General features: G+C 48.7%; 49 protein-coding genes and 2 rRNA genes (1 of these 51 running past the window's edge). 29 read left to right on the top strand and 22 right to left on the bottom strand.

What is annotated here, in order from left to right:
* The 4 genes from JQX58_RS10055 to JQX58_RS10040 form a co-directional block, all read left to right on the top strand.
* Positions 1–961, top strand: partial view of a GNAT family N-acetyltransferase gene (locus JQX58_RS10055; protein ID WP_204146733.1) — the 3' end only. Its footprint begins 1,034 nt before the window's first position; only the last 961 of its 1,995 coding nucleotides appear in the window; its start codon lies off the left edge, out of view; the stop codon is at positions 959–961.
* Between the two features lie 242 nt (positions 962–1,203).
* The gene (locus tag JQX58_RS10050; RefSeq protein ID WP_204146732.1) at positions 1,204–2,196 is read left to right on the top strand and encodes a TRAP transporter substrate-binding protein; all 993 of its coding nucleotides are present in this window, start codon (positions 1,204–1,206) and stop codon (positions 2,194–2,196) included.
* Positions 2,197–2,338: 142 nt separating this feature from the next.
* Positions 2,339–3,016, top strand: coding sequence for a TRAP transporter small permease (locus JQX58_RS10045; protein WP_204146731.1), 678 nt, complete (start codon positions 2,339–2,341; stop codon positions 3,014–3,016).
* A 17-nt stretch (positions 3,017–3,033) separates the two neighbouring features.
* Positions 3,034–4,647 (top strand): TRAP transporter large permease subunit, encoded by a 1,614-nt coding sequence (locus JQX58_RS10040; RefSeq protein WP_204146730.1) that lies wholly within the window; start codon positions 3,034–3,036, stop codon positions 4,645–4,647.
* Between the two features lie 66 nt (positions 4,648–4,713).
* Here the strand turns inward: JQX58_RS10040 and JQX58_RS10035 are convergent, their stop codons facing one another.
* The 4 genes from JQX58_RS10035 to efp form a co-directional block, all read right to left on the bottom strand.
* The gene (locus tag JQX58_RS10035) at positions 4,714–6,072 is read right to left on the bottom strand and encodes a sigma-54-dependent transcriptional regulator (RefSeq protein ID WP_204146729.1); all 1,359 of its coding nucleotides are present in this window, start codon (positions 6,070–6,072) and stop codon (positions 4,714–4,716) included.
* A 12-nt stretch (positions 6,073–6,084) separates the two neighbouring features.
* Positions 6,085–8,355: an ATP-binding protein gene (locus JQX58_RS10030; RefSeq protein ID WP_204146728.1), complete on the bottom strand. Its 2,271-nt coding sequence runs from the start codon at positions 8,353–8,355 to the stop codon at positions 6,085–6,087.
* Positions 8,356–8,390: 35 nt separating this feature from the next.
* Positions 8,391–9,365 carry an EF-P lysine aminoacylase EpmA gene (gene epmA, locus JQX58_RS10025; RefSeq protein ID WP_204146727.1) on the bottom strand — a complete coding sequence of 325 codons (975 nt, stop codon included), beginning with the start codon at positions 9,363–9,365 and terminating at the stop codon, positions 8,391–8,393.
* Between the two features lie 68 nt (positions 9,366–9,433).
* Entirely contained in the window at positions 9,434–10,009 is a 576-nt protein-coding gene (gene efp / locus JQX58_RS10020; RefSeq protein ID WP_204146726.1) for an elongation factor P, read from the bottom strand.
* A gap of 167 nt (positions 10,010–10,176) precedes the next feature.
* Here efp and epmB point away from each other — a divergent pair, with 167 nt between their 5' ends.
* Entirely contained in the window at positions 10,177–11,187 is a 1,011-nt protein-coding gene (gene epmB, locus JQX58_RS10015; RefSeq protein WP_204146725.1) for an EF-P beta-lysylation protein EpmB, read from the top strand.
* A gap of 64 nt (positions 11,188–11,251) precedes the next feature.
* Here the strand turns inward: epmB and JQX58_RS10010 are convergent, their stop codons facing one another.
* Positions 11,252–11,449, bottom strand: coding sequence for a hypothetical protein (locus JQX58_RS10010; protein WP_204146724.1), 198 nt, complete (start codon positions 11,447–11,449; stop codon positions 11,252–11,254).
* Between the two features lie 293 nt (positions 11,450–11,742).
* Between JQX58_RS10010 and JQX58_RS10005 the strand changes: the two genes are divergently transcribed.
* The 4 genes from JQX58_RS10005 (at position 11,743) to JQX58_RS09990 (ending at position 15,657) form a co-directional block, all read left to right on the top strand.
* Positions 11,743–12,678 (top strand): ABC transporter substrate-binding protein, encoded by a 936-nt coding sequence (locus tag JQX58_RS10005; RefSeq protein WP_204146723.1) that lies wholly within the window; start codon positions 11,743–11,745, stop codon positions 12,676–12,678.
* 77 nt (positions 12,679–12,755) lie between these two features.
* Entirely contained in the window at positions 12,756–13,709 is a 954-nt protein-coding gene (locus JQX58_RS10000) for a FecCD family ABC transporter permease (RefSeq protein WP_338040730.1), read from the top strand.
* 8 nt (positions 13,710–13,717) lie between these two features.
* Positions 13,718–14,794, top strand: a complete 1,077-nt coding sequence (locus tag JQX58_RS09995) for a FecCD family ABC transporter permease (protein ID WP_204146721.1) — start codon at positions 13,718–13,720, stop codon at positions 14,792–14,794.
* Positions 14,791–15,657 carry an ABC transporter ATP-binding protein gene (locus tag JQX58_RS09990; RefSeq protein ID WP_204146720.1) on the top strand — a complete coding sequence of 289 codons (867 nt, stop codon included), beginning with the start codon at positions 14,791–14,793 and terminating at the stop codon, positions 15,655–15,657. The genes JQX58_RS09995 and JQX58_RS09990 overlap by 4 nt, the downstream gene beginning before the upstream one ends.
* Before the next feature lie 27 nt (positions 15,658–15,684).
* On the opposite strand, the gene JQX58_RS09985 is transcribed toward JQX58_RS09990, so the two are convergent.
* On the bottom strand, positions 15,685–16,578 hold the full coding sequence (locus tag JQX58_RS09985; RefSeq protein ID WP_204146719.1) for a LysR substrate-binding domain-containing protein: 894 nt from the start codon (positions 16,576–16,578) through the stop codon (positions 15,685–15,687).
* Positions 16,579–16,722: 144 nt separating this feature from the next.
* On the opposite strand from JQX58_RS09985, the gene JQX58_RS09980 reads away from it, so the two are divergent.
* Positions 16,723–18,672 (top strand): TonB-dependent receptor domain-containing protein, encoded by a 1,950-nt coding sequence (locus tag JQX58_RS09980; protein WP_204146718.1) that lies wholly within the window; start codon positions 16,723–16,725, stop codon positions 18,670–18,672.
* A gap of 86 nt (positions 18,673–18,758) precedes the next feature.
* On the opposite strand, the gene glnE is transcribed toward JQX58_RS09980, so the two are convergent.
* Both glnE and JQX58_RS09970 read right to left on the bottom strand, forming a co-directional pair.
* Positions 18,759–21,668 carry a bifunctional [glutamate--ammonia ligase]-adenylyl-L-tyrosine phosphorylase/[glutamate--ammonia-ligase] adenylyltransferase gene (glnE, locus tag JQX58_RS09975; protein WP_204146717.1) on the bottom strand — a complete coding sequence of 970 codons (2,910 nt, stop codon included), beginning with the start codon at positions 21,666–21,668 and terminating at the stop codon, positions 18,759–18,761.
* A 37-nt stretch (positions 21,669–21,705) separates the two neighbouring features.
* Positions 21,706–22,656 carry a CYTH domain-containing protein gene (locus tag JQX58_RS09970; protein WP_204146716.1) on the bottom strand — a complete coding sequence of 317 codons (951 nt, stop codon included), beginning with the start codon at positions 22,654–22,656 and terminating at the stop codon, positions 21,706–21,708.
* 115 nt (positions 22,657–22,771) lie between these two features.
* On the opposite strand from JQX58_RS09970, the gene argE reads away from it, so the two are divergent.
* Together argE and argA are read left to right on the top strand one after the other, a co-directional pair.
* The gene (gene argE, locus JQX58_RS09965; RefSeq protein WP_204146715.1) at positions 22,772–23,935 is read left to right on the top strand and encodes an acetylornithine deacetylase; all 1,164 of its coding nucleotides are present in this window, start codon (positions 22,772–22,774) and stop codon (positions 23,933–23,935) included.
* 8 nt (positions 23,936–23,943) lie between these two features.
* Entirely contained in the window at positions 23,944–25,254 is a 1,311-nt protein-coding gene (gene argA / locus JQX58_RS09960; RefSeq protein ID WP_420827041.1) for an amino-acid N-acetyltransferase, read from the top strand.
* A gap of 65 nt (positions 25,255–25,319) precedes the next feature.
* Here argA and JQX58_RS09955 read toward each other — a convergent pair whose 3' ends face one another.
* Genes JQX58_RS09955 through rpoE form a run of 5 tightly spaced genes read right to left on the bottom strand, consistent with a single transcriptional unit; the run spans position 25,320 to position 29,417 of the window.
* A complete protein-coding gene (locus JQX58_RS09955; RefSeq protein WP_204146713.1) occupies positions 25,320–26,708 on the bottom strand; it encodes a DegQ family serine endoprotease in 1,389 nt (462 codons plus the stop codon).
* A 60-nt stretch (positions 26,709–26,768) separates the two neighbouring features.
* Positions 26,769–27,236 (bottom strand): SoxR reducing system RseC family protein, encoded by a 468-nt coding sequence (locus tag JQX58_RS09950; protein WP_204146712.1) that lies wholly within the window; start codon positions 27,234–27,236, stop codon positions 26,769–26,771.
* Complete coding sequence (locus JQX58_RS09945; protein WP_204146711.1) at positions 27,229–28,176, bottom strand: MucB/RseB C-terminal domain-containing protein; 948 nt, start codon at positions 28,174–28,176, stop codon at positions 27,229–27,231. The genes JQX58_RS09950 and JQX58_RS09945 overlap by 8 nt, the downstream gene beginning before the upstream one ends.
* Positions 28,173–28,826: a hypothetical protein gene (locus tag JQX58_RS09940; protein WP_204146710.1), complete on the bottom strand. Its 654-nt coding sequence runs from the start codon at positions 28,824–28,826 to the stop codon at positions 28,173–28,175. Before JQX58_RS09940 ends, JQX58_RS09945 begins: the two co-directional genes overlap by 4 nt.
* A gap of 3 nt (positions 28,827–28,829) precedes the next feature.
* Positions 28,830–29,417, bottom strand: coding sequence for an RNA polymerase sigma factor RpoE (gene rpoE / locus JQX58_RS09935; RefSeq protein ID WP_239090293.1), 588 nt, complete (start codon positions 29,415–29,417; stop codon positions 28,830–28,832).
* A gap of 217 nt (positions 29,418–29,634) precedes the next feature.
* Here rpoE and nadB point away from each other — a divergent pair, with 217 nt between their 5' ends.
* Positions 29,635–31,248 carry an L-aspartate oxidase gene (nadB, locus tag JQX58_RS09930; RefSeq protein WP_204146708.1) on the top strand — a complete coding sequence of 538 codons (1,614 nt, stop codon included), beginning with the start codon at positions 29,635–29,637 and terminating at the stop codon, positions 31,246–31,248.
* Here nadB and JQX58_RS09925 read toward each other — a convergent pair.
* Positions 31,214–31,525, bottom strand: a complete 312-nt coding sequence (locus tag JQX58_RS09925) for a hypothetical protein (RefSeq protein ID WP_204146707.1) — start codon at positions 31,523–31,525, stop codon at positions 31,214–31,216. The genes nadB and JQX58_RS09925 overlap by 35 nt on opposite strands.
* A gap of 112 nt (positions 31,526–31,637) precedes the next feature.
* Entirely contained in the window at positions 31,638–31,913 is a 276-nt protein-coding gene (locus JQX58_RS09920) for an FAD assembly factor SdhE (RefSeq protein WP_204146979.1), read from the bottom strand.
* A gap of 331 nt (positions 31,914–32,244) precedes the next feature.
* On the opposite strand from JQX58_RS09920, the gene JQX58_RS09915 reads away from it, so the two are divergent.
* The 6 genes from JQX58_RS09915 to JQX58_RS09890 all read left to right on the top strand — a co-directional run bounded on the left by JQX58_RS09915 (position 32,245) and on the right by JQX58_RS09890 (position 38,901).
* On the top strand, positions 32,245–33,552 hold the full coding sequence (locus JQX58_RS09915) for an ABC transporter substrate-binding protein (RefSeq protein ID WP_204146706.1): 1,308 nt from the start codon (positions 32,245–32,247) through the stop codon (positions 33,550–33,552).
* A 91-nt stretch (positions 33,553–33,643) separates the two neighbouring features.
* Positions 33,644–34,504 carry a carbohydrate ABC transporter permease gene (locus tag JQX58_RS09910; RefSeq protein ID WP_204146705.1) on the top strand — a complete coding sequence of 287 codons (861 nt, stop codon included), beginning with the start codon at positions 33,644–33,646 and terminating at the stop codon, positions 34,502–34,504.
* A 10-nt stretch (positions 34,505–34,514) separates the two neighbouring features.
* A complete protein-coding gene (locus JQX58_RS09905; protein WP_204146704.1) occupies positions 34,515–35,345 on the top strand; it encodes a carbohydrate ABC transporter permease in 831 nt (276 codons plus the stop codon).
* Between the two features lie 18 nt (positions 35,346–35,363).
* Positions 35,364–36,467, top strand: a complete 1,104-nt coding sequence (locus JQX58_RS09900) for an ABC transporter ATP-binding protein (RefSeq protein WP_204146703.1) — start codon at positions 35,364–35,366, stop codon at positions 36,465–36,467.
* The gene (locus JQX58_RS09895) at positions 36,460–37,896 is read left to right on the top strand and encodes a mannitol dehydrogenase family protein (RefSeq protein ID WP_204146702.1); all 1,437 of its coding nucleotides are present in this window, start codon (positions 36,460–36,462) and stop codon (positions 37,894–37,896) included. Before JQX58_RS09900 ends, JQX58_RS09895 begins: the two co-directional genes overlap by 8 nt.
* A 114-nt stretch (positions 37,897–38,010) precedes the next feature.
* Positions 38,011–38,901, top strand: a complete 891-nt coding sequence (locus tag JQX58_RS09890) for a helix-turn-helix domain-containing protein (RefSeq protein WP_204146701.1) — start codon at positions 38,011–38,013, stop codon at positions 38,899–38,901.
* A 96-nt stretch (positions 38,902–38,997) separates the two neighbouring features.
* Here JQX58_RS09890 and xylB read toward each other — a convergent pair whose 3' ends face one another.
* Positions 38,998–40,494 carry a xylulokinase gene (gene xylB / locus JQX58_RS09885; RefSeq protein ID WP_204146700.1) on the bottom strand — a complete coding sequence of 499 codons (1,497 nt, stop codon included), beginning with the start codon at positions 40,492–40,494 and terminating at the stop codon, positions 38,998–39,000.
* A 231-nt stretch (positions 40,495–40,725) separates the two neighbouring features.
* On the opposite strand from xylB, the gene ygfZ reads away from it, so the two are divergent.
* On the top strand, positions 40,726–41,637 hold the full coding sequence (gene ygfZ, locus JQX58_RS09880) for a CAF17-like 4Fe-4S cluster assembly/insertion protein YgfZ (RefSeq protein WP_204146699.1): 912 nt from the start codon (positions 40,726–40,728) through the stop codon (positions 41,635–41,637).
* 30 nt (positions 41,638–41,667) lie between these two features.
* Here the strand turns inward: ygfZ and ung are convergent, their stop codons facing one another.
* A complete protein-coding gene (gene ung / locus JQX58_RS09875) occupies positions 41,668–42,351 on the bottom strand; it encodes a uracil-DNA glycosylase (protein WP_204146698.1) in 684 nt (227 codons plus the stop codon).
* A 2-nt stretch (positions 42,352–42,353) separates the two neighbouring features.
* The gene (locus tag JQX58_RS09870) at positions 42,354–43,241 is read right to left on the bottom strand and encodes a choline kinase family protein (protein ID WP_204146697.1); all 888 of its coding nucleotides are present in this window, start codon (positions 43,239–43,241) and stop codon (positions 42,354–42,356) included.
* Positions 43,242–43,330: 89 nt separating this feature from the next.
* Between JQX58_RS09870 and hexR the strand changes: the two genes are divergently transcribed.
* Positions 43,331–44,191, top strand: a complete 861-nt coding sequence (gene hexR, locus JQX58_RS09865; protein ID WP_204146696.1) for a transcriptional regulator HexR — start codon at positions 43,331–43,333, stop codon at positions 44,189–44,191.
* A gap of 330 nt (positions 44,192–44,521) precedes the next feature.
* Positions 44,522–46,018, top strand: a complete 1,497-nt coding sequence (gene putP, locus JQX58_RS09860) for a sodium/proline symporter PutP (protein ID WP_204146695.1) — start codon at positions 44,522–44,524, stop codon at positions 46,016–46,018.
* 151 nt (positions 46,019–46,169) lie between these two features.
* Here putP and edd read toward each other — a convergent pair whose 3' ends face one another.
* On the bottom strand, positions 46,170–47,984 hold the full coding sequence (gene edd, locus JQX58_RS09855) for a phosphogluconate dehydratase (RefSeq protein WP_204146694.1): 1,815 nt from the start codon (positions 47,982–47,984) through the stop codon (positions 46,170–46,172).
* A gap of 374 nt (positions 47,985–48,358) precedes the next feature.
* Here edd and gap point away from each other — a divergent pair, with 374 nt between their 5' ends.
* From gap to JQX58_RS09825, 6 genes are all read left to right on the top strand, one after another.
* Complete coding sequence (gap, locus tag JQX58_RS09850; protein ID WP_204146693.1) at positions 48,359–49,372, top strand: type I glyceraldehyde-3-phosphate dehydrogenase; 1,014 nt, start codon at positions 48,359–48,361, stop codon at positions 49,370–49,372.
* A gap of 82 nt (positions 49,373–49,454) precedes the next feature.
* Entirely contained in the window at positions 49,455–50,900 is a 1,446-nt protein-coding gene (gene pyk, locus JQX58_RS09845) for a pyruvate kinase (RefSeq protein ID WP_204146692.1), read from the top strand.
* Entirely contained in the window at positions 50,900–51,355 is a 456-nt protein-coding gene (locus JQX58_RS09840; RefSeq protein WP_204146691.1) for a methylglyoxal synthase, read from the top strand. The genes pyk and JQX58_RS09840 overlap by 1 nt, the downstream gene beginning before the upstream one ends.
* Before the next feature lie 200 nt (positions 51,356–51,555).
* Positions 51,556–52,047, top strand: a complete 492-nt coding sequence (purE, locus tag JQX58_RS09835) for a 5-(carboxyamino)imidazole ribonucleotide mutase (protein WP_204146690.1) — start codon at positions 51,556–51,558, stop codon at positions 52,045–52,047.
* A gap of 3 nt (positions 52,048–52,050) precedes the next feature.
* The gene (gene purK, locus JQX58_RS09830) at positions 52,051–53,121 is read left to right on the top strand and encodes a 5-(carboxyamino)imidazole ribonucleotide synthase (protein ID WP_204146689.1); all 1,071 of its coding nucleotides are present in this window, start codon (positions 52,051–52,053) and stop codon (positions 53,119–53,121) included.
* Positions 53,122–53,296: 175 nt separating this feature from the next.
* Positions 53,297–53,776 carry an Lrp/AsnC family transcriptional regulator gene (locus JQX58_RS09825; RefSeq protein ID WP_204146688.1) on the top strand — a complete coding sequence of 160 codons (480 nt, stop codon included), beginning with the start codon at positions 53,297–53,299 and terminating at the stop codon, positions 53,774–53,776.
* Here JQX58_RS09825 and JQX58_RS09820 read toward each other — a convergent pair.
* Positions 53,773–55,074, bottom strand: coding sequence for an MFS transporter (locus JQX58_RS09820; RefSeq protein WP_204146687.1), 1,302 nt, complete (start codon positions 55,072–55,074; stop codon positions 53,773–53,775). The two genes, JQX58_RS09825 and JQX58_RS09820, sit on opposite strands and share 4 nt — an antisense overlap.
* Positions 55,075–55,272: 198 nt before the next feature.
* Between JQX58_RS09820 and JQX58_RS09815 the strand changes: the two genes are divergently transcribed.
* Positions 55,273–56,973, top strand: coding sequence for a protein adenylyltransferase SelO (locus JQX58_RS09815; RefSeq protein WP_204146686.1), 1,701 nt, complete (start codon positions 55,273–55,275; stop codon positions 56,971–56,973).
* Positions 56,974–57,289: 316 nt separating this feature from the next.
* Here JQX58_RS09815 and rrf read toward each other — a convergent pair.
* Together rrf and JQX58_RS09805 are read right to left on the bottom strand one after the other, a co-directional pair.
* Positions 57,290–57,404: ribosomal RNA gene (gene rrf / locus JQX58_RS09810) — 5S ribosomal RNA — on the bottom strand.
* Positions 57,405–57,563: 159 nt separating this feature from the next.
* A 23S ribosomal RNA gene (locus JQX58_RS09805) occupies positions 57,564–57,671 on the bottom strand; the annotation flags it as partial.

The raw sequence follows: 57,671 nt of genomic DNA, 5'->3' as shown, positions 1-57,671 counted from the left end.
ACAATGGCTAGACTACCCTGAGCTTTTGGATCAGGCTTTTGCCTTATTAGTAAGTGCACACTACCAAACCAGCCCAGAAAATAAGAGATGGCTGGTAGACGACCCTAGCGTGACGTGCTTCTGTATTTATGACAACAAACAACTTATCGGCGTTGCGCTCGTTACCGAAGAAGGACCGCTGCCAGCAGAGTTGGCCCAACAAGTAATGCGTGGCGAACGCCGCCCTAGAGGCCATCTGCTCCCGCAGTCATTACTCGCTCACGCAGGTATTGCTGATGCTGCCGAGTATCGTTACTGGCGTATTAGCCGTATTGCTGTCGCGCCGCCTTACCAACAACAAGGGTTTGGCTCAGTACTACTTGATAAGATTATGCACAGCGCACAACAGCAGCAGATTGATGGCTTAGCCACTAGCTTTGCAGCTACCCCAGCAGTAATACAATTTTGGCGCAAAAATGCCTTTCAAGCAGTGCGCTTAGGCAGCGCTAAAGATCAAGCTAGTGGTGCCTACTCACTGATGATGCTAAAGCCTTTGAGCAACGCCCTAGTGAGCCATGCGCCACAATGGTGTCAGCGTTTTGCGAGCCAGTGGCTGCAAAGCCTAGCGCTTCATTTACAAGCACTTAATTTGCCACTTATTCTAGCGATCAACCAAGCCTGCGCCATGGGCGAAAATCCACACATCGCTAAACTCACTCCATGTGATGTGTCAGATTTGACCTATTTTAGCCAGCACCACCGTCCCTATTCTTCTATTCGCCCAGCTCTACTGAACTTGGTATTACACCTATTACAGCAGCAAAGACTACATGCTGATTACCCAGAAGACCTGCTATTACTGGGCTGCGGCCTTAACCTTATCACCGAAAAGCAGGCTCATGAGCTTGGCTACCCAGGCAAAAAAGCGTTTTATCAAGCGCTTAAAGCCAGTGTTAAGAAGCATTTACTCGCCCCTGCATAATGGGTGGTTTTCCACCCATATAAATAACCTAGTGTGTGTATTCTGACTCATTAATTTCAAATCTAATATTAGTTACAAAACCTTCTAAATAAATTTTATCTTTATATTTCAGTAAGTTAACAAAAACTTAAATAATTGGCACAGATTGTGTAATAAGTACGACTAGCAACAACCAAATTGCGTTGCTTGTTTGGCTACGCCCAAGCTAACAATAATAAATACTCAAATTTGGAGTCATACAAATGAAAAAACTTAGCCTTGCATTAACCACAGCGGCCCTTGCATTCACTGCGACCACTGCGTCAGCAAACTGTGATTCAGGTGAGCGTGTTGTTAAGTTCAGTCACGTAACTGGTGGTACTACTCACCCTAAAGTTGTCGCAGCTAACAACTTCGCTGAGCGAGTTAACGAGGAAATGAACGGCAAACTATGTGTCGAGGTCTTCCCGAACTCAACATTGTTTGGTGATTCCAAGGAGCTTGAAGCGCTTCTTCTAGGTGATGTGCAACTACTCGCACCATCACTGTCTAAATTCGGTTCTTACACTGCCAAATACGGTGTCTTTGACCTTCCTTTCATCTTCAAAGACATGGATCACGCGATCCGCTTTACCAACACTGAAGAAGGTAAAGAACTACTAACAGAGATGGACGACTACGCTGGTTTCGTCGGTCTAGGTTACTGGATGTCAGGCATGAAATACTTCTCAGCGAACAAACCACTTATGGTGCCTAGCGATGCTGAAGGTCTAAAATTCCGCGTACAAACGTCTGACGTAGCGAAACAAATGATCGCAGCGATGGATGCTTCTCCACAAGCGATGGCGTTTTCTGAAGTATACGGCGCACTGCAAACAGGCGTAGTTGACGGTCAGGAAAACACTTGGTCAAACATCTACACTAAGAAATTCTACGAAGTACAAGACAGCATCACCGAAACCAACCACCAGTTGTTGGCTTACTTGTTCATGACGTCTTCTGAATTCCTAGCAAGCCTAAGCGACGAAGATCGTGAGCAGTTCATGCGTATTGCTGATGAAGTAACGCAAGAAGCTAACCAATCTGTTAAAGCCAAAGAAGCAGACAACCGTCAAAACATTCTAGATGCTGGCGGCACTATCAACACTCTATCACCTGAACAGCGTGCGGAGTGGGTAGAGACAATGAAGCCTGTTTGGAAACAGTTTGAAAGCGACATCGGCAAAGATCTAATCGACGCCGCAGCTGGCGCATAAGCAACGCTTTATCGAGCAGCAATGCTGGCTTCCGACCGGAAGCCAGCCTTTTCAGCCTTTCACATATTTGAACGCCACACCTTGGCTCTCTAGGGTGTGAAAGGCTCTTTTACGCTGCCTTCCGACGTTCAGGAGTAACCCCATGGCATACTGGCCTCATTTATACTTACTTATTTTTATTCTAGCCCTTTGGGTGCTGGAAAAACGTTTTCCTACCTTCATGGAACGACTAGAAGAGAACCTGCTGGTTCTGGTTATTACTTCGATCATGGTGGTGTCATTTGGCCAAGTTATTGCCCGTTACGCCTTCAACACGGGTTGGGTCGCGGCACTTGAGTTCAACACCGTAATGTTCTCATGGTTAATTTTGCTGGGCATGAGTTACGGCATCAAAACCGGTATTCATTTGGGCGTGGATATTCTGCTCAACGCTGTGCCGAAGCGTGTCACCAAAGCCTTGTCATTGTTTGGTGCTGCGGCAGCCATGCTCTACGGCTTGATCCTACTCGACTCGACATGGCTTGCTATGCTGGGTGTCGATGTACGCGGTGGTGCCATGGAGTACTGGTACAAAATGTGGCGCATTGGCCTTGGCCAAGAAGAGCTACGTTACCCTGCGTTTATGGTTGAAATGTTCGACCTGCAACCACGTGTTCACCGTTGGTTAGTCCTGGTGATTCTGCCAATCAGTTTGGCGTTATTAGCGTTCCGTTCTATTCAAGCCTTTTGGGCGATCGCGACTGATAAGCGCGAAATGCTCATCAGTGGCCATGAGGCTCAAGACCTCGTTGAAGAGAACAAAGGCGCACTGAAAGACTAATTGGTTAGGAGAGTATCGTGGAAGCTTTAATCTTATTTGGTATGGTACTGACTCTGCTCTTTATCGGGCTACCAGTTGGTATTTCATTGGGCTTATCGTCCATCTTATTTATTACGTTCTTTTCGCATGACTCCTTGTCATCGGTAGCGATTTCACTGTTTGGCGCAGGTCAACATTACACGCTACTGGCGATCCCATTCTTCATCTTGGCGTCGTCATTTATGTCGACCGGTGGTGTGGCGAAGCGCTTGATTAACTTTGCTATCGCCTCTGTTGGTCACTTCCGTGGTGGTCTAGCGATGGCATCGGTATTGGCCTGTATGATGTTCGCGGCTTTATCTGGTTCATCACCAGCAACAGTGGTTGCGATCGGTACGATTGCCATCGCTGGTATGCGCCAAGTGGGTTACTCAAAAGAGTTCGCCTCAGGCATCATCGCCAACGCGGGTACATTGGGTATCTTGATTCCACCATCGATCGTAATGGTCGTGTACGCCGCAGCCACTGACGTGTCTGTTGGTCGTATGTTCCTTGCCGGTGTGATCCCAGGTTTGATGGCCGGTGGTATGTTGATGTTGGCGATCTATGTGGTTGCGCGCATCAAGAATCTACCAGCAGAAGAGTGGAAAGGTTTTGGCAATCTAGTACGTGGTGGTAAAGACGCAGGTTGGGGCTTGTTCCTAATCGTCATCATCATGGGCGGTATCTACGGTGGTGTGTTTACACCAACAGAAGCTGCCGTCGTGGCAGCGGTCTACTCGATCTTCATTGCGCTGTTTGTCTACCGTGATATGGGCCCACTAAAAGGCCAAACTTGGACCAACGACAGTGATGCGCCAGCAGCACGTGTTGGTTTTAATGGTACGGTTTACGGTGTGTCATTCTTCCTTGTATGGGAAATCATGTCGTTCTTCGCGCTTTCAGGCAGCGAAACTATGACCGCTGGCACACGTGCCCTAATCGGCTTGGTATTGGCTGTGGTGATTGCGCTGTTCTACGTATCTAAACGCGGTGCGCACTTAGAAACCGGCCTAATGGGTTGTATCGCACAAGGTATGCCGATTTGGGGTCGTAACCTATCTTTGATGGCGCGTGGTTTCTTCCCTGCATTGTTTGGCGATGAAACGCGTAAAACCATGCTGGAAGGTACTAAGACGACCATCATGCTGATGTTCATCATCGCTAACGCCTTGCTGTTTGCACACACCTTATCAGCAGAGCGTATCCCTCAAGCGATCACTGAATGGATGCTGGGTGTTGGTTTCAACTGGTTCACCTTCTTGATCGCGGTAAACATCCTACTGTTGATCGGTGGTCAGTTTATGGAGCCATCTGGTTTGCTAGTCATCGTTGCACCAGTGGTCTTCCCAATCGCAATGGAACTAGGCGTAGATCCAATTCACCTAGGTATCATCATGGTGGTGAACATGGAAATCGGCATGATTACTCCGCCGATCGGTCTAAACCTCTTTGTGACCTCGGGAATCACCGGTATGAGCTTGGCACGTGTGGTGAAAGCAGCGATGCCATTCGTAGCGGTACTGTTCGTGTTCTTGATCCTAGTGACTTACATCCCTGCTCTATCGACTGCGCTACCATACGCAATCATGGGACCAGAGATCGTGCAATAACGAGTTTTATGACACTAGCTGTTGTCATGTTAGGCGCTCTTCGAAGCGCCTTTTTTATGCCTAGAATTAGCTTTTGTAGAGGTCTTTATCGAGACCGTATTTACGCATCTTGTCGTACAAGGTTTTGCGCGGCAAACCTAACGCGTCCATGGTGTCTTTAATAGAACCTTTTTGGCGCATCAGCTCTTGCTCTAGGAGTGTTTTTTCAAAGCGCTCAAGCTGCTCGGGCAAAGTCATAAAACCTGGATTGGTTTCATTGGTAATGATTTGGTCGAACTCAAATGAGCCCGCTTCGCCCATCAGCACATAGCGCTCGGCAAGATTTCGCAGCTCGCGTACATTACCCGGCCAATCATAGCTCAATAGGCTGTGCATACGCTCTGCTGACAGAGGCTCTGACTCGCGCTTGTATTGCGCCGTGGCAACGAGGCAAAAGTGCTGCCATAACAAAGGGATGTCGTCTTTACGCTCTCGCAGTGGCGGGATATCAACGCGCACCACATTAAGTCGATAGTACAAGTCTTCGCGGAAGGTGCCGGTTTCGCTCAATGTTTTTAGATCGACTTTGGTCGCCGCTAAAATACGTAAATCCAGATCCACGCCTTTATTAGAACCTAAGCGCTCCACGCGGCGTTCTTCTAACACCCGCAGTAGTCGAATCTGCATCGACATGGGCATGCTTTCGATTTCATCAAGAAATAAGGTGCCGCCATTAGCGTGTTCGATTTTACCAATACGCTGGGTTTTCGCATCGGTAAACGCGCCTTTCTCATGGCCAAACAACTCTGATTCCATAATCGAATCTGGCACCGCACCACAGTTGATTGCCACAAATGGCTTACCGCGGCGCGAACCATGCTCGTGAATGAAGCGCGCCACCATTTCTTTACCCGTGCCAGTTTCTCCTTGGATCAAGATATCGGCTGCGGTATCTGCCACATGCAGCAGTGCTTGGCGTAGGCGATGAATACCTGGAGTATTGCCAATGATACGAGGCCCTGGGGCATTGTGGGCGGCAAGCTCGAGGCGTAAGTTGCGGTTTTCCAGCGTCAAACGACGCTTTTCACAAGCACGGCGCACCACTTCGATAAAGTCATCGTTAGAAAAGGGTTTCTCGATGAAATCATAGGCCCCTTCACGGATGGCATTGACCGCCATGCTGATGTCACCATGGCCCGTGATCAAAATGACCGGAATTTCGATATCGATCTTTTTAATTTGCTCAAACAGAGCCAATCCGCTCATGCCTGGTAGATTGATATCGCTCACGATCACTCCAGGCCAATCAATCCCGACTTGCTCGGCGACCCCTTGGGCGCTCGAGAATTCGGTGACATCAAAGTCTTCTAGTTGCAACGTTTGCGAGATCGCCATACGCACCGATTGTTCATCATCGACGACTATGACGCGATCCAATTCAGACATGGGCCGAGATCCTTATTCTTGTTCGGGCTCAAAAGCGTTCAGGGTAACACAAAACTCTGCGCCCCCTTCAGGGCGGTTTTTGGCATGAATACTACCATTCATGGACTCCATTATACGCTGACTGATGGACAAACCTAAGCCTAAGCCGACGCCACTGGATTTGGAGGTATAAAACGGCTCGAATAAATGCGCAATCGCCTCATCGGATAGGCCCGCTCCACTGTCACGTACATAAATCTGCACGTCTTGCGCTTGAGCTTGCACGTCTACTTCAATGACTCGCGTGCTGTCTTGGCGTTCAATAATGGCATCTACGGCATTGGCCAGTAAATTCACCAATACTTGCTCTAAAAACACCATATCGGCGAGCACCGCCAGCTGTATGTTCTCTGGCGCTTGCACCGTTATATCGGCTTCTTTTAAGCGCGGCGTCATGATGCGCAAGGCACCGTTTAATGCGGATTGCACATCAATTGGAGTATGCGCGACCGCCCCTTTACGGGCGAACACTTTAAAGCGTGCAATGATGTCTCCCATATGATGACCGAGCTGACTGATCTGCTGCAGATTCCCCTTGGCTTGATCGTATTTTTCACGCTCTAAGAACTTAAGACCATTCTCAGCAAACGCACGAATCGCGGTCAGCGGTTGATTAAGTTCATGATTAAGACCTGCACTTAACTGACCCAGCACGGCCAACTTAGCGGTCTGAATCAGCTCTTGCTGGGTGGCTTTATGCTCTTCGATCTCATGGCGCAAGCGCTGATTGGCTTGCTCAAATTCTTGAGTACGCTCTTTGACACGCAGCTCTAACGCATTACGTGCATCGGTAAGCTCTTGCTCGTACTGTTTGCGCTCGCTCATATCATGGAAGGTAACGAGATGGCTGCGTCGATTCGGTAGACGCAATTCACAAATGGTGGCCTCCACCGGTACTGTTTTCGTTTGCCCGATCACATGCAGCTCACCTTCGACGGTGGTAAGGCGTGTATCGGCAAAATCAACACTGGTATCAAGCGCCTCGTACCAGCGAGTTTGATCTTTTTCAGCCACCTCAAATAAATCCGATAAAGGATGGCCTATCAATTCGGATAAAGAGCTCTCCATGAGTTTTTCTACGGCAGGGTTTAATGCCTCAATACGGTAGTAGCCATCAAGAGTCACCAAGCCCGCTTGGGTGTGCTGGATCACTTCGCGGATGTAAGCTTGGTTATGACGCGCCATTTCAATGGCGTCAGAACGTTCTTTGAGCATGCGCGAGCGCAGCTGCGCCAAGCCAAGCACCAAGATGCTAATAGTAATGCCGCCGGCGAATATCGCGCGCCACAAAGCAATTTGCTCTTCGATCGGCGTCAGAGGCACAAGCACGGCGACTTGAAAATCCAGCAATTGAATCGGGCGACTCATGCTTAAGTAGCGGCGACGCTCAACGATTTCCTGCTGCTCACGCGTCACGTCTTCCAGCATCTCGACGATGTCCGCATCCTCGTCAAAGGCACGTTTTGACACAATCGGTAGCGTCTCAATCGATTGATCAAAATAGCGCTGAGAATCGGCGATGCGGGCCAGTTGCTCATGGGACAACTCACCCATAACACGATATAGCCACTCTGGGCGTGAAGAGCTGAACACGACTCCGTCTGGGTCGAGCATCAAAAACTCATAGGCTTGGTTACTGAAGCGCTGTTCAAACTGGGTAAGGTCGACTTTAACCACCGCTACGCCAATCACTTCGTCTGCTTCATACACAGGGTAAGAGAAGTAATAGCCACGGCGATTTGAGGTGGTGCCCAGAGCGTAATAGCGCCCAGCGTTGCCTTGTATCGCATCTTGAAAGTATGGACGAAAGGCAAAATTACCGCCGACAAATGAGGTGTCTAAGCGGTAATTGGAGGCTGCAATGGTGTCGCCATTTAAGTCGATAATGTAGCTGTCAGACGCCTCGGTAATACGGTTGATCTGCTCCAATTCGCGATTGAGCTGGGCGATATCGGCAGGCCGTCCTTCACGCAAAGCTTGGCGTACGCGATCATTGGATGCCAACAAGGTGGGCATATGCTGGTATTTGGCGATGGCGCTTTCGACGACACTGGCAAGCTGCTCTAGCTGCTCTCGGGTATCCAGCTCCAACTCTTGGATTTGCTGCTCTTTTAACGCGTCACCGCCGCGCCATAAGGTCAACAAGCAAATCACAAACACGGCGCCGTAGAGCCAAGTAATTCTACGCCCAGACGTCGCTGGACGCCCTCTTTGAAACTTTGCATTACGTGCTGCGCTCGCCATCAAAAATCCTCTTTTCTAAACAGCTTAGGTCGCCATTAAACATTTGCCCCAGCAAACGGCATGACATGATTAATATGTTCCTGATCCAGCAATAACATTAGCAGACGATCGACACCTAAGGCGACGCCTGCACACTCAGGTAAGCCTTTTTCTAATGCTTTAATCAAACGTTCATCGGCTTGACGCCATACTTGCTTATGCTGGGCGCGCTCTGCCATCTCTTGTTGCATACGCTGCTGTTGTTCACAGGCGTCGGTTAACTCGTGATAACCATTGGCCAATTCCATGCCGCGCCAATACCATTCAAAGCGCGCCGCTACGGCTTGCCCGTGCTCATCGATCTGTTGTTTGGCCAATGCCGCCTGTGAAGCAGGATAAGAATGAATAAAGCACGGCACTTGCTGACCAATGTTGGGCTCCACTACCGTCGCAAACAACAACTCTAATAAGGTATCTCGGTCGTTTTCTTCTAGCCCAAATTCGGTATGTTGATGGCAGGCTTGCTGCAGTGCTTCAAGGGAAGCCTGAAATGGATTTAAGCCCAAGTGACGCTCAAAGGCTTGGGCATAACTGAGGCGTTCGGAGCAGATCGCTTGCCCCATTAAGCACGACAACAAATCATCCATCTCGCTCATCAATTGCCAATGGTCAAAATCTAAGCGATACCATTCCAACATAGTGAATTCGATGCCATGGCGACGACCGATTTCTTCGGCACGAAAGACTTTACCAAGCTGATAAATGCTTGGCGCCCCTGCAGCCAATAAACGCTTCATGGCATATTCAGGTGAGGTCTGAAGATAATAAGTAACTTCTTGCCCTAGCGTGCGGGTTTGACTGGTCAGCACTTCAATATGCGGGTCGCTGATACTGGCAAGAGACAAACAGGGGGTGTCGACTTCTAGAACGTCACGTGCGTAGAAAAACTCGCGGATCTGACGCAGCAACTGAGCGCGTGCTTTCAGCATTGTTATAGTAGCCGTCGGCTGCCAAGCGTTGGATTGATACATACATTCTCACCGTTTAGACACAAAAAAGCCCCCATACCTCACGGCTGGGGGCTCTTTAATAAAGATAATTACTTACCTGTTGCGCGCGATACGTATTCGCCAGTACGCGTGTCGACACGTAGCACTTCACCAATGTTGATGAACAGTGGTACACGGATCACAGCACCTGTTGAAAGCGTCGCTGGCTTAGAACCGCCGTTGGCTGTATCGCCTTTAAGACCTGGATCGGTTTCAGTGACTTCAAGCTCGATGAAATTAGGTGGCTGAACAGCAAACGGCGCACCGTTGTATAGTGTCACCACGTAAGTTTCTTGCTCTTTAAGCCATTTTGCCGCGTCGCCTACCGCATTGGTATCAGCACCGTGCTGCTCAAATGAGCCATCCGTTGCCATAAAGTGGTAGAATTCGCCGTCAGTGTATAGATACTCCATATCGGTATCCATTACGTCTGCTGTTTCTAGCGAATCACCAGATTTGAAAGTACGCTCCCAAACACGACCTGATTTTAGGTTACGTAGTTTGATGCGGTTGAACGCTTGGCCTTTACCAGGTTTCACGTGTTCGTTGTCTAGTACAGCACAAGGGTCGCCATCGACCATTACTTTGTTACCGCTGCGCAATTCGCTGGTAGAATAACTCGCCATAAATCCTCACAATGTCATGATTTAGATACAAGGCTCTGGTCGAACACCGCGATGTTCTGGGAGTCGATCGCTTGTGAATGTTGCGAGACTCATCAGAGCCGTTGGCCAATCGGCCAATGATGGCCGACATCATAACCCAATTTAACTAGATTTTGCAGATATTTGACGTGATCCCTATTCAAAATGCCATTGAGACCCATTGGTCTACTGAGCTGGCGCAAGCGCTAAAAACGCCCGCAGAACTTTTACCGCTACTCGGCCTTGATGCGCAAGACCTACCCAAAGCCGCCCAAGCCATGGACTCATTTCGCATGCTGGTGCCCAAACCTTTTGTCGAGCGCATGGGTTATGGCGATCCGCAGGATCCATTATTAAAACAAGTGCTGGCCGATGACATCGAAATGCAGCCCGTATCAGGCTACGTTAAAGATCCATTAGACGAAGGCAATCACAACCCACAAAAGGCCATCGTGCACAAATACGAGCGCCGCGTTTTAATTATCACCACAGGCATCTGCGCGGTGAATTGTCGTTACTGTTTTAGACGCCACTTTCCTTATGGCGATAACCAGCTGGCGCAAAAAGAATGGGACAGTGTGATTAGCTACTTAGAACAGCACCCAGAAGTCAACGAAGTCATTTTAAGTGGCGGCGACCCCTTGATGCTTAAAGACAGCCAGCTGGCCAAACAAGTGGCTCGTCTAGAGGCGTTACCTCAGTTAAAGCGCTTACGTATCCACTCACGCTTACCCATCGTTATTCCGAGTCGCATTAATGACGAATTCATCAGTTGGATCCAGCAAACACGCCTAGATGTGATTTTGGTGCTGCACAGTAATCACGCCAATGAAATTGATCAGACTATTGCCCACAAAGTCGCTCTGCTTAAACAGGCTGGCGTCACGGTGCTTAATCAAGGGGTAATTCTAAAAGGCGTGAACGACTCCGTCAGTGCACAGGTGGATTTAAGTGAAGCCCTGTTTGCCGCAGGCATTTTGCCTTACTACATGTTTACTCTGGACCCGATCGAAGGCGGTGCGCATTTTGATGTCAGTCTGACCGAGGCACAGCAACTGATGGGGCAAGTCGCGCATAAATTACCAGGCTATTTAATGCCTAAGCTTGCTAAAGAAATACCAGGGCAACCAGCCAAAACCGTGTTAGCCCCGCAACTATAGAGTGACGCATTCAGCAGACACAAAAAAGCCGCACTGGATGCGGCTTTTTAACATCAAACTCAAATTAGACTTTGATATTGATGTTTTGACCTACATTGCCCACAGGAGCGGCACTGCTGGTCTGGATCTGTTGCGACGACGAGGCGGCACTCTCAAGCAATTGCAAAGACTGACGCCCTTGCTCTTCTTGCTGAGTTTTGGCCATCGCGACGCCCATCATTTCCATGGCGTAAGACGTACTTACATTGGCTACACTACTCATAGATAACCCTCTTTGTTGGTATCCCTACCATAGAACATTGACTCAGAAAGCAACAGCGTTCTGAACAGTCCCTTACAATTCTGTCTCGGCGGCGTTACTGAAACCTTTAATAAGATTACAAAACGCAACCGCCGAAAAAGTTGATATTCTCAACTTTCAACAAAAGTTCGTTTCATTTTGCGCAACACTCTATTCACAAAAACACTGCGCAAATTGTGTGCATCAGGATATGAAAGACAAATAAGAAACATTATCATTATTTTGTAAGCTCAAATTCAACTTAAGGAGATCCCATGTCATTCACTCGCCGCCTTATGCTTTTTACAGCGACCTCGGCCATGGCTTTGACCACCAACCTAGCGTTGGCAGATGTGACTGTCGACACAAAATACGGTGATGTTACGGTTAAAGACGATGTGGAGCGCATTGTTACCCTTCATGAAGGCGCACTGGATGTAATGTCTGCGATTGACGTAAAAGTAGCAGGCTCTGTGGCAACTCGCGGTAGCGAAACCGTATCGGATTACCTAGCCGATAAACAAGAAGGCATCCGCATCGTTGGCTCAGCACGAGAAACCAACCTTGAGGCGGTTATCAAGGAGCGCCCTGATGTAATTTTAGCCGGTTACGCCCTATCAGAAGAGCAATACAAAGTACTGTCAAAAATCGCTCCTACCGTGGTGTCTAAATGGAACTTTGACGAGCCTAATGCATGGCGCAAAGAAGCCCGCCTATACGGTGAAGCTATTGGCGAAAGTGAAGCGGTCGACGCTGCATTAAGTGCCGTTGATGAGCGTGCTGCTGAAATTAAAACGAATCTTGTCAGCAAGCTACCAAGCGACCAACGCAATGCCTTCATTGCTCGCTGGATGCCACAAGGTCCAATGATCATGGCCAAAGATCTTTTTGCTGGTAGCGTCGTGGCCCAAGCAGGATTTGATACCCAAGACGGTGATTTGATTCAGGAAGGCCGCCCACACTCAAGCACTCTAAGTCTTGAGAACATTGGTGTTATTGATGAAGACTGGCTGTTCCTAGCTACACTAAATGCTGACGGTGAAGAAGCACTAAACAGTGCTAAGCAATCCGATGCATTTGCGCGCTTGAATGTAGTACAACAAAACCATGTCGCAACCGTAGATGGTCAAGTCTGGAGCAGTACTTCAGGCCCATTGGCCGCGCAGGTTATTTTGGATGATATTGAAAGGTTAGTGGAAGCTAATAACTAATGTTCAATCCGGTTCAGTTTTGGCAAAGGGCGCCCTCGCAGCGCCCTTTAGTCGTTTGTTTTGGGCTGCTTTTCATTGTGTTAAGCGGCGTTTTTGTTTTATCGCTACTGTACGGTGCTGGAAGCGTCACCCCCTCTCAAGCATGGCAAGTATTGCTTGGCCATGGGACAGATAATGCCTACTTTGTGGTGGCCGAATTACGCTTTCCCCGCACACTGGTAGGACTCACCGTCGGCATCGCATTAGGTCTTGCAGGGGCTTTAATGCAAGCAATGGCACGCAACCCTTTAGCCGAGCCTGGCCTTTTGGGCGTCAGTGCTGGCTCTTCGTTTGCTGTAGCGGTCGCTTTGTTGCTTGGTGCTAGTGCGGCCACATTGGCCATGGGCGTAGCGCAAATCGGCGCATTAATGGGTTGTGTATTTGTGATGGCGGCAGCGCGCCTTCAGGGACAGTTTAAAGACCCAGTCCGCTTAGTGCTGGCAGGTGCCGCCTTAACCTCTTTATTGACAGCCCTGACCTCTATTTTATTAATGTACGATCAACGTGCCGCCGATGAAATTCGTTTTTGGGTGACAGGTAGTGTGGCTGGACGCTCACTCGACAATCTGCTGTCCGTCACTCCCTTCTTCCTATTAGCTGGCGCCCTAACCCTTTACATCGCTAAACCTTTGGCGTCGATGGCATTAGGGGAAAAAGTCGCTCTAGGCTTAGGCCATAACCCGAAAACGGTACGCTACATCGTGATGCTGATCGTGGCGTTATTAGCAGGTTCTGCCACGGCGATCGCAGGCCCCATCATGTTTGTTGGCTTAGTGGTGCCATTTGCCGCCCGCGCCATTGTCGGCCCTGACATTCGCCGCACTTTATGGATGTGTTTACCTATTGGCCCCTTGATGATTATCAGTGCGGATATTCTGACTCGACTTATAGCTCAGCCAGCTGAAATGCCATTAGGGGTACTGACAGCGATTGTCGGCGCACCTGTACTCATGATGATTGTGCGCGCTAAGCGCTTACCTACTTTGTCTTAGGATACGTAATGTCTGTTTCAACCTCTTCTGTTACGCCAGGTTCGTCTGCTGCCCCGAGTGGGCAATGGCTCTTGGCATGGGGAGACAAAACCCTATTACTCGATCAAGCTGCGTGTAAGCGCAATCTGCTGTTAGTCCTTGCATTGGTGCTTATCAGCATTGTCTGCTTGGGTATTGGCACACTACCTGTCGCGCCAACTGATGTCATATTAGCGCTGGCGGGACAAGGCGACACCATGACGCAATTTGTGGTCAATGATTTACGCCTTAATCGTTTGCTAGCCGGCATTTACACGGGCGCAGCCTTTAGTATCGCCGGTTGTTTAATGCAAACCGTCGCTCGCAACCGCTTAGCAACGCCTGGGATTATTGGTATTGATAATGCTGCCATGGCGTTTGCCGTCGCCTCAGTCGTCGGCGTAGGCATTAGTTTTGCGCCCTCTGCGATGGCATTGACTGGCGCCGCGACGGCTACCGCATTGGCGTTTATCATCGGTGGTGGCAGTGGTACACGTGGCTATCGCTTCATTGTCGCAGGCTTGGCGATTGGTTCGGTATCGGCCGCTATCTCACAACTGCTGCTAGCCCAAGTACACATTGATACGGCTAATGAGGCCTATCCTTGGACCGTCGGTAGTTTATCTGGTCGCCCCGAAGAGCAAATCCCAGTGATGGGCTGGATTACCTTGGTCGGTATCATCATTAGCGTGATTCTTTGTCGCCGCTTTCAACTGATGGCATTTTCGGATTCTGTGATTACCGCCCTAGGTCGAACACCTAACCGCCTGCGCTTTACTGCAGTCATTGTAGCGGTCATTCTCACCGGTTTTGCGGTTGCCCTTGCAGGCCCAGTAGGTCTGGTCGCTTTGGTCGGCCCAGAAATGGCTCGCACCTTTGCTCGCCATCGTGGTTTACCTCTGTTATCAAGCGCCCTATGCGGCGCCATTGTGATGATCTTGGCGGACTTAGTTGGCCGCACTTTATTAAGCCCTATCGAGCTCCCCGTGGGCGTTGTCACGGCGGTCGTTGGCGGCCCTTACCTTCTTTGGATTTTGATTCGCAAACCTAAGCGGAGCACATTATGAGCCAAACTACTCAAGCGCCTCTTGGCACAGACATGCTGACGCTCAAGCATGCTGAACACACTATTATTGAAGATCTCTCTGTGTCTTTCCCAGCGGGCAAAGTCACCGCCATCGTTGGTCCAAATGGCTGTGGTAAGTCAACTTTACTCAATGGCTTGTCACGCGTGCATTTGCCAAGTACTGGCCGTATCGTGTTAGACGGGCAAGATATTCATCGCCTGCCGTCGCGAGAAGTCGCAAAAAAGCTAGCCCTGTTGCCGCAAGAAACCTCGGCACCAGATGGCATTACGGTTAAAGAATTGATTCGCTTTGGCCGCCACCCACATCAAAGCTTTTTGAAGCAATGGGGTATGGACGATCGCACCGCGATTCAATACGCCTTACAGGCGGCAAATTTAGAAGACTTGGGTGAGCGCCTATTGGATACGCTCTCAGGCGGACAACGACAGCGCGCTTGGATTGCCATGTCGATCGCACAAGAAACGCCGCTATTGCTACTAGACGAACCAACCTCAGCGCTGGATTTGGGCCATCAGATTGAAGTATTTGATTTAATTCGTGAGCTGGCTGCTCAGGGGAAAACCATTGTTATGGTGGTACACGATTTGGCCATGGCGGCACGCTATTCGGATCATCTAATCGCCATGAAATCAGGCAAAATTGTCGCCCAAGGTTCACCTAAAGAAGTCATTCAACCGAGTATCCTTGATAGCCTTTATGGCGTGCAATGTGATCTGATGGAAGACCCCTCAACGGGCGCGCCAATCCTACTCAATGTCCGCCGTAGCCGCCCTGAGCCAAGTGAGACTCAAGCCACCACGGCACCCAAACGCCAGGCTCAACGGGATGCTGTAAGCGCCTAATAGCAGCCTACAATCAAGCGTATTTAGTTAGCCTAAATACGCTTTTTTTAGCTGTTGCAACAACACCTGGCAACGTCTAGGCAAGTGTCCGTAAGAGTACAAAAGATACAGGGGAATGCTTGGCGCTTGCCATTGAGGTAACACTTTCACCAGATCACCTGGGTGATGCTTATCACGGGCGCTAACCATTTCATCAGGGATCACACCGATGCCACGGCCATTGACCACACCATCAATCTGAAAACTTAACAAATCGGTGGTCAAGCGTGAGCGCGGCATGGCCACTTCGCGATAGCCGCTTTCTTCATTGTAAAGCGACAGAGTCGGATCGTTGGAGTAAAAATTATGTAGATTGACACAGTCATGCTGTTCTAACTCTTCGATGCTCTGAGGGGCGCCAAAACGCTCAATATAATGCTTACTGGCGTATAGGCTACAACTCATGTTGCCTATCAGCTCAGACTTAAACGTCGTATCCTGTAACGGCCCCATCCAGATAGCTACATCGGTGGTATCTTTAAGTTCTTCAACTTTGGAAATCGTGTACACATCGACATTGATGTCTGGATACTGCTCTAAGTAACGAAATAACTCGCGATTAACCCAAGAGCGACTTAATCCTGAAAAAATAGCAAACGATAACTTACCCGATACGGTTTCCTTTAGCTCATCCACCGTTCGATGGGCACGGTTTACCGTTTCAAGAATACTTTGTGCAAACGGTAAAAACGCTCGACCTGCATCATTAGCAAACATACGATTCGCCTGACGGCGCATCAAAGGCTGTCGCATCACACTCTCAAGATGCGATACACGGCGACTCAGTGTCGACTTGGACACCCCTAACTCCTTGGCACTGGCGCTTAAATTGCCAGTTTCCACCACAGACACAAAACTCTTTAAATCATTTAAATCGTACACGAACACACTCTCCTAACGGCCCACCGTTGTAATATACGCAACACGCCATCGCGAGACAATCTTACAAAATTCATACAGAATACAAATGATAAATATTACCATTTCATTTTACGTTTTTTGTACATATTTGAAGGATTAAGCTCTATGCGTAAGTTCTCTTTTTCTGTGGTGGCTGCCAGCATCGCCCTCGCTCACACCGCTCATGCCGATACAGTCAATCTTGACGAGCTTGTCGTCAGTGCCTCGGGTTACGAACAAAGTACTCAAGATGCCGCAGCATCTATTACCGTGCTGCAAGCAGATGAGATCCAGAAAAAGAACTACCGTGATGTGACGGATGCACTTTCATCTGTACCGGGTGTATTTGTCTCTGGTGGTGGCTCTTCTTCTGATATCACCATGCGTGGTTTGGGTGGCTCTTACACATTAATTTTGGTCGATGGCAAGCGCCAAGGCAGCCGTGAATCACGCCCTAACTCTGATGGTCCTGGTATTGAGCAGGGCTGGTTACCACCAATTACCGCCATTGAGCGCATCGAAGTGATCCGTGGCCCGATGTCTTCTTTGTACGGCTCAGATGCCATGGGCGGCGTGATCAATGTCATCACCAAAAAAGTACAAGATGAGTGGCATGGTGAAGTGGGCATGGGCACTGTTATCCAAGAAGACAATGACTCTGGCAACAGCATCCAAACTGATTTTTACGCGGCAGGCCCATTGGTACAAGATAAGCTAGGCTTAGAGGTCTTTGGTCAAATCTCAGAGCGAGATGAAGATAGAATCGTTGGCGGTTACAACGAGCAATCTATGCAAAACCTAACAGGTAAGTTGACTTGGCAACTGAATGAAGACCAAACGCTAAAATTTGAAGCGGGTACCGAAACACAAGAACGCACCAGCTCACCGGGCTTCACGCAAGAATTACTTGATAGTGACGACAACCCAAATACCGTCAGCGACAATGATTATACCCGCGAGCACTTCTCTATTACCCACGAGCTTGATACCGCTAACGCACAGCATGAAACCTACGTAACCTACGAAGATAACGAGAATAAATCTCGCGAAATGGTCTACGAATCAACTGTCTTAAATCATCAAAGCCACCTATTCTTTGATCGTCATACACTAACGGTGGGCGGTCAGTTTGAACAACAAGAGCTTAACGATGATAGCTCAAATGATGCTCCTAATGGCGTTACCAATATCGATCGTTGGCAAGGTGCATTATTCGCTGAGGACGAATTCTATCTAACCGATAGCTTCACTTTGACTGGTGGCCTACGCTACAACGAAGATGAAAACTATGGTAGCGAATTCACTCCGAGAATCTACGGTGTTTGGCAGACGACTGATAACCTTACAGTAAAAGGTGGCGTCAGCGCTGGTTATAAAACACCGACTCTACGCCAGTCAAATGACAACTGGGTACAGGTCTCACGTGGCGGCTCCATTGTCGGCAACTCAAATCTTGAAGCAGAAAAAAGTACTTCAACCGAGATTGGTGTGGCTTGGAACAACTATCAAGGTACAAAAGCTGAGTTAACCGCGTTCTACACTGAATTCGAAGACAAAATCACAACTCAAGATCTATGTGATTCAACCTGTGTTTACAACGGCTATCAAAATGACAATGCGAACGGTCTTCGCCTACGCGTCAATGTGGACGAAGTGGTGACCAAGGGGGTTGAGGCTACTGTGAGCCACGAATTAACACCAGCTCTAACATGGGATATGGGGTACACCTTTACTGATTCAGAGCAGAAATCTGGTCAATACAAAGGTGAACCGTTAAACCGTATTCCTAAGCACCGTATCCATACCAACTTATCTTGGGATGCTACTGATAAGCTAAACCTTTGGGGTGAGGCAAACTACATCGGTACATCGACTACTGGCACAGGCAATCGTGGCCAAATGGATAAGATCCCAAATTACACGTTAGTCGACACAGGACTAAGCTACCAAGCAAGTGAAAATGTCACTCTATATGCAGGGATCTACAACCTATTTGATGACACAGTTGATCAAGATACCTACGACAAGGTACTTGATGGTCGTCATTACCAAGCGAAAGTCAACGTCTCTTTCTAAACCACTTAAATGGCTTGCTTATTCGCGTTCGCAAGCCTCATTGGTTTGTCCATATCCCACCTAGCCTTGGCTAGGTGGGATTTTTTTTAGCAAGGTTTGGCGACAAAAGCGTCCCAATACTGCGCAATCAGAGCTTGGTTCGCTTCAAGCGTTTCTACGGGCACCACACGCCCTTGCTTTTGTAAGGTCTGACGATGAGCGGTGGCGCGATAGAAGGTGTACGCTTCTTTCATTTGCAACATTTGCCCAGACTCGATCAATCCACTGTCACTCGCCGCCTCAAGTTGGCGAATATTGTCTGAATAAGTCATCAACGCTGGATACTGACAGGACCACGCCAATACTAAGTATTGCACCATAAACTCGATATCAATGATCCCGCCAGCGCCCTGCTTTAGGTCGAAGCCTTTGCCCTCACCACCAGTGTCCAAGTGAGCACGCATTTTTTCGCGCATCTTAATCACGTCTTGTTTTAACGCTTGGCAGTCGCGCTCACGGCTTAATATCTTGGCACGAATGCGCTCAAACTCTGACACGACGGCTGGATCGCCCGCCAACGCCCGCGCACGGCATAGGGCCTGATGCTCCCACACCCACGCTTCTTTTTCTTGATACTCTTGAAACGCCTCAAGACTCGCGACCAAAAGCCCAGAGTTCCCCGAAGGACGTAACCGCATGTCGACTTCGTACAGACGTCCAGCCGAAGTAAAACTGGTCAGCATATGAATGATGCGCTGCCCCAAGCGTGTATAAAACACCAAGTTATCAACACTGCGCTCACCATTGGTGTAGCCTTTGCCTTCGGCATTATGGATAAACACCAAATCCAAATCTGAGTCGTAGCCCAGCTCGATACCGCCGGATTTACCATAGCCGACAATAGCCATTTCGGGGGCCATCACAGGCTCACCTGCCCGGGTCGGATAACCATGACGCTGGCTCAGGTAATGCCATGACTGCAGCAACACCTTTTCTAGCAGCACTTCTGCAAGCCAAGTTAAGTGATCACTTACTTTCATCAGCGGCAAGACACCTGTGATATCACAAGCAGCGATACGCAAAATAATCGAACGACGGAAGCGGCGCATGGCGTCCATATGGGCTTCTTCGTCTTCTTCTGGCAAGCGCAATAAAATCTGCTCAAGCTCTTGGCCCATTTGTGCCTTGGAAGGAGGCGAAAACAGTGTATTAGCGTCTAACAGCTCATCGAGCAATGCAGGTGAGTTAGAGATGGCTTCAGAGAACCAAACACTCTCACGACATAGGCGAATCAAGTGACCTATGGCGCTTTGGTTTTCTGACAGCAACACTAGGTAAGCCGTACGTCGCGTGACGGCTTCCATGATGGGGATGATGCGCTCTAACACGCGATCAGGTTGCTCTTCTTCCTCTAAGCAATAAATCAGAGCGGCTAAGAAAACTGCCAATCGTTCTTGCCCAATGGGCTGCATAAAGGCGACGGAACGCGAAGTTAAAAACTGCTGTAGACGTTTGGCGATCGCATCCGCCTCCTGCCAAGCCACTTTTTGCAGCGCTTCTTGGATCGAATCAAGATCGTCTGGCTGTTTCAAAATAACCCGCCAAACCTCTTCTTGTTCAGCATCTGTGGCGCTGTCTTCGCCATCATCAATCAAGGCTTTAAAATACTCATGCACCTTATGACGGTGCTGCCAAAGACGCGTATCCAATGCCTGCCAATCTGACTCACCCACTTGATAAGCAAGACGCGTTTGCGCCAACGCGTCATCGGGCAATAGCTGGGTTTGTTCATCGGCATATCCTTGTAGCGCATGCTCCACTCGTCTTAAATAACGGTAAGCGTCAAGTAAGTCCTGTACTTCTTCATCGGGCAAATAACCATCTTGGCCAAGCACTGGCAATACTTTAAACAAAGCCGGGGTTTGCAAGCCTTGATCTCGACCACCATGTAAGATTTGCAGGGCCTGAACAATAAACTCAACTTCACGAATGCCGCCTTCGCCCAGCTTAATATTGTGTTCAATGCCCTTGCGGCGCACTTCTTTAGCAATCATGGCTTTAAGGTCACGTAATGCGCCAATGGCACCAAAATCGAGATATTTACGATATACAAACGGGCGTCTTAAGGCCTCAAACTCTTTGATATCAAGCGCATCACCGGCCATGACGCGCGCTTTGATCATGGCATAGCGTTCCCAATCACGACCTTGGTCTTGGTAGTAGTTTTCCAGTGAGTCCATGTTCATGACCAAAGCACCGGATTGGCCAAATGGACGTAGACGCATGTCGACACGAAACACAAAGCCTTCCGCGTTGACTTGATCTAAATGCTGAATCAGTTTTTGACCAATTTTGGTGAAGTACTCTTGATGAGACAGGGACTTTTTGCCGCCTTGGGTCTCGCCGTGCTCGCGAAAAGCAAACACTAAATCAATGTCCGAGGATAGGTTCAGCTCAAAACCGCCGAGTTTGCCCATGCCGATCACTATCAACTTTTGTGCCTGCCCTGCTCGATCCAGTGGTAGGCCATATAACGCTTGATAGTGACGCATGCTCCATTGCTGACTGGCATTAACTGCGACATCGGCAAGCTTACTCAAATGCGCTGTGAGCGTTTCCAGACTCACGCTTTGTTCAAGATCACTACAGATCAAGCGCACCATCCACCAATGTCGATAGCGCCGTAGCTGGCGCATCAATGTGGGCTCGTCCCAGTCCGGTAAATCGACTGCGGTTGCGGGTCTGCCCCAGGCGTCTTCGCCGGCATAAAGCTGCGCTAAACTGGGTGCCTCAAGCGACTCAGCCGAAACCTGTAGCTCATTGATCCAGTTAGGAAAACGGCACAGCTGTTTGTGTACATATTCACTCAATAACCACATGCGCTCGGCGCTTAATAGGGTCTCTTGAGTGACTTCTAGATTGGCTTGGCGCTCAATAGCATCGAAAATGTGTTGGCGTTTAATTTCAAGCTGCTCATCAGTGTACAGCGCTTGCACTGACGCGAGTGGGGTCGACATCTAAACTATATCCTTATTCATCACCGCGAGACGCGAGTTAATTAAGCTGCTGATTTAACCACTCACCGACGGCTAACATAGCCAAACCGGTTTGTGGTGAACTGGCCAATCGCGCCAGCAGGTCATCGTCACTGTCTTGGTGTAATTGCTCATCATAAAACTGCTCAAGACTCTGAAGCTCAGACGCAAGCTCGGCTGCCACACATTGGCGCAGCTGTTTAACCGCGCTGCGAACCGGTTGCAGCAAAGCTTCATCATGCAAATAAAACATCGCTTCCCAGTACACCAACCAGGTTTCATACCAGTATTCGGCAAAACGCGTCAGCTCTGCATGAGCCTTAGGTTTGTCAGGGAATTCAATTTTACGGTGCTGTAAGCGCGAGCCTTTTTGCGCCTTAGACACGGTGCTCACTTGCATCGGCACCTGTTCAGCCATCAGTGTGGCAAATGCGTACAATGCGCCCTCAGGGCCTTGTTTAAGCTCAAGCTCCACCTCACAGATCCCATCACGACCATATTGCGAGGACACTTCTCCTTGATCGGCCACCACTTCGATACAAGCCCCCTGATAATGAATCAGCCAGACGTCGCGTTTAAAATCGGTGCGAAAGACTTCAATAAGGTCGCGCGACCACGCCATATCCACTAATAACTCGGGTAACGGTACCTCTTTGAGCAAGCTCAGATCGAGCGCATCGGAGGGCAACGACCACTCCCACTCATCGCGAGCGTGCATACCAACACGACTGCTACCACGGGTTTTCACCGTTTGGATATACTCTCGATTTACCGCACGAATACGCAATGCGATACCATTGCGCATCAGCTTGGCCTCAGCGGTATCGTAGTAACCATTCATTAAATCCAGTGTGGCTTGGTGGGCATCTTTTGGCTCTGCGCTGGCGGCACAATAGTCATTAAGATAGCGGCCAACAGATGCTAGATGCTCAGGTTGAACCATTAATTTTAGTTCAAGCTCGGTTGCCATATTTTAAAACCTCTATACTTCCGGTATAACCGAAGACAACTACTATAAAGTCACAAGTCTACCAGAAGCGCTTTTATATCCTAAAACATTCACGCACCCGCTATAGGAGTGTTCCATGTCCTCACTTCCCTCGCTGATCAGCATGATGACCCAATTGATCGCCACACCTTCTATCAGTTGTAGCCAAGCCAGTTGGGATCAGTCAAATAAAGGTGTCATTTTGTTGCTGCAAGATTGGCTGACAAGCTTAGGCTTCGCCTGCGAAATGATGCCAATCGCTGGCCACCAAGAAAAATACAACCTCATCGCTACCATAGGTCAAGGTGCAGGTGGGCTGGTTTTGTCGGGGCATACCGACACCGTGCCTTATGACCAAGATCGCTGGCACAGTGACCCTTTTAAACTCAATGAGCGTGACAACAAGCTGTACGGTCTAGGCACCTGTGATATGAAAGGCTTCTTCGCTATCGTCATAGATACCCTAAAAGACATGAACCTTAACAAGCTGCAGCAGCCGCTGATTATCTTAGCCACCGCCGATGAAGAAAGCTCAATGAATGGTGCTCGCGCGTTGGTCGAAAGCGGCCGCCCTAAAGCGCGCTATGCCTTAATCGGAGAGCCTACCTCCTTGACGCCAATCCATGCGCATAAAGGCATCATGATGGAAAAGATTCGCGTCACTGGCCAAGCAGGTCATTCATCCAATCCAAATCTTGGTAACAATGCTTTGGACGCTATGCACAGCGTTATGTCTGAGTTGATGCGCTACCGCCAAGGTTTAAAAGATCGCTATCGTGATAGCCACTTTGTGATTGATTACCCCACCATGAACTTTGGCTGCATCCATGGCGGTGATAACCCCAACCGCATTTGTGGCCGCTGTGAGCTGGAGTTTGATTTGCGTGCGCTACCTGGGATGGACAACCAAACCCTCTATCACGAGATTGCGGCTATTTTGCCGGAGATAGAGCGCGCTACCGACACTCAAATTCAACTTGAGCACTTATTTCCTGATGTACCATCGTTCTCAACCGAAAAAGAGTCCGATATCATTAAGGCTTGTGAGCGCTTGACAAAAAAAGCGGCCACTACGGTTGCCTTTGCCACCGAAGGCCCATTTTTAAACCAACTTGGCATGGAAACCTTGGTCCTAGGTCCCGGCTCCATTGATCAAGCCCACCAACCCAATGAGTACATGGCACTGGATCAAATTAAGCCGATGCAGACCGTCATTCAAGGGCTGGTAGAACGCTATTGTTTAACCCACGACAACCCATGAGGCATCGCGTGTCTGACGAACTCAATTACGTAGACTGGTTTCGCCACTCTTCTCCTTATATCAATGCCCATCGTGGTAAAACGCTGGTGATTTTGATCCCTGGGGAAGCATTTGAAAGTGCCAATTTTTCTAACATCATTCACGACCTTGCCCTGCTCGATTCACTGGGCATTCGTTTAGTATTGGTGCAAGGTGCGCGCCCGCAAATTGATCGAGTGCTACAAGAACGACAATTGCTATCGCGTATCGAAGATGGCTTTCGCGTCACCCCTTATGACCAGCTCAACGATATTATCCAAGCCTCAGCCGCGGTGCGAGTACAGCTAGAAGCACAATTATCTATGGGGCTTTCTAACACACCGATGGCCAATGCTGGGCTGCGTGTCTGTAGCGGAAATTATGTGGTAGCACGGCCACTCGGGGTCGTCGATGGCATCGATTATGGCCATACAGGCGAAGTGCGCCGCATTGATCGTGACGCTATTTTTCGCTTGCTGGAAGACGACAACATGGTGTTGTTGCCGCACCTTGGTTTTTCACCTACTGGCGAGGTATTCAACCTTAAAGCGGAGGATGTCGCCACCCAAGCGGCGATTCAGCTGAAAGCCGATAAATTGATCATTTTGACCGAAGATGAAGGCATTTTTGATCACAATGATCAGCTGTTCTCAGAGTTACTAGCCCATCAGGCGGATACGATTTTGGCGCAAAACGGCCTAACACCGATTACCCGTGATGCACTAGAAGCTTGCCTAATGGCGGTGCGAGCAGAAGTCCCACGCGCTCACATTATCTCCTTCAATGAAAATGGCGGCCTTTTAAGTGAGCTGTTTACTCGCGATGGCTCAGGCACCATGATCGATGAAGACAGCTATGAGCGCTTACGCTTAGCCACCATCGAAGATGTCGGCGGTATGATGCAATTACTAGCACCACTAGAAGAGAAAGGCATTTTGGTGCGTCGTTCTCGTGAGCTTTTAGAAAACGAAATCGAGCAGTTCATTGTCATTGAGCGTGATGGCGCCATTGTGGCTTGTGCGGCACTGTATCCATTTGAACAAGAGCGCGCTGGCGAGCTGGCTTGTGTCGCAGTATCACCTGAATACCGTGGCTCTAACCGGGGCGAGCGTCTACTGAAAGGCATCGAAGCTGAAGCCCGTCAAAAAGGCTTAGAGAGTCTATTTCTGCTGACCACACGCACCGCTCACTGGTTTATCGAGCGCGGCTTTAAAGAAACCACTCTGGCCTCGTTACCTGCTAAAAAACAAGCGCTGTATAACTACCAACGCAACTCAAAAATCTTCTTAAAACAACTCTAAAAAAAGGCCTGTGTACGCAAGTACACAGGCCTTTTTATATGTTTCTAGTGCTCTGAAATAGCCGTTTATTCTACTACTTTGAACGGAATAAACATCGGGTAGCCCTCGCGCACCACACGCATTGGCACTGAGCGATTACTCGGCAGATCTTTTGTCAGACGCGCGAAGTCTTCTACACCTGTGATCGTCTGGCCATTGAGCATAGTAATCACATCACCCTGCTGTAGGCCGTTACGCGCCGCCGCACCACCTATAACTTGATCGACCATAACGCCGCCTTCAATATCCAAACGCTGCGCCACGCTTTCTGGTACCGACACAACTGACATGCCTAAGCGGTTTTGATTCATTTGTTGCTGCGCGACTTGAGAATCGTCCGGACGCTTAGCCAGCTCGATGGTCACTTCTCGCTCTTCGCCATTGCGGAAAATCGTCGCTTTGGCTTTACTGCCAACGCTTAGATTACCCACCAAATACGGTAACTCAGAAGAATGCTCAATCACTTTGCCATTTAGCTGCATGATAATATCACCCGCTTCTAGTCCTGCAGCTTGCGCTGGAGAATCCGGCATAACACGGCTGACCAATGCACCGTGAGGACGATCCAAATCAAATGACTCAGCCAGATCGTTGTTCACATCTTGAATCAATACCCCCAGCCAAGCGCGGGACACAGTACCGTCTGCTTTTAGCTGCTCCACTACGGACATAGCCACATTCGATGGGATCGCAAAGGACACGCCCATAAAGCCACCAGAGCGCGTGTAAATCTGCGAGTTAATACCTACGACTTCGCCATCAAGATTAAAGAGCGGACCACCTGAGTTACCTGGGTTAATCGCAACATCTGACTGAATAAATGGCACATAGCCATCGCTTGGCAAGTTACGCCCTACCGCGCTGACAATGCCTGCAGTAACGGTGTAGTCAAAACCAAATGGCGAGCCGATGGCCAATACCCACTGCCCCGCTTTCAAATCATCCGAGTCACCCATATCGACAATCGGTAGATCATCCGCTTCAATTTTAAGCAAGGCTAGATCGGTACGCGAGTCAGTGCCCACCAACTCGGCTTCGTATTCACGTCGGTCATTGAGACGCACATGGATCACATCGGCGCCATCAATGACATGATTATTGGTCAGCACATAACCATCGTGGGAAATGATAAAACCAGAGCCTAGCGAGCTGCGCTGACGCTGGCGAGGTTGCTGCTGGTTAAATGGCTGTTGGCCAAAAAAATGACGGAAAAACTCATTCAGTTCGCGGGCATCTGGGCTCAACTGCTGACCATTAGACGACGCGCTTTGCTCAGTACTAATGTTGACGACAGCCGGCGAGGCCTCTTCTACTAAGTCGGTAAAATCCGGTAAGTTAGCGGCACTTACCAAGGTCGAAAACAGCGCTAAGAAGCTAAGACTGATCCAGCGCACACGTTGTCGCAATACGTTCATTTGTTGGTCTCCTCAGACGTCCAAAGTTATAACTTGCTCGTGTTGTATCAAAGGAAAGAGTTAGGGTTGTTGCACCACTGGGATCGTTTGAACCGCATCGTTCAAGACCTTGATCACCCGTGGATGAAAGTCAGGATTGTTTGCCTCTAAAGACGATTTACGTTTGGCTGCCCAAAGTCCTGCGGCAAAGCCGCCAATCGCTCCGACGACCGAGACAATCGTCTGCTCGGTCACCAAAGACGGTAACGCGGCACCAGCAACTAGGCCTAAAAGTGGCACTGCGTACATCCACATAGAAGCTTGCAATAGAGTGTCTTCTGGAATGCCAATCACCACACTTTGACCCACTTTAAGTGATTCAGGGGCGATGACTTGCATCAGCATACGGTTGCTGTTGGACACTTTGGCAATCGCTCTATGGCCACACGCGTGGCGCGCTCGGCAGCTATTGCAGCTGCTGGTGCGAATTGTTTCGACGTCGGCGATGCCATCATTAATCGCCAATACGGTACCATTTTCTTCAATCATCGTTCTGTTTCGGCATTATGACCGCCATTAAGCGCTGAATAGTGATCGCAGGAACTTCACCCACCATGGTCAGCAGATAGGTTTTGTCATCGACATTGATACTCTGCTCGCCAGCCACGGTGGCTCCCATGTTCATAAAGGTTTGTGGGCGCTTCTGCTGGGTTTGCTCAACAAATACAGACACCGTACTCATGCCATCAGACAAAAGCATCATATTGGTTTGTGGGTTCATTTGGCGCGCTTCTTGCCACACCAAATCAAACCCCGTGGGTAACCAATCAAATTGCCAATTACGTTTTACCGTTTGCGGCTCAACCTCAACAAAGCGCTGTATATAGGCCTCTTTACTGGGGGTGAAGTCATCTTCTTTCAAGTCTGGCGCAAAAGTGACCGAGGTGAACTGGATGCGCTCCAATAACTGATTGTCGTGGTCGAGCACATCATGCTTGAGTAAAAAGCCATTGTCTTTGTCGATCCAAAACACATGCCCATGACGAAACTCATCCTTCGGCACCAGTTTTATTTTCACCGCTTGGCGTGAGGCGATACGCTGGCTGTGATCGGTAATACGAATATCATAGGCACGCTGTAAGCGTTCTTTATCAAGCTTCGCAAAACGCTTAAACGGCTCCCCCGGCACATAGCCGTTGGCGTAATCTTCTTTATCGGGAAACACACAAATAATGCTATCGTCAGCCCGAATCACAGCAATACGCTGTCCGTCTAAATCTTCTAAGCTTTCGTAGTCAACGCCTCCAATCAGACCATGACGGATGCGCATGCTGTTCATCATGCCCGCTTCTTGATGCACAAATACACCATCATAAGATAACTCTTCAAACGACTCGGTCATGCGCGACAGCCAGTCCAGCCCGCTGGGCGTTGCCCAAGCGCTGATACTGAGCAACGTCATCAGTGCACAGATAAGCACCTTCCTCATTGCGCATTACCTTGCGGGTAACCCACGACTTTGGCCATCGGGATCATGCCTTGTCCAACGGTCATTGAAGCTTGCTGGGCGTGTTGGCGTAAATAGTTTTGTAGACGCTCGTTGTCTTCCAAGCGAATCGTATCGGCACTGGAAGCCGTTGCCAAAGGCTCTGCTTGCGCATTTGAATTAGCAACGAAGTTCGGTGTCGCGACGCCGTCGTTACTGTCTAACAACACATTACCACCTAACACCACGGCAAAGGCAACGCTCGCCGCAACCGCTAAACCTGACCAGTAATGTTTACGCACAGGCTTAACCTGTGGCTCAGATGAGGCAGTCTGCTCTGCCATCACAGGCTCGGGTGATACCGAGTTTAGCATCGCATTACGCTTGGGAAAGGCCAGTACATTACTGTCTTCTATGCCCGCATCCAGTTTGTCATGTAAACCATTCAAGAAAGCACCGGAATCAAAAATCCATTGCTCGCTATCTGGCTGCACCGATTGGTGAATTTGGTGATAACTGTCCACCTTTTGCGCCAGCTTTTGCATATCACTGGCCAATAATGCTTCGATGTCTGCTGGTGTGGCTTCATTGTCTAAGAAAGCCGACAAGCTGTCTTGAGCACCTGAATTGTAAGGGTCGCTATATTTTGACATCGACTACTCTCCTCCCCCAAAAATGGGGCGAATACGTTTTTCCACGGCTTCACGGGCGCGGAAAATACGCGATCTTACTGTCCCCACAGGGCAATCCATGACCTGGGCAATATCTTCATAACTTAAGCCGTCAAACTCACGCAGCGTTAGTGCGCCACGCAACTCTTCGGGCAAATCTTTGATCGCTGCTTGGATTTCTGTCTCTAAGCGGTCGCGGTTGAGATTGGCATCTGGGCTGCCACCATCGGCCAGTTCGTTATAAGAAGCATGGACCTCTTCGTTATCCAGCTCGACATCACTGGCAGGCGGCCTTCTTGAACGACTGACTAAATAGTTTTTGGCGGTATTGACGGCAATCCGGTAAAGCCACGTATAAAACGCGCTTTCGCCACGGAAGCTATCAATGGCCCGATAGGCTTTAATAAAACTGTCTTGCGCCACATCCAGCACTTCTTGCTTGTCCTGAATGTAACGAGAAACCAACGCGGCCACTTTGTGCTGGTATTTCAACACCAAAAGATCGAAGGCACGCTTGTCACCCGTTTGGACTCGCTTAACCAACGCCTCATCACTGGACGTTTCGTGCTGCATAGGCACCTCATAATTCGCAAACATATATGTGCCCACCTAATTGTTGATTATATGGACAACGCAGACTAAGGGGAGTTCCGCGTAAATTCATTGGATAGATTGCCACGGTCTGCACCGTTATGGAAATGGTATCGCACTAGGATGTCGCAGTAAGGTATTCATCGCTTTGTCAAACCCGTGTAGTATTAGCGCATTTAACATAAGCTAGATCAACGAAATGAGCCAACATCTACATCACGACATTGTCATCATCGGCGCCGGTGCGGCGGGCTTAACCCTAGCACTGGAACTGGCGAACACACATAAGGTTGCCGTTCTAACTAAAGGCGAAATCTCCGAAGGCTCGACTTTGTATGCGCAAGGTGGTGTAGCGGCTGTTTTGGCGGAAACCGACACCGTCGATTCACACGTCCAAGATACAATCATTGCTGGCGCTGAGCTCGGCGATGAAGAAGCCATTCGCTTCACCATCGAACACTCTAAAGAAAGTATCGACTGGCTGATTGATCAAGGGGTGCCCTTTACCCGTTATGGTGATGATCAAGATTATCACCTAACCAAAGAAGGCGGGCACAGTCATCGCCGAATCATACACGCGGCAGACGCCACGGGACTGGCGATCTCTAAAACATTGGTTAAAAACGCCAAAGCGCATCCCAATATCCAGTTTTACCCAGACCATATTGCCGTCGACTTAGTCACGACACAGAAGCTGGGACTCAACTGCCCTAATCGCGTCATTGGCTTATACGCCCTGAACCAAGATAAAGACGAAGTCGAGGTGTTTCACGCACATCGGGTCGCGCTGGCCTGTGGTGGCAGCAGCAAGGTGTACTTGTACACCAGCAACCCAGATACGGCATCGGGGGATGGCATTGCCATGGCTTGGCGTGCCGGCTGTCGCGTCGGCAATATGGAATTCAATCAATTCCACCCAACCTGTTTGTACGATGCCAAAGCTAAAACCTTCCTGATCTCTGAAGCTGTACGCGGTGAAGGTGGTCGTCTACTGCTACCGGATGGTAGCCGCTTCATGTTTAATTTTGATGAGCGTGGCGAGCTGGCACCGCGTGACATCGTGGCCCGCGCGATTGACCATGAAATGAAGCGCTTAGGGGTCAAACATGTGTTATTGGATATTTCGCACAAAGATCCAGAATTCATCAAAGAGCACTTTCCGACGATCTATAAGCGTTGCCTAAGCTACGGTCATGACATGACCAAAGGACCGATTCCTGTCGTACCTGCGGCGCATTACACCTGTGGTGGCGTGGTCGTCAATCAACATGGCGAAACCGATGTCGCCGATTTATACGCCATAGGGGAAACCTCCTACACTGGCCTTCATGGTGCCAACCGTTTGGCCAGCAACTCGCTTCTAGAGTGCATTGTTTACGCGCGTTCTGCGGCACAAAATATCTTAGCGGACTCGACGCCACGGGAAGATTTCACTATCCCTGATTGGGATGCTTCTAAAGTGACTGACTCGGACGAAGACGTGGTAATTACCCATAATTGGCATGAGCTGCGTCGTTTTATGTGGGACTACGTTGGTATTGTGCGTACGGACAAACGCTTGCTTCGCGCCAAGCACCGAGTGGACTTGCTGCTTTCAGAAATTGAAGAGTTTTACTCTAACTACCGAGTCTCGGCTGACTTATTAGAGTTGCGTAACTTAGCCGTAGTCGCGGATTTGATCATCCAATCGGCGATGTCTCGCAAAGAAAGCCGAGGCCTGCATTTCACGCTGGATTACCCCGAAAAGCTTGAACACAGTGACGCGACGATTCTAAAGCCTAGAATTCGTTCTTCGGAGCTGGCCCGTTCATAAACTTAGCCGCGCTCAAACGCGAGCGCGCTTCACGATAGTCGCCTTTGCTAAACTGATCACGAAATACTAAATGATGACGGCGCACCACACTCCACATCAACCGCTTGAGTAGGTTTGGCTCAAGTGGATTGCTCAGCTTTAACACTAGCCAATAGTCATTGCGATACACCAGCTGGGCAAACTGTGTCAGCTCACCTTGGACGCACCAAGCGCCGACTTCATCAAATTGTAACTGGATTGCAGGCCGTCGTTGGCGCCACACTAGCAGAGCGAGCATGAAGAGCCATACAAGAGGCGTAAATAAGGTAGGCAGCTGTAATAGCACCACCAGCGTTGTCGTGGCGATAAACCAAAGCAACAACGCCAGCGTTGATAATGTCGAATGGCGCCTAAGCGCGATAGTTTTCTGGCTGTACACGGGTAACGATGATGTCCACAATGCGCGCCAAATCAGGGTCTTCTGGCACTTCCTTTTGCATAAACCATGGGAAGATCTCCTGATCTTCACACTCAATCAGCTTATAAAACCGCTGCTTATCCGCCTCATCAAGGGATAAGAACACATCGTCTAAGAAGGGTTCGAAAAGCACGTCTAACTCTAGCATACCGCGTCGACACTGCCACTTAAGACGCTTAAAGCCCATCGACTCTTTATCAGTAATCATGTCTGTCATGAGAAATCTCCCAATTAAAGTGGCGCCATTATAGCCCTTAGCCTGCCACTGGAAAACTGATCAAATCAGCAAAGTAATACCTAGTTGATCCTGTTCTTTAGAATTCTCTGATAAAACGTGCAAATGAAGATCAGTCAAAAGAGTATTATTTTGACTGCTTTTTTAATCAACTATTCACAATAGACTCAAAAAAGTACCACTATCCGCATTTTCTGTACTAGTTAGTCAATTGCAACTTGCACTATTCTAACATCACTTGATTAACAAATGATCAAGCTCTAGGTGAGACAATAAAAACAAGTTAACCCAGATGGGAGAACCTATGACTACTCTTCGCAAAACGGCGCTAACCTGTGCCGTATCTTTAGCGGCCGTTAATACGTTAGCCGATACTCAGATTACGATCGCCACCGTCAACAACGGCCATATGATCGAAATGCAAAAACTCACGCCGGAATTTGAAAAACTCTATCCTGATATTGACGTTAAATGGGTAACTCTAGAAGAAAACGTGTTACGCCAAAACGTGACCCAAGACATTGCCAACGGTAGCGGTTTGTACGATGTCATGACCATTGGTATGTACGAAGCGCCCATCTGGGGCGAGCGCGGCTGGCTTGAGCCGGTAGATACCAGCGGTGACTATGATGTCGAGGATTTGCTGCCCTCGATTCGTGATGGTCTGTCTTGGGATGGCACCCTATACGCTTCACCATTTTATGGCGAAAGCTCAATGGTGATGTACCGCAAAGATCTTGCTAACAAAGCTGGCATCAGCATCAATGATCGCGATAGCTGGGAACATATCCGTGACGCGGCGGCGGCTATGCACGATCCAGATAATGGCGTCTATGGTATTTGTCTACGTGGTAAAGCAGGCTGGGGCGACAATATGGCACTGGTCAGCACCATCGCCAACTCGTTTGGGGCACGCTGGTTTGATATGGACTGGCAACCACAACTGACCTCTGATGAATGGCAGCAAGCGGTAACCTTCTACGTCGATTTACTCGATCGCTATGGCCCACCAGGTGCCAGCGGTAACAGCTTCAATGAAAACTTAGCGCTGTTTAATGAGGGCAAATGCGGCATGTGGATTGACGCTACTATCGCAGCTTCGTTCGTAACAGATCCTAAGCAATCAAAAGTAGCGGACCAAGTTGGCTTCGCCCAATCGCCTTATGCGGTAACAGAAAAGGGAGCCAACTGGCTTTGGTCGTGGGCGTTAGGCATCCCAGCAGGCACTCAGAACGCCGAAGCGGCACAGAAATTTGTCCGTTGGGCCACTTCCAAAGACTATATCAAGCTAGTCGGCGAAACCAATGGTTGGGGCGCGGTTCCAACCGGCACTCGTCAATCTACCTACGACAATCCTAAATTCCTCGATGCGGCGGTTTTTGCCGAAGCCGAATTAAAAGCACTTAATTCAGCCGACGCCACCGATAGCACGCTTGAGCCAGTGCCCTACGTGGGCGTTCAGTTTGCTGCTATTCCTGAGTTCCAAGCGATTGGAACTACCACTGGGCAAATGATTTCTGGTGCTGTCTCCGGCAGCTTATCCGTCGAAAAAGCTCTGCAATCCGCGAACCGATCAGCGGATCGTCAAATGCGTCAGGCTGGCTATTACTAGTTCGCCCTGACTCCGGCCCACACTCAGCATGCTGAAGTGTGGGCACTTCGTCGCGAGACGCCCTATTAGCATAATAACGAGAGATACTCCTATGAAGCGCTCCATTACTCGCTTATTGATGGCGCCCTCCGTGCTGCTCCTTTTGGTGTGGATGGTGGTGCCACTGTCGATGACCATCTATTTTTCCACCATTAATTACAACCTGCTGTATCCAGGTCGTAATAACTTTGTGGGGTGGATGAACTTTGAATTCTTCGTAACCGATCCAGGTTTTTGGATTGCCATTTCCAACACTCTTATTCTACTGCTATCGGTATTAGTGATTACGGTGGTGCTTGGGGTCGCTCTTGCCGCCTTGATTGATCAACCCTTCTGGGGACGCAACGTAGTGCGGGTACTACTGATTTCACCATTTTTCATCATGCCAACGGTCAACGCCTTGATCTGGAAAAACATGATGATGAATCCGGTGTACGGCATCTTTGCTTGGTTGTCGCAAAGTTTCGGCTTAGAACCCATTGATTGGCTTTCCGATTATCCATTGATGTCCGTCATCATTATGGTCAGCTGGCAGTGGCTCCCCTTTGCCATCCTTGTCTTTGTGACTGCCTTACAATCTCAAGATACCGAGCAAAAAGAAGCCGCACAAATGGACGGCGCCACCAGCTGGCACATCTTCCGCTATCTCACCATTCCACATTTGGCTCGCCCAATCGCCGTCGTGGTGATGATCGAAACTATTTTCTTATTGGCCGTGTTTGCAGAAATCTATGTGTCCACCGGTGGTGGCCCAGGTTATGACAGTACCAACTTAGCGTACTTGATCTACAACCAAGCATTACTGCAATACGACGTCGGTGTGGCTTCTGCCGGCGGTTTATTCGCCGTGCTATTAGCCAATATCGTTGCCTTCTTCTTAATCCGCGCTGTCGGCAAAAACCTAACAGTGTAAGGAGACGACCATGACTTTAACGCAACAACGCAAACTCAAAACGATCTTGGTCGGCTTGGCTGCTTGGACCGTGGCATTGCTACTGTTCTTCCCGATCTTTTGGATGTTTATCACCTCCTTTAAAACGGAACTGCAGGCGATCTCAGTACCACCGCAGCTGTTCTTTGAACCGACACTCGAGAACTTCTCCATCGTGCAAGAACGCAGTGACTATTTAAAACACGCGTGGAACTCTGTGGTGACGTCTTTTGGCGCAACGATTCTAGCACTGGTTATCGCCATCCCAGCGGCCTACTCCATGGCTTTCTTCCCAGGCAAACGCACCAAAGACATTCTACTGTGGATGTTGTCCACAAAAATGCTGCCAGCGGTCGGTGTATTAGTACCTATTTACATCTTGTCACGCGACTACGGTTTGCTGGACTCAAAATTAGGCTTGGTGATCATTTTCACACTGATGAACCTGCCGATCATCGTTTGGATGTTGTTCTCTTACTTCAAAGATCTGCCAAAAGAAATCCTTGAAGCTGCACGTATGGACGGTGCGACACCATGGGATGAAATGGTCAAAGTGGTACTACCGCTTTCGGTAGGTGGTATCGCGTCAACGGGTCTTCTATCCATCGTGCTGTGTTGGAACGAAGCCTTCTGGTCATTGAACTTGACCGCTTCGGAAGCCGCGCCACTGACTGCGATGATTGCTTCTTACTCAAGCCCTGAAGGTTTGTTCTGGGCCAAGTTATCCGCCGCTTCAACACTTGCCTGTGCCCCGATCGTTATTTTTGGCTGGTTCTGTCAAAAACAATTGGTACAAGGCCTTACTTTCGGCGCTGTGAAATAGTTTATAGGAATAATAAAAATGGCTTACTTAAACATTACCGAACTGCAAAAGCACTATGACAACTACCACGCGCTGCGCGGCATTAACCTAGCTATCAACGAAGGTGAATTCATCGTCTTCGTGGGACCATCAGGCTGTGGTAAATCGACTTTGCTACGTACTATTGCGGGTCTTGAGTCGAGCACTGGTGGCACCATCGAACTAGATGGCCGCGACATCACCGAGTTGTCGTCTTCAAAACGCGACTTGGCCATGGTGTTCCAGTCTTACGCCTTGTATCCACATATGACAGTGGCTGAGAATTTAAGCTTTGCCCTACGTCTTGCCAAAGAAGAGCAAAGCGTCATCGATGAAAAAGTGAAATCGGTCTCAGCATCACTTCAGTTGGACAAACTGCTAGAGCGTAAACCGCGTGAGCTTTCCGGTGGTCAGCGCCAACGTGTGGCGATTGGTCGTGCCATCGTGCGTCAGCCGAAAGTCTTTCTATTCGATGAACCATTATCTAACTTGGATGCAGCGCTACGTGTGCAAATGCGTCTTGAGCTAGCACGCCTGCACAAGAAACTTGGCACCACCATGATCTACGTAACCCACGACCAAGTGGAAGCCATGACGCTTGCGGATCGCGTGGTAATTTTGAATGCCGGTCAGATTGAGCAGGTAGGCACCCCTCTAGAACTGTACCGCTCGCCAAACAGCCGCTTTGTGGCAGAGTTCATCGGCACACCAAAGATGAACCTAATTGAGCTAGATAACGTGGTACGTGAAAACGATACCCTGCATTTAAAATTACTCGGTGCCAGCATCGATTTCCCTGTGGCTCGTACTCATGGCCCATTACCTGACAACGTCATTATGGGGGTTCGCCCAGAACACATGCACTTGGTAGAAACCCATGGCGATTTGATCGGCAAAGTGGAATTGATCGAACACCTAGGTTCAGAAGCCTATACACACATTCGCCTTGCTAACGATCAAACTGTGATTGTCAAAGCCCCTGCCCGCACCACCATTAAAGACGGTGAAGAAGTGCATATTCAAGTGGACCGCGACGAAGTCATTCTTTTTAACGAAAACAACCGTGTTTTTTCAGTGATTGCTGAGGATGCAAGCCATGACTAATCGACTTCAAATTCCAACTCATGCTGAGCAAATGCAACGCCAAAATTACCAACGCTCTGACGTGACGTCTGGTGTCATGCACTTAGGTGTCGGCGCATTTCACCGCGCCCACCAAGCCGTTTATTTTGATCGACTGTTGGCCTTACCAGAAGGAAAACAATGGGGTATCACAGGGGTCAACATTCGCCCCCAAGACAGCGCGCAGTTTGCGCGTTTCATGGAGCAAAAAGGTGAATATGTACTCAAAACCATGGATTCAGACGGTACCACTGTTTATGAGCACATTCGCTCCATCGTCAACCAAATTGACGGGGCACAAACACCAGAATTGGTCGATCAAACCATGGCCGATGCCAGCATTCAGCTGGTGACCTCTACCGTAACAGAAGGCGGCTACTACCTAGATGAAACACACCAATTGATGACCGAGCACCCAGCCGTAAAAGGCGATCTAGAAGGCGAGCGCAATACGCTTTACGCCTTTTTGTACGCCGGTCTAAAACTGCGCAGCCAAACCTCCAATGCCAAAATCACACTGCTTTGCTGTGATAACTTACGTCACAATGGTGAAGTATTGCGCGCTGGATTAATGCAGTTTTTAAGCGCCAAAGGCGATCAAGAACTGAGCCAATGGGTGAGTGATAATGTTTCGTTTCCCTGTGCAATGGTTGACCGCATCACACCAAAACCCAGCCCAATTCACGTAGCAGATGTACAACAACGTTTTGGCACAGATGACGAAATGACGGTCATGGGCGAAGACTTCATTCAATGGGTCATTGAAGATAACTTCTCTGGTGAAAAACCAGCCCTTGATCTGGTCGGTGTGCAGTTTGTCGATCAAGTCGATCCTTACGAAGAGGCTAAAATCCGCATCCTCAACGCCGGACATACGAATGTCGTTTATCAAGCTGCATTAAAAGGCATGACTTACTTTGATGAAGCCATGCGCGATCAAGAGCTACGCCAATACTTCAAAGACTTCATTGCTCAAGACGCCATTCCAGCGATTGGCGAGTCGATTGTCGACCTTGAGAACTACGTCAAAATCATAGAGCGCCGCTTTAGCAACGCTAATATTGGCGACACGGTGGAGCGTATTTGTACTGATGGTTATGCCAAATTTCCGATCTTTGTCTATCCCTCCTTGGCTGGCTGCTATGCACTGGGAAAAACGCCCGTTAAAACCATCGAGGGCATCGCGGCTTGGTTTGTGTACTTTCAAAAAGCCCGTAAGGGGGACATTGCCACCCCTTATCATGAACCCAATTTAACAGCGCTTGCCGCTTTTAGTGATGATGCCGCAGGCATCGCAGCGTTTGCTAAGGATCGTTTTCTTTGGGGCGACCTGCCAGTTCGCTACCCTGAGTTTATCGCGCAATTAGGCCAAACCATCAAAGCAATGCAGCAGCGCTACGCAGATCAATAAATCTACCAAGTGATAGATAGCTAACAGAATCTGAAAAATTAGTTATGCTTAGCTAGGCGCCACCGACGTTGACACAGCGACGACGGTGGTACGCAAACTAAATAGGTACACGCTATGACAATAATAACGACAAAGAGAGTGATTCCAGAATACGAGTTAGTAGATGAGGGTATCGAAACCATTCGCTACCTTGAACACGGCAATCCCAGCGAGCTTATCCGCTGGCACGCTCATGATGACTACGAACTACATTTTATTGTCGCCTCTCAAGGCAAAGTCTTCGTCGGTGACTATATTGGCAACTATAGCCCTGGACAGTTAATCCTCACTGGCCCTCGACTGCCTCATAACTGGATTTGCCAAGACGATAATGCCCAAGTCCCACTGCGCGACATGGTTATACGGTTCGACCATGAATCCTTTGAATACGGCATGAAGATCTTCCCTGAACTGGCGGAAATTATGCCGATGCTACAACGCGCCAAATCTGGCATCGAGTTTTTTGATTTAGACTTTGATTTCTTGAAAAATGCCTTCGCTCGCGTGCGCGATTCTTCGGGCTTACAGCGGGTGATTAACGCCTTGCCGTTATTGCACCAATTATCACAAAGCCGCAACTATCGTTTGTTATCAACGGTACAAATTGACCTCAAGTCCAGCGAAACCTTGCAACGCAAGATCAACACAGTCGTCGATTATGTATCGCAAAATTATGCCAACAATATCTCACTGACCGATGTAGCGGGTTTAATTGGCATGTCAGATAGCCACTTCTCTCGCTTTTTTAAAAAAGCCACGGGCAACCGCTTTACGGAGTTTGTTAATCGCATGCGCATCAGTCGAGCCTGCAACTTACTCACCGAAACGGACCAACAAATTGCCAATATTTGCTTTCAAGTAGGCTTTAATAATGTGGCCAACTTCAATCGCCGCTTCCATGAGCTCAAAGGCGTTACACCAAGGGATTTTCGAACGCAGTACTACAATCGAATCGAAGGACAGTAACGCTGCTACGAGTCAGGTCTTGCGGCAAATTTTTCCAACTGTCCGAACAATCGCTTGATGTGATAGTCGCCTACCTCTCTTTGCAGGCGACTTTTTTTAGTCTATAGAATGAAGAGTATTTAACGCTGTATTGAGTGCTTGTGTTTGCTGATAGAGGCGTTGATAGAGTCCATATTTAGCTTGGTAGTAGGATTGCATTTGCTCTTGGGGATGATGTGTTGCTAGCACCTCAGGCATGGAACAATACTGCTGAATCAGCGTTTCTGTAGCCTCCCCTTTTTGCTCATGCCAACCAAGTAACGCCAGACGCGCTGCCCCTAAGCCTGGCCCTACTTCTCCGCCATCACGGTACACCAAAGGTTTAGCCAAAACATTGGCAATGATCTGACGCCATAAGGCACTGCGCGCGCCACCGCCAATCAGCGATAATTCTTCGACCACCGTACCTGCACTTTCCAGGGCGTTTTGACAATCTAAAATCGAAAACGCTATGCCCTCCAATACGGCCAAGGTCATTTCTTCTCGTCGCGTGCTATTCCATAAACCGACGAACTGCCCATTCGCGAGGGGGTCATTAATCGGTGTTCGTTCACCATTCAAATAGGGTAAAAACAGCACAGATGTTTGCTGAATCGAACTGTGCTCAAGCTCTTGCAGCAATTCCGGTACCGCCATAGAAACTAAATTCGCAAACCATGACAAAGAATTCGCAGCACTTAACGTTACACCCATTTGATGCCAACGATTAGGCAACGCGTGACAGAAGGCATGTACCGTATGCTCAGGCTTAGCGTTGTGCGCTTCAGAGACCGCAAAATATACTCCCGAAGTACCGAGTGATACAAAACCTTGGCCCGGCTCAGTGATGCCCATTCCTACTGCGCCCGCAGCATTGTCGCCGGCTCCTGCGACAACAGGAACCTGCTTAACGCCGAGCTTACTCGCTACTGCTGCCGACACCTGTCCAACGATTTGCTGACCTTCGTAGACACGCGGCATATTGGCTAGACTCAGGTCTGTCATCGCTAGTAACTGCTCATCCCACTGGCGTGTAGCAGGATTAAGCCACAAGGTCCCCGCAGCATCAGAACAATCGCTGGCGAACACGCCTGTTAAGCGGTACACCAAATAGTCTTTGGGCAGTAACACTTTATCCACTGCCTGAAAAATTTCTGGCTCATGCTCTTTGACCCATAATAACTTCGGTAGGGTAAATCCAGGCATCGCTAAATTGCCAGACAGTTTAAGCAGCTCAGGGTGCGCTTTCATAACAGCATCACATTGGAGTTTACTGCGTCCGTCGTTCCAAAGAATACAGGGACGCAAAACGCTACCGTTCTCATCTAATAGCGTGGCACCGTGCATCTGCCCTGAGAGACCAATGGCACATATCCCAGATAAATCTATGCTGTCACTCAGGCTATGACACACAGCGATTAAAGCCTGCCACCAATCCTCTGGCGCCTGCTCTGACCAAGTCGCGTGCAGGGCGCTTACTGACAGAGGCTGAGACGCCTGCACCACCACTTCGCCCTGAGCATCAATAACAACACCTTTGATACCTGATGTACCTAAATCTAACCCTAGAAACATAGCTCTGCATTCCCACTAAAAGATCATTGCTAACAGTGTCAGAAGAAGCGCGCCTTGAGTCAACGCAAATACTGGAATTCGCTCGCTATGTATCAATGCTGATCAGAAAGCATCAAGTTTGCGATAGTAGGGGGCGAATGTGTCGCAATCGGTGCGCTTTTAAACATTGAAATTCCACCGACTAACCCTCACATTATTGATTAATATCAATTCATTTTTATCGAGGTCATTATGTCGCTTGAGCAGCTACTGAATGAGTCCCTTCCCGCGACTAGCTACGGCCATCGCGCCGATTTGGGCGTGATCGGTTTGACCGGTCCCGACAGTGCCAAGTTTTTACAAGGTCAAGCTACGGCAGACATCAAATTGGTCGATGATCAGCACAGCGTCTTTGGCGCGGTATGTACCCCTAAAGGTCGTATCATCGCCAACTTTTTTGTGTTGAAAAATGGTACAGAGTCTTATTTGTTGGTAGCAAAGCAGGATGTGATCGATACCCTGCTGACACACTTAAAAAAATACGCAGTGTTCTTTAAAACCAGCCTAGAAGACGTCAGTGGGCAATACAATATCAGCTCTATGTTTGCCCGTACTGAGCAATTAACACCGCAAGAGCAATACGCTCAAGCGATACCAACAAGCCATCAAGAAGGCTGCAGCCAGTTGACGCTGGACAATACCTACTTCCGCCAGACGCTGACCATTGCCGCGGCGCAAGAAGAGCTACCGGATGCCGAAGACGAATCCGCGCATCAGGTTATGACGCTATTAGCAGCACGCCCGCTACTAGGCCAAGCCCATGTAGAAAGCATCTTACCCCAGTGGATTAACATGCACCGCAATGGCGGCATTAGCTTCACCAAAGGCTGTTACACCGGCCAAGAAATCGTTGCGCGTATGAAATACCGCGGCAAATCGAAAAAGCACCTTGCTTTAATCAGCAGTAGCGCGCCACTTGAAGTAGATGCTGACGTCGTCAATGGTGAAGGCAAAACCATCGGCAGTGTGTTTGCCAGTGCTGCGATTGATGACCTGCATGTCGCACAAATCATGCTTAACATTGATCAAGAGGAAGTGGATCAAGCGTTTGTTAACGACCAAACGGTCGAATTACTACCACTGCCCTACCAGATCGGCAGTTAACGAAAAAAGGGCCAAAATGGCCCTTTTTTATTAGGATGCAGGCTGTAAATGTGCGCCCCAATCGATCGGCGCTTTAGCGATGCTTTCCAGGTATGCATTGGTCTTAGAAAAAGGCGCGCTGCCAAAGAATCCACGATAAGCAGACAATGGTGACGGGTGTACGCTCTCGATCACTAAATGCTTGGAGCGGTCAATATGGCGACCTTTCTTCTGCGCATAAGCGCCCCACAAAATGAATACTACGCCAGAATGTTGCTCGTTAATCAGCTGAATAATCTGATCGGTAAAGGCTTCCCAACCTTTGCCTTGGTGCGAACCTGCCTTACTCGCTTCTACCGTCAGTACACTGTTGAGCAGTAAGACACCTTGGCGCGCCCAGTTTACCAAATAGCCATGATCCGCGATCGGTACACCTAGATCGCTTTCCAGCTCTTTATAGATATTGACCAAAGAGGGTGGTGTTTTAACCCCAGGCTTTACTGAAAAAGATAACCCATGGGCTTGGTCTGGGCCGTGATAAGGATCTTGCCCTAGAATCACCACTTTGACGTTCTCAAAGCGTGTTTCGTTTAGCGCATTGAAGCAGTCTTGGGAGCGCGGATAAATGGTTTTACGCGCCTCTTTCTCTTGCACTAAAAAATCGCGCAAACGCTGCATGTAGTCTTTTTCAAATTCGTCGGCCAGATGAGCCTGCCAGTCGGGTGCGAGATTCATAATCACTCAACCTTAAAATAGGGATTAAATACGGGATCATTAAGCAGCGCATGATACCACTGCAGGCAATCTAAATCTTGTGAGCCATGCACTAAGTGCTTAAGTAACAACCAGACTAACTCACGGATCACATACGCTTGACGGTATTGAGTCAGCACCTGATTACGCGCTGCACTAAGCGGCTCGTCAAACAGATATTGATACGCTTGCGCGACTTGAGTAGGCGTTAAATGATGGCAGTGGCTCAACACAGCTAAGTCAAACAGCGGATCGTTCATGCCCGCACACTCCCAATCGATAAACCAAGCACGCTCTTGATTCAGTAGCATATTTTTCGGGTTCAGATCATTGTGGCAAAGCACCAATGTGCTCGGCGAGACAGGCGTCAGTGATTGAAACAAGGCTTTAACCTGACCTAATAAAGGTGCAATCTCGACAACATTTGGGTGGCGCTCAAGCCTCAATAGCCAACTATCGATCAGTTGATAGACATCATAACGCTTTGCTACAGGTGGCATCTGATGAAGCGTTTTCATGCTGTCATAAATAGCATAAAGCTCAAGGCTCTGCTCAGCATGTTCTACGTCCCACGCTAAGGTATGCCCGAGAATAAAATCAGACACTACAGTGCCTTTTGCATCGTGCCAGCGTACAGCGGAACTCAGACCGTGATCTGCCGCCAGTTGCCAGATAGCAAGCTCAGCTTCACGGTCAACAGCAAAGGCCTGCGCATCTAGCTGCGCAATCCTCAACACCAGCTGCGGCTCATGCTGGTAACTAATTAGATAGGTTTGATTGGAAAATCCCTCTTCTAAGGCGCTGACCGAGATGTCAGCATGTTCTGGTAAAATGGAGTTTATTTGCTTCAAGTACTTAGAAAGTGGACACATTTTCAATCACTTATTGCCAGAGAGATCAACCGCTGTCAGAATGTCCTTGATACCCTTTTGAGTCAATACATTACTGTTGAAGCACCTAAATGAATAAGCACGAAGACATTATTCGCAGAATCCAAGAGAAACTGAGCACACTAAGCAAATCTGAGCGTAAAGTGGCTGAGGCGATTCTCGCCGACCCGAAAACGACGATTCACTCGAGCATAGCGAAACTTGCCGCCCGTGCAGAAGTAAGTGAACCAACGGTTAACCGTTTTTGCCGTAGCCTGATTGGCAGCGGCTTTCCTGACTTTAAAGTAGCCTTGGCACAAAGTTTGGCCAAAGGTACGCCATACGTAAACTTAAACGTTGAACCTGATGATGCTGCTGGCGCCATCACCAACAAAATTTTCGAGGCGGCCAAAAACAACTTAACCCGCGCGCAAGAATTGCTGCCAGAAACCTTGATCAGTCGTGTGGTCGATATTTTGGCTCAGTCACGTCGTATCGAATTTTACGGTCTTGGTGCTTCAGGCCCAGTGGCCAAAGACGCCCATCATAAATTCTTCCGCCTTAATATGCCGGTGGTGGCTTACACTGATATTTTGGTTCAGCGTATGGCCGCAGCCGGCACTCACCCTGGCGATGCGGTGGTGGTCATTTCCCTATCCGGTCGCACATTGCCTTTAATTGAAACCGCACGCGTTGCACGTGAGGCTGGCGCCACAGTAGTCGGCATTACCAACCCTGGTTCACCGCTAACCGAACACTGTTCCATTGTGCTGCCGATCGAAGAAACCGAAGATACCGACATCTACACACCGATGAGTTCACGTATCGTGTACTTAACGCTGATCGATGCACTGGCTACCGGCGTACTACTCAAACGTGGTCCAGAGTTCAACGAGCACTTACGCAAGCTAAAACTCAGCGTTCAAGACACTCGCCTACCTAAGCAAGACTAACCGTTTAGTGTTAAATAACAGGCGCCCTCGGGCGCCTGTTTGCGTTATTTCTAAACAGCGGCTCAATGAACGAGAATTTTGATACTTTGGCGGAGTATTTCGAAAGATTAATGCTCGCTTCCTACCTAGAATCGAAGGTTAGGCTCAAAAAGTGCCGTCTCAGTCACGATGCTTTTGATAAGGAACCAGCCTTGCTCCGTTATAAAAAATCTTAATAAAAAACTCAGTGTCTGGGCCTATTGGTCACAATATCAACTAGGCTTGGGAGAGGTAATCCAAACCTTACCCGTCAGAACACTGCATAAATACAACTAAATCATGGAGACAAAGATGATTGAAAATAGCTTAGCCGTAAGCTTTACCTTCCTCGCATATTTGGTGGTTATGCTGGGCATCGGTTTGTACGCTTACAAACGCACCTCAAGCTCCGAGGATTATTTTTTAGGAGGACGCTCTCTAGGTCCTTGGCCGACAGCACTGTCCGCCGGCGCTTCTGATATGAGTGGCTGGCTACTCTTGGGCCTACCAGGCTATGCGTTCGCGGCCGGCGTTGAATCTTTTTGGCTAGCCGGCGGCCTATTGGTCGGTACTTGGCTGAACTGGCTAATCTGTGCCAAGCGCTTACGTACTTACAGTATTCAAGCTAATAATGCGCTGACCCTTCCCGAATACCTTTCCACTCGCTTCCAAGACAACTCCAAAATGATTCAGACCATTGCGGCCTTCTTTATTTTGCTGTTTTTCTTGTTCTACACCAGTTCAGGCTTAGTGGCCGGTGGTAAGCTATTCGAAACCGTATTTGGCCTAGACTACCGCTGGGCAGTGGTCATCGGTACCGTTTGTGTTGTGTCCTACACCCTGTTTGGCGGCTTCTTAGCCGTTTCTTGGACTGACTTGATCCAAGGTCTGTTGATGTGTGCAGCACTGGCGATTGTGCCGTTTGCAATCATCGAAGGCGACTGGACTCAGTTATCCGATACCCTAGCCGCGAAAAACCCAGATCTATTGACCCTATGGAGCGATATCAACGGTGAACCGCTGAGCATCATCGGTATCATCTCACTGGCAGCATGGGGCCTAGGTTACTTTGGTCAGCCTCATATCTTGGCGCGCTTCAAAGCCTCTCGCTCAAATAAAGACATCACTACGGCGCGTCGTATTGCCGTGGGTTGGACTGCGATCTCTATGGCTGGTGCTTTGTTAATCGGTCTAGTCGGTATCGTTTATGTCGACAATCACATGGGCGGTTCATTGGCTGATGGCGAAAAGATCTTCATGATTTTGGTGAATGCTGTCTTTAACCCAGTGATTGCCGGCATCTTATTAGCAGCTATCTTAGCGGCGATCATGAGTACCGCCGACTCCCAGTTATTGGTGTCTTCTTCCGCTTTGGCCGAAGACTTCTACAAAGCTTGGATCAATCCTAATGCGTCACAGTCACAAATCGTCAACGTTGGCCGCCTAGGTGTGGTTGCACTGTCGATCATTGCCCTCATTTTAGCGTTTGACCCTGACAGCTCAGTGCTAGGTTTGGTCTCTTACGCTTGGGGTGGTTTTGGCGCGGCCTTTGGCCCAGCCATTATTTTGAGCCTGTTCTGGCGCAATATGAACCGCAACGGAGCCATGGCAGGTATGCTTGTAGGTGGTATCACTATTGTAGTGTGGAAACAGCTATCAGGCGGCATTTTCGACCTATACGAAATCGTGCCTGGCTTTATCCTTTCAACACTAGCCATCATCGTTGTGAGCTTGGCAACGGGTGCACCGAGTAAGAAAGTACTCGATTCGTTCGAGGATTATGAAAACAAACTTGAGACGCTAGATTAATCTAAACGTCTTATCGCTTAAGCCGAGTGCTCACCACACTCGGCTTTTTTATGTCCAAAACACCAGTCGCTAAACGCAGAGCCAAAAAAAAGGCCTCCCGAAGGAGGCCTAAACACCATTACTAACAAACGTTAGTAGTCAGAGAAATCTATTAATCATGGAACAATGAGCAAGCGCCCTGCTCCGCGCCACTCACCAATAAACGTGAGCTGGCAAACAATTCACGCCCCATACCTTGATGGGAAGCACTTAAATCATAAGGAGCCGCCTCACGCGCGGCTAGTTCAGCCTCGTCAACCAGTACCGATAGCGTGCCTGCGACGGCATCCAAACGCACCATATCGCCCGTTTTGATTTTAGCAATCATGCCACCGGCTAACGCTTCGGGCGTCAGGTGAATCGCTGCTGGCACTTTACCCGACGCACCCGACATACGACCGTCTGTCACCAGCGCCACCTTGTAACCTTGGTCTTGCAAGTTACCAAGGTAAGGCGTCAGCTTGTGCAGCTCAGGCATACCGATGGCTTTTGGTCCTTGGTAACGCACCACAGCCACACAATCACGCTGTAACTCACCGCTGCGAATCGCTTCCACTAGCTGATTCTGATCGTGAAACACTGCCGCTGGCGCTTCGATAATGCGATTTTCTTCTTTAACTGCCGATACTTTGATTACGGCGCGGCCAAGATTACCTTGTAGTAATGCTAACCCGCCTTCTTTGCTAAACGGGTTTTCGATTGGGCGCACCACCTCTTCATCAAGACTCTCGGCGACGCCATCACGCCATACCAAGTTCTCGCCATCCATAAATGGCTCTTGCGTGTAATGACTTAAGCCTCTACCAACAATGGTATTAACGTCTTCGTGTAGCAAACCACCTTTTAACAACTGCTTAGTTAGGAACGCCATACCACCGGCCGCTTGAAAATGATTAATATCGGCTTGGCCATTTGGATAAATGCGTGTCAACAAAGGCACGACTTTCGACAGTTCAGCAAAGTCTTGCCAGTTAACAATAATCCCTGCCGCACGGGCAAAGGCGACGATATGCATCGTATGGTTAGTCGAACCACCGGTAGCCAATAGACCAACAATTGCGTTCACGATCGAACGCTCGTCGATGACTTTATAAATTGGACGATACTCTTTACCCAGTGCTGTGGTTTTGGTCGCCAGTTGCGCGGTATAACGAGTTAACGCTTCACGCATCGGATCATCTGGGTTAACAAAAGAAGAGCCAGGTAACTGTAGGCCCATGATCTCAACCAATAACTGGTTAGAGTTAGCTGTACCATAAAAAGTACAGGTCCCAGCACTGTGGTAAGACGCCGACTCTGCTTCTAATAACTCATCGCGAGTGGCTTCACCCTTGGCAAATTTTTGACGCACTGCTGCTTTTTGCGCGTTGGTAATCCCTGAATGCATAGGGCCTGCCGGTACAAACAAACAAGGCAAATGGCCAAAACGTAATGCCGCAATAAGCAGGCCTGGAATAATCTTGTCACAAATACCTAAGAACAGTGCCGCATCAAACATATTATGCGACAAAGCAATGGCAGCACCTTGGGCGATATTGTCACGGCTAAACAGTGACAGCTCCATACCTTCTAAACCTTGTGTAACGCCGTCACACATCGCAGGTACACCGCCGGCAAACTGGCTCACCGAGCCCATTTCGGCAACCGCTTTGCGAATAATGTCTGGGTAAGTCTCGTAAGGCTTATGCGCCGAAAGCATATCGTTGTAAGAAGAAACAATGCCAATGTTCGCCTCTTCCATAAACTTAAGCTTTTGCTTCTCTTGTGGCTGACACGCTGCAAAACCATGCGCCAAGTTGCCGCAAGACAATGCGCCACGATGTGGTTTGTTTAACTCAGCCTGTTGCATATCCGCTAGATATTGCGAACGTAAGTCTTTACTACGCTCAATAATGGCTTGGGTTACTTTTTCCACAATCGGGTTCATTCTCTTTCTCCATAGGGGCAATTGATGGATGCTAACGCAAAGCTCAACGGCCAACTTTTATGTAATTTTACTACATTTTAAACATTAAAACGGCACAAACAAGGGTTTGAGGTCAAAAAACCCGCCAATTCATGTAATTTTTTTACCAAAACACTATCCAGACACTTTTTTTTGGTTAAAATAGTGCCATTAAACAATCTATATGAATGTTCATTACAAAAGAGTGACGTCTTCTTCACCAGAAGCCGTCAATAAAACATGATATAAGTGGGTGTTTTTTTATTTTTGTAGTGTTTTTACAATAACATCGAAAGAATTCTGTCCTACAATTATCCCTTTGGACAGTAAGTATTTTTGACTATCAGGAGTGAGATATGACGATTAAAGTAGCTATCAATGGTTATGGACGTATCGGACGCAACGTGCTTCGCGCACTATATGAGTCAGGTAAACGTGACCAAATCCAAGTGGTTGCTATCAATGATTTAGGCGATGCCAAAATCAATGCTCACTTAACTAAATATGACACAGTTCACGGACGTTTCAATGCGGATGTGAATTTTGATGCCGAAGCACTGTACATTAACGAAGATAAAATCCTTACCTTCTCAGAGCGTGATCCAGCAAACTTACCTTGGGGCGACCTAGGTATTGACGTGGTTTACGAATGTACTGGCCTATTTACAACGAAAGAGACAGCTGGTGCACACGTCACAGCGGGCGCTAAAAAAGTTATCATCTCTGCACCTGGTAAAGAAGTCGATGCCACCGTTGTTTACGGGGTTAACCAAGACGTATTAACGTCTGATATGACCGTTATCTCTAACGCATCTTGCACCACTAACTGTCTTGCACCGATCGCAAAACCGCTTAACGACAAGCTGGGCATTGAAAACGGTTTAATGACTACTATCCACGCCTACACTAACGACCAGCGTTTATCAGATGTTTACCACTCTGACCTTTACCGTGCTCGCGCTGCAGCCATGAACATGATCCCAACTAAAACCGGCGCGGCCGCTGCAGTGGGTCTAGTGGTGCCAGAGCTTGCTGGTAAGTTCGATGGTATGGCCGTTCGCGTACCGACTATTAACGTATCGCTTGTTGATTTGACCTTCCAAGCACCGCGTGAAACGACCGCTGAAGAAGTAAACCAAATCATTGCTGATGCAATCGCTGCTGACCCAGTCTTGGCGGAAGCACTGTGCATTAACCATGAACCATTGGTATCTTCTGACTTCAACCACAGTACTTACACCTCTAACTTTGATGCGACCCAAACTCGCGTTCAAGGCAAGCTTGTCAAAGTGATGGCTTGGTATGATAACGAGTGGGGCTTCTCTAACCGTATGCTCGACAATACCATCGCATTGATGAACGCTAAGTAATACTTATTCAAAAAGGCTGCTGACGCAGCCTTTTTCATCTCTTATACTTCGCACTACGCTTTATCAATTTATTGGAATCAATATGACCCGCAGAACAAAAATCGTTGCCACATTAGGACCCGCTTCCAGCTCACCAGAAATGATCGAAAAACTGATCCTAGCTGGGGCCAATGTTTTCCGTCTAAATTTTTCTCACGGGCAACCTGAAGATCATATTAATCGTGCCGCAGTGGTGCGCGAAATGGCTGCTAAAAACAAGCGCCACGTTGCCATTTTAGGAGACCTTCAAGGCCCTAAAATCCGTATTGCACGCTTCAAAGACACCAAAGTTCACCTAGAAGAAGGCGCAACCTTTATCCTAGATGTTGGCTTTGACAAGAACGCTGGCGATGCAACGCGCGTTGGTATCGACTACCCACAACTGGCAGCAGACTCTTCGCCTGGCAACATTCTATTGTTGGATGATGGCCGCGTAGTACTAGAAGTCACGGCTGTGAACGGTAATGAAGTAGTGACTAAAGTCATTGTTGGTGGCGCCCTATCAAACAACAAAGGCATCAACCGCCAAGGTGGTGGCTTGTCTGCAGCGGCACTAACCGATAAAGATAAAGAAGACATCAAGACCGCAGCAGCACTAAAAGCTGATTACCTTGCCGTGTCTTTCCCACGCAGTGCAGCAGATCTTGAAGAAGCGCGTGAATTAGCTCACGCTGCTGGCCTAGAGACAGGCATTGTGGCAAAGGTTGAGCGTGCTGAAGCTGTAGCTGACGACGCGACACTTGATGCGATCATTCAAGCGTCTGACGCAGTGATGGTTGCCCGTGGCGACCTAGGTGTAGAAATCGGCGATGCTGAGCTAATCGGTGTGCAAAAACACATGATCAAGCGCTGCCGCCAGTTAAACCGCCCTGTGATCACAGCGACCCAAATGATGGAAACTATGATCACGCAAGCGATGCCAACTCGTGCCGAAGTGTTCGACGTGGCAAACGCGGTACTTGATGGCACTGACGCCGTTATGCTGTCTGCCGAAACCGCTGCTGGTGACTTCCCAGAAGAAGTGGTTAAGAAAATGGACAGCGTATGTCTAGGCGCCGAAAAGCAGCCTTCTGTTATGCGCTCTAAGCACCGTCTAGATGTGACCTTCACCTCAGTGACAGAAACCATTGCTATGTCAGCGATGTACGCAGCTAACCACCTTGAAGGTGTGAAAGCGATCATCAGCTTAACAGCATCAGGTACAACACCACTATTGCTGTCACGCATCTCTTCTGGCTTGCCAATTTTTGCACTGTCACCAAACCAAGAAACACTGAACAAAACGGCGCTTTACCGTGGCGTTACACCAGTGGCATTCCCTTCACATGAGCACGATGTGGATACCATCATCGCGGGTCTAGTGGATAAAGTGAAATCGCTTGGCTACGTACAAGATGGCGATTTGGTTATCGTGACTAAAGGTGACCACTTGGTATCACACGGTACGACCAACATGATCAAAGCCGTGCAAGTTGGTGAAGTCGCTTAATGGATAAAAAATCCATCACCACGGCAGCGCGCAAGCGCGTTGCCTTGGTTGCCCACGACAACATGAAGTCAGAATTGACCGCATGGGCCAGTGAGCACCGCGCAAAGTTGATCAAGCATGAGCTTATGGCGACAGGTACGACTGGCTCTCTTTTACAAAAAGAGCTAGGCGTGCCAGTCAATGCCTTGATCAGCGGCCCACTTGGCGGCGACCAGCAATTAGGCGGATTAATCGCCGAAGGCAAAATCGACATTCTGATTTTCTTTTGGGATCCGTTTGAACCGATGCCACATGACCCAGACATCAAAGCCTTGCTACGTGTCGCAGCAGTTTGGAATATTCCGATTGCCTGTAGTGTCTCATCGGCCAATTTCCTCATCAGCTCCCCCTTGTTTGATGAAGCGTTTGAAAAACAAATCCCAGACTACGAGAGCTATTTAAAGGCGAGAACTTAACTCGCCTTTTTTGTTCTTAAGATTCCCCATTTAGCGGCAAAAAAGTCGTTTCTTAGCACAACCTAACTCGCGGTTTAGGCGAAAATCGGCTATATTATCGCCCCTATTTACTGGAGTTGAGCGCAACTCCGTCACAGTTTTCAATTAAACCTCCGACATTTCCCCTCATACCCGTTGGAGCGCAGCGCAGGAGAACGATTTTGCAAGCGAAAGTAGCCCTTATTATGGGATCGAAAAGTGACTGGGCAACCATGGAAGCGGCCGCTGAGATCATGGATAAATTAGGCGTTGCCTACCATGTAGAAGTGGTGTCTGCACACCGTACACCTGTTAAGTTGGCTGAGTTTTCTGAAAGCGCCGTAGAGCGTGGCTTCAAAGTCATTATCGGTGGTGCGGGCGGTGCCGCGCACTTGCCAGGTATGGTGGCTGCGCATACTCGCCTTCCAGTATTGGGTGTACCGGTCCAAAGTAAAGCGTTAAATGGTATGGACAGCTTGCTATCTATCGCCCAAATGCCTAAAGGTGTAGCAGTAGGCACGCTAGCCATTGGTACAGCGGGTGCATTCAACGCTGGTTTGCTTGCTTGCCAAATTTTGGCCAATGAAGACCCAGAGCTTGCGCAACGTATCGATTCGTTCCGCGATGAACAGACCGACACTGTCTTAGCCAATCCTGATCCACGCGAGGAATAATTCATGTCATCTATTTGGGTACTGGGCGCCGGCCAACTAGGCGCGATGCTAAAGCAAGCGGCTAATCCACTCGGCCTAGATGTTAAACCGGTGGATATTGAAACTGACGAGACCCTGCCATTACAGGCGGACGACATCGTCACAGCAGAGCGTGAAGACTGGCCGGAAACGGCTGCTACCAAACAGCTTGCGGCACACCCTAACTTCGTTAACCTAAAAACCTTCCCACAATTGGCTGACCGTCTGACGCAAAAGCAATGGATCGACAAACTTGATCTAGCGACAGCGCCTTGGTTCCCAGTGGAAGACGACTCAAGCGCCGAAAAAGCCTACCAAACGCTGGGCGATCGCGTATTGATGAAGCGTCGCCGTGGTGGTTATGACGGAAAAGGCCAATACTGGCTTAAACAAGCCGAAGGCACAGAAATCCCTGACGACTGGAAAGGCCTAGCGATTGCCGAACAAGCGATTAACTTCGATGAAGAAGTGTCAGTCGTCGGTGTGCGCGGTAAAAATGGCGAGAAGTACTTTTACCCGCTGACGCTTAACCTACATATCAATGGCATCTTATACGCATCCATTTCACCTCTTGAACGCCTAGCGCACCTGCAAGAGCAAGCTGAAGGCATGCTTGGCAAGTTGATGGATGCGCTGGACTACGTCGGCGTGATGGCGATGGAATGTTTCCGTTGCGGCGATCAGCTACTGATCAATGAATTAGCACCACGTGTACACAACAGCGGTCACTGGACTCAAGCTGGTGCAAGTGTTGACCAATTTGAAAATCATATCCGTGCCGTGGCAGGTTTACCTTTAGCACCCGCTGAAGTGAAAAATCAAAGCATGATGGTGAACTTGATCGGTGTTGATGTCGATTATGACTGGCTTGCTATTCAAGGCCTTGAGCTTTACTGGTACCGCAAAGAGGTACGCCCAGGTCGCAAAGTAGGCCATTTAAATGCTTGCTCAGGTGATGTAAACCAACTACAAAGCATCTTAAAAGCACTCGCAACAATGCCTGCTCCTTACGACGAAGCATTGTCTTGGTTGGCTAAAAACCTCCCTTCTGCTTAATGCATTTAAAAGGCTACCATTGGTAGCCTTTTTTATATCTGAGCTTTTTACTTGCTCATTCTTATTAAAAAAGCAAAAAATGTGCTTGTTTAATCTTTCAAATTGCCTACGATAGAAGCGCTACGGTTATAAAACCAATTATACCAACCGATGCTTTTCTTAATGGGAACCTTGAATGAACCAACTAGAACTTGATGCCTATGACTGGAAGCTACTGAATGCACTGCAGTCCAATGCTCGCTTATCAAATGTGGCCTTATCTGAACAGGTTAACCTCTCACCTTCTCAGTGTTCGAGGCGTCTACAACGTCTAGAGCAAAGTCAGCTGATCCAAGCTTACAACACCCAACTCAACAGTTTAGCACTAGGCTTTGATGTGACAGCCTTTATCAGCGTCACGCTCAATACCGGACAAGCCAGTGCCAGAGAGCAATTCCAACAACACATCAGCACACTCGACACTGTTTTAGAATGCTACGCTGTAACAGGTGAATGTGACTACTGGCTACGTGTCATCGCTCGCGATTTACCCTCATTGTCAGAGTTTTTGAACCAAGAGATCGGCGCCTTAGAAGCCGTCCGAGACATTCGCTCTACCGTCGTGCTGAATAAAATTAAACAACGTCACTGCGTACCTTTGCCTGAAGTCGATTAATTCTTCGATACATCAGGCAAACGTATAGCCATGTACACACCAACCATAGTAATCACAGCGTATACGAGAATCAGTGCCTCAAGCGAGATCACTTCACTCAACACGCCCAAAAGGCTCATCAAAAGTAACATAAGACCGATCGCGGTATTGCCGACGGCAACGTAGCTAGTACGCTTATTGCCTTCAGCCATATCTACTAAATAGGTCTTACGACCCACTCTTATGCCTTGATGGAAAACCGTAAGTAAGAAATAAAACACTGGCAGCAGCCACATGCTGCCCAACCATTGCGGCTGAAGTTTAGCTATGGCAAATAATAGAGCCCCTGTAAGCGCTCCTAAGGCCGCAGCCCAAATCAGCACCTTACGACTCGAGGCGTCTGAAAAACGCCCCCAAAACGGCCCAGAAAGCAGCCCCGCTAGGCCACTGATCACCATAAAGATGGCTAGCACCCAAATAGAGTCACCGACATGCTCTTCTGCCAACAGTACATAATAAGGTGCACTTAAAGCAGTACCTAAGAAGAATGCACGCGTCATCACAAAATGGCGAAAGGCTTTATCTGTTTTCAGTAGTGACAGCTGCTTGAGTGAGTCTTTGACACTAAAATCTGAGTCTTGAGTTTCGCTTTTTGGCTCATTCACCCCAGCAAAGATCAACGCGGCAATGCCCCAAAGCGCACCACCCATGACCAGCCCCCAGACAAAGTAACTCGAGTTATTCCAGCCCAGCTGATAGCTTAATAGCATGAATACGCCAATACCGATGGTCACCAAACCGGCGGCACTTGCAGACAAGCCGGTTACTTGGCCACGTTCTGATTTAGGAATGGTTTTACCTAGAATGTCTTTGGTCGCTACCGAATTTAGCCCTCGAGCGAGGCTGAACAGCGCTAATAGCAGCACAATCAGCAAGCCTGCCGTTAAGCCTTCTAAGGTAGAGGCCACTACAGCCATTAAAATTAAGCTTAAAGCTTGAATAAGGCTGCCAGCAATCCAAACCCACTTACGTATAGTTAACCTTTGCATAGCGCTTGATATAAACAGTTGCGGCAATAAAGAGCCACTTTCACGGATAGGGACTAACCAACCCACTAGAAAAGTCGGTGCTCCAACGCTTTGCAAAAGCCACGGTAGTGTAACCTTAGGATTAACAATGGCATCACCAGTATTGGTTAAAAACTGAGCGCTAATCAATCTTAAAAAATTCTTCGCGACAGAGCGCTTTTCGCCCTCCTCTTTTTCTTCAGACTTCACCATCCACTTATACAGGCTTGTTACCCATGATTGACTACTCATTGACCAAAATCCTTATTTTTAGAACTAAATAAAGTACGCACTATTTTAATGAATCAGTTCAATTAATTGCGCAGCTAATCTTAAAGTAATGAGGTTCAAGACTAAAAACGCCTAAAGGCCTATCTATCATTGAGCTGCATAAATACAATTTATTGATAAGACGAATTCATCTAGCATGATTAAGAGAGAAATCACACCATGGCCAATGACACCAGTGATCAGTCCCCAAAAATAGCCTCCATTGAAGCGTTTGCGAAATTAGCTGACTACTCTTTAATGAACACCCTAAACGCCGACCCAGATGCGCAAAAAAACGGTGACGAACACCAGCCAAGACAAGTTTACTCGGGCCATTTTGTGCCTGTTAAACCGACGCCTTTGCCAGATGCTCAATACGCTGCTCACAGCCAGAACTTATTCGCAGAACTCGGCTTAGCCGATGAGCTAGCGCAGCAACCAGAGTTTCAGCGTATTTTCTCCGGAGACCTCTCGTATGCGCCTGCGCCTATGTCCAAGGTTGGTTGGGCAACAGGCTACGCGCTCTCTATTTATGGCACTGAATACACACAACAGTGTCCTTTTGGCACAGGCAATGGCTATGGTGATGGCCGCGCGATGTCGGTATTTGAAGGTGTATTTCAAGGTAAACGCTGGGAAATGCAGCTTAAAGGTGGGGGCCGCACGCCTTATTGTCGTGGTGGTGATGGTCGCGCTGTACTGCGCTCAAGTGTGCGAGAGTTTTTAGCCCAAGAAGCCATGCATGCGCTTGGCATTCCGACCTCACGCTCGCTGAGTCTCTTTGTTTCTCACAGCGAACACGTCAACCGCCCTTGGTATCGTGAAGGCTCACAGTCTAACGATCCAGAAATAATGGTATCCAATCCAGTGGCGATTTCTACTCGAGTCGCACCGTCTTTTATTCGCGTTGGCCAGCTTGAGTTATTTGCCCGTCGCGCTCGCTCCGGTGCACACCCTAATGCCTTGAACGAACTCGAAATGCTCGTACGCCATCTGATCAATAGAGAATATTCAGAAGATATCGATCAAACACTCACTTTCTCTGATCAACTGATTAAGCTTGCGCAACTACTTTGTGAACGTCTCAGCAATCTCGTAGCCGACTGGATTCGAGTAGGCTACTGCCAAGGCAACTTTAATGGCGACAACTGCCCAGCTGGTGGCTACACCTTGGATTACGGCCCCTTTGGTTTTTGTGAAATGTTTGACCCTGCATTTCAGCCTTGGACTGGTGGAGGACGCCACTTTGCCTTTTTAAATCAACCACTAGCAGCACATCAAAACTTCAGCATGTTCTGCAAATCACTCGAGCCCTTGCTACAAAAAGAGGAGGGAAGCTTAGCGGCACTAAGGCAGACCCGTGATCAATTCATGGAGGTTATGAAACAAAAACTAGACAGCATGTGGGCCAGTAAGCTGGGCATGGAATATTATGATTCCGATCTAGTGATGGGATTATTAAATCTCATGGTAAGCACCCGTGCAGACTTTAATATGCTGTTCCGTGAGCTGTCACATGTACCAAAAGATACTTCCTCCCTCACATGCACATTCTACCAAACGGCAACGGATGAACAGCTGACTCAATGGCAGCAATGGCTTGATCAATGGCGCGATGCCATTAGAGCAAACGAGCAGCACGAACGTGTGAGCCAAGTAATGAAACAAGTGAACCCCAAGTACACCTGGCGAGAGTGGCTAATCGTCCCTGCTTATCAGGCAGCAGAGCAAGGTAACTACGCACCGCTTCAAGAGCTGCAAACAGTGCTTAACACCCCTTACCAAGAGCAGTCTAAAGAGATCGAAGATAAATATTACCGCCTACGTCCAGAAGAGTTCTATCGCATGGGCGGCGTTAGCCATTACAGCTGTTCTTCATAGATCTCACGCGAATGTTGTACGAAGGGGCTATTGCCCGTGACTGGCGGCGTTAGCCGCCTTGCTTAAGCCCAGCAAGCGTTGCTTGCGATCGCGCGTGAAACGCCCTCGTACAAGAACCGAAGCCCTGAAGAAACTTTGGAGTAGGCGTCATAACCCTTTTGCAGCGCCCATTTCATATTGGCGCGTGGTGCCGATATGTGGCGCGTAAAAGGTGTTATGGCGCCGACGCTCAACCACAAATCTCTCAAGCCTAAGCTTTTTCGCCAGACGTAAAAAAGCCCTGACCGCGCTAGCGATCAGGGCTTCTTAATTAAAAGCTTGACGACGACCTACTCTCACATGGGATCTCCCACACTACCATCGGCGATGGCGCCTTTCACTTCTGAGTTCGGGATGGGATCAGGTGGTTCAACGCCTCTATGATCGTCAAGCAAACGGGTTTGCGTTCGTTTTGGGTAGCTTGTTGCTTTTTCCAAAACACGCAAGTTCATAAACTTGATGTCTTCAACAATTGTCTTTTGAAACAGCGATAACCAAGGTCAAACCGATGTTATCGTAAATTCTTTGTAGTAAAACCACTTTGGTGTTATATGGTCAAGCCTCACGAGCAATTAGTATTGGTTAGCTCAACGCCTCACAGCGCTTACACACCCAACCTATCAACGTCCTAGTCTCGAACGGCTCTTTAGGGCACTTTA

It is taken from the genome of Marinomonas ostreistagni (genome assembly GCF_016888445.1).
In the GTDB taxonomy this organism is placed as follows: Bacteria; Pseudomonadota; Gammaproteobacteria; order Pseudomonadales; family Marinomonadaceae; genus Marinomonas; species Marinomonas ostreistagni.
The sequence above is the reverse complement of the archived record's forward strand: the minus strand, read 5'-3'. Positions and strand labels throughout refer to the sequence as shown.

Coding starts and splice junctions, on each gene's coding strand:
- JQX58_RS09945 (WP_204146711.1), bottom strand. CDS start 28,176: ATGAGGAAGGTGCTTATCTGTGCACTGATGACGTTGCTCAGTATCAGC.
- JQX58_RS10030 (WP_204146728.1), bottom strand. CDS start 8,355: ATGGCGAGCGCAGCACGTAATGCAAAGTTTCAAAGAGGGCGTCCAGCG.
- rpoE (WP_239090293.1), bottom strand. CDS start 29,417: ATGCAGCACGAAACGTCCAGTGATGAGGCGTTGGTTAAGCGAGTCCAA.
- epmA (WP_204146727.1), bottom strand. CDS start 9,365: ATGTATCAATCCAACGCTTGGCAGCCGACGGCTACTATAACAATGCTG.
- JQX58_RS09840 (WP_204146691.1), top strand. CDS start 50,900: ATGGATAAAAAATCCATCACCACGGCAGCGCGCAAGCGCGTTGCCTTG.
- JQX58_RS09905 (WP_204146704.1), top strand. CDS start 34,515: ATGACTTTAACGCAACAACGCAAACTCAAAACGATCTTGGTCGGCTTG.
- gap (WP_204146693.1), top strand. CDS start 48,359: ATGACGATTAAAGTAGCTATCAATGGTTATGGACGTATCGGACGCAAC.
- JQX58_RS10050 (WP_204146732.1), top strand. CDS start 1,204: ATGAAAAAACTTAGCCTTGCATTAACCACAGCGGCCCTTGCATTCACT.
- JQX58_RS09970 (WP_204146716.1), bottom strand. CDS start 22,656: ATGGCAACCGAGCTTGAACTAAAATTAATGGTTCAACCTGAGCATCTA.
- ygfZ (WP_204146699.1), top strand. CDS start 40,726: ATGTCGCTTGAGCAGCTACTGAATGAGTCCCTTCCCGCGACTAGCTAC.
- JQX58_RS09820 (WP_204146687.1), bottom strand. CDS start 55,074: ATGAGTAGTCAATCATGGGTAACAAGCCTGTATAAGTGGATGGTGAAG.
- JQX58_RS09925 (WP_204146707.1), bottom strand. CDS start 31,525: ATGCTCGCTCTGCTAGTGTGGCGCCAACGACGGCCTGCAATCCAGTTA.
- JQX58_RS09825 (WP_204146688.1), top strand. CDS start 53,297: ATGAACCAACTAGAACTTGATGCCTATGACTGGAAGCTACTGAATGCA.
- JQX58_RS09995 (WP_204146721.1), top strand. CDS start 13,718: ATGTCTGTTTCAACCTCTTCTGTTACGCCAGGTTCGTCTGCTGCCCCG.
- JQX58_RS09955 (WP_204146713.1), bottom strand. CDS start 26,708: ATGAACGTATTGCGACAACGTGTGCGCTGGATCAGTCTTAGCTTCTTA.
- JQX58_RS09915 (WP_204146706.1), top strand. CDS start 32,245: ATGACTACTCTTCGCAAAACGGCGCTAACCTGTGCCGTATCTTTAGCG.
- JQX58_RS10010 (WP_204146724.1), bottom strand. CDS start 11,449: ATGAGTAGTGTAGCCAATGTAAGTACGTCTTACGCCATGGAAATGATG.
- JQX58_RS09895 (WP_204146702.1), top strand. CDS start 36,460: ATGACTAATCGACTTCAAATTCCAACTCATGCTGAGCAAATGCAACGC.
- JQX58_RS09910 (WP_204146705.1), top strand. CDS start 33,644: ATGAAGCGCTCCATTACTCGCTTATTGATGGCGCCCTCCGTGCTGCTC.
- purK (WP_204146689.1), top strand. CDS start 52,051: ATGTCATCTATTTGGGTACTGGGCGCCGGCCAACTAGGCGCGATGCTA.
- efp (WP_204146726.1), bottom strand. CDS start 10,009: ATGGCGAGTTATTCTACCAGCGAATTGCGCAGCGGTAACAAAGTAATG.
- JQX58_RS09900 (WP_204146703.1), top strand. CDS start 35,364: ATGGCTTACTTAAACATTACCGAACTGCAAAAGCACTATGACAACTAC.
- pyk (WP_204146692.1), top strand. CDS start 49,455: ATGACCCGCAGAACAAAAATCGTTGCCACATTAGGACCCGCTTCCAGC.
- argE (WP_204146715.1), top strand. CDS start 22,772: ATGTCCTCACTTCCCTCGCTGATCAGCATGATGACCCAATTGATCGCC.
- JQX58_RS09990 (WP_204146720.1), top strand. CDS start 14,791: ATGAGCCAAACTACTCAAGCGCCTCTTGGCACAGACATGCTGACGCTC.
- JQX58_RS10035 (WP_204146729.1), bottom strand. CDS start 6,072: ATGTCTGAATTGGATCGCGTCATAGTCGTCGATGATGAACAATCGGTG.
- JQX58_RS09940 (WP_204146710.1), bottom strand. CDS start 28,826: ATGTCAAAATATAGCGACCCTTACAATTCAGGTGCTCAAGACAGCTTG.
- JQX58_RS09815 (WP_204146686.1), top strand. CDS start 55,273: ATGGCCAATGACACCAGTGATCAGTCCCCAAAAATAGCCTCCATTGAA.
- JQX58_RS09870 (WP_204146697.1), bottom strand. CDS start 43,241: ATGTGTCCACTTTCTAAGTACTTGAAGCAAATAAACTCCATTTTACCA.
- edd (WP_204146694.1), bottom strand. CDS start 47,984: ATGAACCCGATTGTGGAAAAAGTAACCCAAGCCATTATTGAGCGTAGT.
- nadB (WP_204146708.1), top strand. CDS start 29,635: ATGAGCCAACATCTACATCACGACATTGTCATCATCGGCGCCGGTGCG.
- JQX58_RS09920 (WP_204146979.1), bottom strand. CDS start 31,913: ATGATTACTGATAAAGAGTCGATGGGCTTTAAGCGTCTTAAGTGGCAG.
- hexR (WP_204146696.1), top strand. CDS start 43,331: ATGAATAAGCACGAAGACATTATTCGCAGAATCCAAGAGAAACTGAGC.
- glnE (WP_204146717.1), bottom strand. CDS start 21,668: ATGTCGACCCCACTCGCGTCAGTGCAAGCGCTGTACACTGATGAGCAG.
- JQX58_RS09980 (WP_204146718.1), top strand. CDS start 16,723: ATGCGTAAGTTCTCTTTTTCTGTGGTGGCTGCCAGCATCGCCCTCGCT.
- JQX58_RS09890 (WP_204146701.1), top strand. CDS start 38,011: ATGACAATAATAACGACAAAGAGAGTGATTCCAGAATACGAGTTAGTA.
- ung (WP_204146698.1), bottom strand. CDS start 42,351: ATGAATCTCGCACCCGACTGGCAGGCTCATCTGGCCGACGAATTTGAA.
- xylB (WP_204146700.1), bottom strand. CDS start 40,494: ATGTTTCTAGGGTTAGATTTAGGTACATCAGGTATCAAAGGTGTTGTT.
- JQX58_RS10005 (WP_204146723.1), top strand. CDS start 11,743: ATGTCATTCACTCGCCGCCTTATGCTTTTTACAGCGACCTCGGCCATG.
- JQX58_RS09950 (WP_204146712.1), bottom strand. CDS start 27,236: ATGATTGAAGAAAATGGTACCGTATTGGCGATTAATGATGGCATCGCC.
- putP (WP_204146695.1), top strand. CDS start 44,522: ATGATTGAAAATAGCTTAGCCGTAAGCTTTACCTTCCTCGCATATTTG.
- JQX58_RS10045 (WP_204146731.1), top strand. CDS start 2,339: ATGGCATACTGGCCTCATTTATACTTACTTATTTTTATTCTAGCCCTT.